The sequence below is a fragment of the Nonomuraea antri genome (genome assembly GCF_013283785.1).
GTDB classification, from domain to species: Bacteria; Actinomycetota; Actinomycetes; order Streptosporangiales; family Streptosporangiaceae; genus Nonomuraea; species Nonomuraea antri.
Genome location: NZ_JABCPZ010000048.1, coordinates 1 through 54,735, shown reverse-complemented (window position 1 = coordinate 54,735; position 54,735 = coordinate 1). Strand labels below are relative to the sequence as shown.

Genomic DNA, 54,735 nt, shown 5'->3' with positions numbered 1-54,735 from the left:
GAGAGGGGCACGGGGTGGCGGGGATGCGGGAGCGGGCCGCGGCCGTCGGCGGCGAACTGCGCGTGGGCGCCGCGCCGGGCGGCGGGTTCGCCGTCGAGGCCGGCCTGCCGGTGACGGACGAATCATGACCGAGTCCATGTCCCCGCCGGTCCGGATCGTCATCGTCGACGACCATCCGGTGGTGCGCACCGGGTTCGCCGAACTGCTCGACACCCAGCCGGACTTCCAGGTCGTCGGCACCGCCGGCGACGGCGCGGCGGCCGTGCGGGTCTGCCGCGAGCTGTCGCCCGACGTCGTGCTCATGGACGTGCGCATGCCCGGCATGGACGGCATCGAGGCCACCCGCCGCCTGGCCGGCGCGCCCGAGCCGGCCGGGTCGCCTGGGTCGGGGCCACGCGTGCTCATCCTGACCACCTTCGACCTCGACGAGTACGTCTACGACGCCCTGCGCGCGGGAGCCAGCGGATTCCTGCTCAAGGACGTCACCGCCGAGCGGCTGTTCGACGCGGTCCGCGTCATCGCGGTGGGCGAGGCGCTGCTGGCCCCGGCCGTCACCAGGCGGCTGATCGGCGAGTTCGCCCGGCTCGACCCCAAGCCCGACCCGCGTTCCGCGGCGGCGCTGGCCCTGCTCACCCCGCGCGAGACGCAGGTGCTGCGGCTCATGGCCGAGGGGCTGTCCAACCAGGAGCTGGCCGAGCGGCTGGTGGTCACGGAGGAGACGGTGAAGACGCACGTCAGCCGGGTGCTGAGCAAGCTCGGGCTGCGTGACAGGACGCAGGCGGTGGTCATGGCGTACGAGACGGGGCTGGTCGTGCCGCGCTCGCGCGGCCCGCGCTGACCTCAGCCCGCCTCGCGCGGGGCGGCGGGCAGTCGCACGGTGACGCTGAGCCCGCCCGCGGGGCGGGCGGCGAGGGTGAGCGTCCCGCCGTGCGCCCGGACGATGCTCCGGACGATCGCCAGGCCGAGCCCGACCCCCGCGTGGTCGGTGCGGGCCCGGTCGGAGCCGCGCTGGAACGGCTCGACCAGCGTGGCCACCCGCTGCGGCGAGAGCTTCTTCCCGGTGTTCTCGACGGTGAGCACCGCGGCCCCGGACCGGACGCCGGTCGTGACCCACACCGTGCCCTGTTCCTGCAGGTTGTGCACGATCGCGTTGTGCACGAGGTTCGTCGTCATCTGCAGCAGCAGCTCGTACGAGCCGATCGTGGCGGCCAGGTCGCCGGACGTCTCGATGGCGCGGCCGCGTTTCTCCGCGAGCGGGAGCAGCGTCTCCGTGGCCTCCTCGGCCAGGAGGGACAGATCGACGTGGTCGCGCGCGAAGGACTGCTGGTCGGCCCGGCTGAGCAAGAGCAACGCCTCGGTGAGCCCGATCGCCCGGCTGTTGACGACCCGCAGGCGCTCGATGAGCTCGCCGGTGTCGCGGGTCTGGTCGGTGCGGGCCACGTCGAGCATGGTCTGCGTGATCGCCAGCGGGGTGCGCAGCTCGTGGGAGGCGTTGGCGGCGAATCTCCGCTGCTCGGCGACGTGCGCTTCGAGCCGGGCGAGCATCGTGTCGAAGGCGTCGGCGAGCTCGCGGAACTCGTCCGCGCGGCCGGGCAGCTGGATGCGGTGGGACAACGATCCCTTCGCGGCCCGGCGGGTGGCCTCGGTGATGCGCGTCAGCGGGGTGAGCATGCGGCCGGCCAGGATCCAGCCTCCCACCAGCCCGAACACCAGCAGGAGCGCCGCCATCCCGGCGACCTTCGGCACGAACGCCGCCAGCAGGTCGGACTGGTTGGGCACGTGGGGCCCGAGGGTGATGATCGGGCCGTCGGGCACGTAATGCAGCAGGAACCGCCACACGACCGCGAGCAGCAGAGCGCCGGTGAGCATGACGCACCCGGCATAGCTGAGGGTGAGTTTGAGCCGGACGCTCAGACCGGGCGTCCTATCCACGGTCGTCACCCCGCCTCGCCGCCCGGGTCGATGCGGTAGCCGACGCCGGGCACGGTCGCGATGATCCCGGGCTCGCCCAGCCGTTTGCGCAGCGCCGAGACGGTGATGCGGACGGCGTTGGTGAACGGGTCGGCGTTCTCGTCCCACGCCCGTTCCAGGAGTTCCTCGGCGCTGACCACACCGCCCTCCGCGGCGACCAGGACCTCGAGCACGGCGAACTGTTTCCTGGTCAGCGCGACGTAGCGGCCGTCGCGGTAGACCTCGCGGCGGAACGGGTCGAGCCGCAGGCCGGCGATCTCCCACACCGGCGGCCTGCTGTGGGCGCGCCTGCGGTCCAGCGCCCGCAGGCGGAGCACGAGCTCCTGCAGCTCGAACGGCTTGGTGAGATAGTCGTCCGCGCCCAGCCCGAACCCCGAAGCCTTGTCGTCGAGCCGGTCGGCCGCGGTGAGCATGAGGATCGGCATGCCGCTGCCCGAGGCGACGATGCGCTTGGCGATCTCGTCACCCGACGGGCCGGGGATGTCACGGTCGAGCACGGCGATGTCGTAGGCGTTGACGCCCAGCAGTTCCAACGCGGTATCGCCGTCACCGGCGATGTCGGCGGCGATCGCGGCCAGCCGCAGGCCGTCGCGGACGGCTTCGGCCAGAAAGGGTTCGTCCTCGACGAGCAGCACACGCATACGTTCGAGGTTATGGGCCCCGGCATATCGCCGGCGTATCGAAAACCTCATACGTGCTGACAACACCCGGCTGCCTTGACTGCTCCCATGACCCATCGCGGACCAGCACGAACAGCAGCCCGGGTGGCACGCGTGGCCGTACTCGCCGCCCTGGTGATCGCCGGCACGGTGCTCGCCGGCGTCCTCGTCCACGACCTGCTGCCGTCGGCGGCCTCGCCGCTCGACCTGCTGCGCGGCGACGGCGCCGAGCACGGCGCGCTCGGCGAGGCGGACGGCGCCGTCCCCGACGGCACGACGGTCTTCGACGACGACGTTCCCGCCGTGGCCGAGCTCGACCCCAAGCTGCTCGCCGCCGTGCGCCGGGCCGCCGCCGACGCCGCGGGCGACGGCGTCGAATTCGTCGTCAACGGCGGCTGGCGCTCCCCCGCCTACCAGGAACGGCTGCGCCGGGAGGCGGTCGCCGAGCACGGCTCGGAAGAGGAGGCCGCCCGCTGGGTGGCCACCCCGGACAAGTCGCTGCACGTGTCGGGCGACGCGATCGACCTCGGCCCGGCCGACGCCATGACCTGGCTGTCCCGGCACGGCGCCCGCTACGGGCTGTGCCAGATCTACCGGAACGAGCCCTGGCACTACGAACTGCGGCCCAAGGCCACCCAGAAGGGGTGCCCGCGCATGTACGCCGACCCCACACGCGACCCGAGGCTGCGATAGGGCGACCCGATCCCGGGCGGCCGGGAGAACATCCACCCGCCGATCGCGGGCAGGTATCCCTGGAGTGGCGGGTGTGCAGGCCGGGAGGGGATGTCCGTGGTGTGGCGCGGTGAGCAGGCGATCTGGTGGAGCGTCTACCCGCTGGGCTTCACCGGCGCGCCCACCACCGCGCCCACCACCGCGAACGGCGCGGGCGGCATGGGCGGGCACCGGCTGCGGCGGCTGTCGCCGTGGCTCGACCAGGTGGCCGAGCTGGGCTGCACCGGGCTGCTGCTCGGCCCGATCTTCGCCGCCGAGACCCACGGCTACGACACGGTCGACCATTTCACCATCGACCCCAGGCTCGGCGACGCGGCCGACTTCGACGCGCTCGTCGCCGCGGCGGCCGAGCGCGGCCTGGCCGTCCTGCTCGACGGCGTGTTCAACCACGTCGGCCGCTCGTTCGCGGGCGACCCGCGCTGGCTCAGGCGGAGCGCGGCGACCGGCGAGCTCGACACGTTCGAGGGCCACCACCGGCTGGTCGCGCTCGACCACGGCCAGGAGCAGGTCCAGCGGTACGTCGCGGCCGTGCTGAACCACTGGCTCGACCGGGGCGCGGCGGGCTGGCGGCTGGACGCCGCCTACGCGGTGCCCGCCTGGTTCTGGCGTGCGGTGCTGCCCGAGGTGCGCGCCAGGCACCCGCACGCGTGGTTCGTCGGCGAGGTCATCCACGGCGACTACGCCGCCTACGTGGCCGAGTCCGGGCTCGACTCCGTCACCCAGTACGAGCTGTGGAAGGCGATCTGGAGCTCGCTCAACGACCGCAACCTGTTCGAGCTGGCCCACGCGCTCGGCCGGCACGACGCGCTGCTGGACACGTTCGCCCCGCTGACGTTCGTCGGCAACCACGACGTCACCAGGATCGCCACCCGCCTGGACGATCCCAGGCACCTGGGGCACGCGCTGGCCGTGCTGTTCACCGTGGGCGGGGTGCCCAGCGTGTACTACGGCGACGAGCTGGGGCTGGCCGGGGTCAAGGAGGAACGCGAGGGCGGCGACGACGCGATCAGACCGGCCTTCCCGCCCACCCCCGAGGTCCCGCCGCCGGGCCGGGAGGTGTTCGCGCTGCACCGGCGGCTGATCGCGCTGCGCAGGCGGCACCCGTGGCTGTCCCGGGCGCGTACCGAGGTGACGCACCTGGACAACCGGTCCGCCGCGCTGCGCACCGCGGACCCGGCGGGCGGCGCCGCCCTGCTCACGCTGCTCAACCTGGACGACGAGCCGTACCGCTTCCCGGTGGACCCGGCCGGTGCGGACGTGACCGAGTCGAGCCACCCGGCCGGCGTGGATCCGGCCACGGTGCCCGGGCACGGCTGGCACGTGCTGGAGGAGACCCGCTGACCTCCTGCCGCACCCGGCGTGCTTGTCCGGCCGCGCGATCGTCGCCTAACGTGCCGATGTGGATCTCTTCTCGCACTCGTGGGCGGCGTTGCGCGCGGCGGTGGCCGGGCTCGCCGACGAGGACTTCGCCCGGCCGTCCGGCTGCGCCGGGTGGCTCGTCCGCGACCTGGTGTGCCATCTGGTGATCGACGCCCAGGACGTCCTGATCACGCTCGTCACGCCGGTGGCCGCGGAGCCGACCCGCGACGCGGTCACCTACTGGGAGGTCTCGGCGACGCCGCCGACCGGTGACGACCCGCTCGACGCGCTGGTCGTCCGGCTGGCCGCCGCCTACCAGGAGCCCCGGCTGCTCACCTTCCACCTCGACGACGTCGGCTCCGCCGCCGGCCGCGCCGCCGAGCTGGCCGACCCCGGCCTGCGCGTCGGCACCCGCGACCAGGTCCTCACGGCCGGCGACTACCTGTCCGCGTACGTCCTGGAGTGGACGCTGCACCACCTCGACCTGGTCGCCCACCTCCCCGGCGTGGCCGGGCCGCCCGCCGAGGGCCTGGCCAGGTCGCGGGAGATGCTGGAGAAGATCGCCGGGGCCGCGTTCCCCGCGTCGCTGTCCGACGCCGACGCGCTGCTCGTCGGCACCGGACGGCGGCCACCGACCGACGCCGAGCGGGCCGAGCTGGGGGAACTGGCCGGACGGCTGCCGTTCGTCCTCGGCTGACCGTCCAGGGGCGGCAGCCCCGCCGAGCATGGGAGGTACCCGGTGACACCCGACTACGACCGCGTTTCCACCGGATACCATCCGGATCCGGCGCTGTCGATGTCCCTGCACGCTGACGCCTACACCGACCCGGCCTGGTTCGGCGTCGACCAGCGGGCGATCTTCGCCCGCACCTGGCAGTGGCTGTGCCACGTGGAGCTGCTGCGCGAGCCGGGCGCCTACGTGACGGGCACGGTGGCCGGCCTGCCGATCGTCGCCGTCCGCGACGAGGCCGGCACGCTGCGGGCCTTCTACAACGTGTGCAAGCACCGGGCGCACGAGCTGCTGTCGGGCGCCGGGGTGCGGCGCAGCATCGTGTGCCCGTACCACGCCTGGAACTTCGACCTCACCGGACGGTTACGCCGGGCCCGCAACACCGGCGGCATGCCGGGCTTCGACCCCTCGGCGATCTGCCTGGACCAGGTCCAGGTCACCGAGTTCGGCGGCATGGTCTACGTCAACCTCGACCCGGCCGCCGCCCCGCTGCGCGAGCAGGCCGGCGACCTGGAGGCCGAGATCCAGGCGCGGGCGCCGGACGTGGCCAAGCTCACCCTGGCCCGCCGCCTCACCTACGACATCGCCTCGAACTGGAAGAACGTCGTGGACAACTTCCTGGAGTGCTACCACTGCCACGTGGCGCACAAGGACTTCGTGTCCCTGGTGGACATGAGCACCTACCAGGTCACCACGTACGGGATCTACTCCAGCCACATGGCCCAGGCCGGCGCCACGGAGAACTCCGCCTACGACGTGTCGGACGCGACCGTCACCGAGCACGCGGTGTGGTGGCTGTGGCCCAACACCTGCCTGCTGCGCTACCCAGGCCGGGGGAACTTCATGGTGCTGCAGATCGTCCCCGACGGCCCGGAACGCACCCGCGAGACGTGGGACTTCTACCTGGAGACCGACCAGCCGAACGCGGCCGAGCTCGACAGCATCCGCTACATCGACGAGGTGCTCCAGGCAGAGGACATCGCGCTGGTGGAGAGCGTGCAGCGCGGCATGCGCACGCCGGCGTTCACCCAGGGGAAGATCGTCTACGATCCCGCCGGGTCAGGGCTTTCCGAGCACGCCGTCCACCATTTCCACGGCCTCGTCCTGGACGCCTACCGGCGCGACCGCGACACCGGCTCCTGATCGTCGGCGGCGCTTCGACAGCAGGTAGCCGATCAGCGCGGCGGCCAGACCGGCCAGCCCGGCCGCCGCGAAGCCGCTGGCCGGACCCGCCAGGTCGATCGCGCCGCCCACGATCGGGGAGCCGAGCGCGAAACCCGCGCCGTACGCGGAGGACTGCAGCCCGGTCGCCTCTCCTCGCACGCCGGGCGGTGCCAGCCGGCTCACCGCGTCGGCCATCGTGGACAGGGTCGGCGCGGTCAGCACCCCCGCACCGGCGGCGGCCAGGCACAACCAGGGCCAGCTCGGCGCCAGCCCGGCGGGCACGGTGGCCAGCCCGAGCAGGGCGAGCAGCAGCCAGGTGGGCAGCGGCCTGGGCAGCGTGCCGTACACCAGCCCGCCGACGACGGAGGACACGCCGTACACCGCGACGACCACGGCGGCCCACGACACCTGACCGGCCTTCTCCAGCGCCGCGACGATGGCCAGGTCGGTGCCGGCGAGCAACATCGTGGTGCCGAACGCCATCACCAGCACGGCGATCATGCCGGGGCCCAGCCACTCCCGGCGCCTGGGCCGGTCGGCCGGGCCGACATTCACCTCGTCCCCGGCCCGCAGCGGCGGGTCGAGCAGGGCCAGGCCCGCGCCGCCCGCCACGATCGCGGCGCCGACCACCCAGGCCACCACGTCGGGCGATACCTTCGCCGCGAAGAGGATCACCAGCGGCGGGCCCACCAGGTACGACAGCTCACCCTGCACCGACTCCAGCGCGAACGCGGCCTGACGCCGCCCTTGCGGGGTCAGCGCGGCGATCGCCTGCCTGGTCACCGGCTGGACCGGCACCATCAGCAGGCCCGCGGCGAAGGCCGCGCAGACCAGGACCGCGTACGGCAGCAGCGGCACGATCGCCCAGAACCCGGCCTGCAGCGCGACGGTGGCCAGCAGCACCGGACGCGCGCCGCGCCGGTCGATCAGGCGGCCGAGCAGCGGCCCGCCGAGCGCCATCCCGGCGGTCATGGCCGCCGCGACGCCGCCTGCCGCCACGTAGTTCAGCTTCAGTGCCAGCACCACGTACATGGTCAGCGCCATCACGTCGGCGGTGATCGCGGCGCGGGCGATCAGCGAGACGCCCAGCAGCGGCGTCATCCCCGGCAGGGCGAGTATCCGTCGGTATCCGGTCACGTGGTGACGGTAGGTCCGCGGCCGGGCCATAGGAAGTGGTCAATTCGTTGGGCCTGCCATAATGAATTCTTATGGCCAGGGATCTTGAGACCGCGTTGCTGCGGTCGTTCGTCACCGCCGTTCGGGCCGGCAGCATCAGCCGCGCCGCGACCGCGCTCGGGCACACCCAGCCCGCGCTCAGCCAGCAGTTGCGCAGGCTCGAAAGCGTCGTCGGCCGGCCACTGCTCAACCGGTCGACGTCCGGCGTCTCGCCGACCCGGGCGGGCGAGGAACTGCTGCCGTACGCCGAGCGCATCCTCTCGCTGTCGGCGCAGGCGCTCACCGAGACCGGGCGCGCGCTCACCGGCCACTGCCGCGTCGGGCTGCTCGAAGACCTCGCCGCGGCCCGGCTGCCGCAGGCGCTCGCCGACCTCGCCCGGCTGCACCCCGGCGCGACGCTGGAGGTGCTCAGCCTGTCCAACGCCGCGATGCGGGAGGCCTACGACGCCGGCCGGGTGCAGCTGGTGCTCGACGCGGTGCCCGACGTGCCCGCCCCGCCGCGCTGGACGGTACGCCGCCCGCTGGTCTGGGCCGTCGGCCAGGGGGCGGACGTGACGGCCGCCCCGTTGCCGGTCGTGCTGTTCTCCAACCCGTGCTCGTGGCGCACGTCCGTGCTGGAGACGCTGGAGCGGGCCGACCGGCGCTGGCGGGTGGCGTTCGAGAGCAACAGCCTGATCGGCGTGCTCGCCGCGGTGCGGGCCGGGCTCGGCGTCGCCGCGCTCATGCCCGCCAACCTCGAACCGGCCCTGATCTGCCACGACCCGGACGCCCTGCCCGCGCTGCCGGACGTCGAGTTCGGCCTGGTCCGGCACCCGCGCACCGCGGGCGATCCGCTGGTCGACGCGGTGGAGAGCGCGCTGCGCCGGATGATCTGAACGCCCGCGGCCCGGCTCAGGCGGCCCGGCTCAGGCGGCCCGGCTCAGGCGGCCCGGCTCAGGCGGCCCGGCTCAGGCGGCCCGGCTCAGGCGGCCCGGCTCAGGCTGCGTGGCCTGCGTGCAGTGCCTCGTGCGTCCACGCGTGGCGCGGCTGGACGTGCAGCCGCCAGTAGTGCTCGGCGATGTCGTCCGGGTCGAAGCCGGTGCCGGGGGCGACCGGCCCGGCCACCGTGACACTGGCCACGTGCACCCCGCTCGGCCCGTACTCCTGGTCGAGCAGCGTGACCAGGGTCCTGACCCCGGCCTTGCCCAGGGACAGGCTCACGTACCCCGCCTTGGGCTCGGGCATGCCGCCGGTGATCAGGAACGTCCCGCCGCCGCGTGCCGCCATGGCGGGCGCGACGTGCGCGGCCGCGTTGAGCGCACCGACCACGTTCACCGCCCACGCCTCCTGGTGCGCGCGGACCGTCAGCTCGCCCGGCGCGTCCGCCTGGATGATCGCGGCGTTGTACACCACGACGTCCGGCACGCCGTGCGCGGCGGTGGCGGCGTCGAGCGCGCGGTTCAGCCCGTCCTGGTCGGTACTGTCGGCCGCCAGCGTCACCACCGGCACACCGCCCGCCCCGACCGATTCTGCCGCGGCCCGCAGCGTGTGCTCGCTCCTGGCGATCAGCGCGATCGGCATGCCCTCCTTGGCGAACCGCCGCGCCACCGCCTGCCCGATCCCCGGACCCGCCCCGATGATCACCACACCCGGCATCGCCGTCTCCTCACTTTTCGTGATCAGTAATAATCGGGACGGTAAGGCATCACATGGATGTGAAGGTCAAGGAGCGACGGATGCGGATCGGCGACCTGGCCCGCAGGACCGGGGTGAACCAGCGGCTGCTGCGTTACTACGAGGAGCAGGGCCTGCTCACGCCGGTCCGGCTGGGCAACGGCTACCGCGAGTACGCCGAACCCGACGTGGTGACCGTGCGTCACATCCGCAGCCTGCTCGCCGCCGGGCTGTCGACCGCCGTCATCGGCCGGATGCTGCGCTGCGTGGGCGACGACGCCGCGCTGCCCGCGCCGTCCGGCTGCCCGGGCTTCATCGAGGACCTGCGGCGCGAACGCGACCACGTGGCCGAGACGATCCAGCGGTTGCAGGGCTCGCAGCGCAGGCTGGAGGAACTGCTCGACGCGGCGCTGAAGCCGGGACCGGCCGCGTAGCGGGGTCAGCGGGGGCGGCTGAGCGCGACCTCGGCCAGGTCCGTCCACTGCCCGGCCGAGGAGTGGGGCACGACCACCCAGTCCTTGACCACCTTGCCCTGCCCCATGGGGTCGAACAGGGCCGCCCCGGGCAGTTCGAGCGCGGCGGCGTGCTCCGGGGTGTCTCTGACCAGCCGGAACACCATCGCGCCGTCGCGCTGCAGGCTGGCGAAGACCTTGCCCGCCTGGTCCTTGAGCGCGGGCCTGCCCATCATCCTGGAGACCTGCACCCCAAGGTCGGCCAGCTCCGCGCCGACCTGCTTGAAATCCTCTTCCGCGCCCATCGACACCCGGCCCCCCGAACTCGGCACAAACGGCGATCAGGCTAGCCGCCGCCAGGTAACCGATCAAATCCGGGGTTTTTGGGTCAGAGCCGGCCGGTCTCGTAGGCCCACATCGCGATCTCCACCCGGTTACGCGCGCCGAGCTTGGTCATCAGGCTCGCGACGTGCGACTTGACCGTGCTGACCGAGATGTGCATCTCCTCGGCGATCTCGCCGTTGGTCCGGCCGCGCGCGACGGTGAGCAGGATCTGCTCCTCCCGGTACGTCAGCGCCTCGGCCGGCGCGACCGGCGGCGTGACGGGCCCCGACCTGGCGAACGCGCCCAGCAGCCGGGCCGTTACGCTGGGCGCGATGAGCGCGTCGCCGCCGGCCGCCGCGTGCACCGCCTGCGAGAGCAGCGCGGCGCCGGCGTTCTTGAGCAGGAAGCCCTTGGCGCCCGCGCGCAGCGCCGCGTAGACGTACTCGTCGAGGTCGAACGTGGTGATCACGACGACCGCCAGCGGGTCGTCGACGTCGGGACCGGCCAGCCTGCGGGTGGCCTCGATGCCGTCGAGCACCGGCATGCGGATGTCGAACAGGCACACGTCCGGGCGCAGCCGCCGGGCCAGCTCCACCGCCCGCGCGCCGTCGGGGGCCTGGCCGACGACCTCGATGCCGGGCTGGGCGTCGAGGATCATCGCCAGCCCGGTACGCACGATCTCCTGGTCGTCGGCCACGACCACGCGGACGCTCACGCCGCCGCCCCGGTGCGCGGCAGCACCGCGGTCACGATCCAGCCCCGGACCGGGCCGGGCCCGGCCACGCAGGTGCCGCCGAGCAGGCCGGCCCGCTCGATCATGCCGGTCAGCCCGTAGCCGGGGGACGCGGCCTGGCGTGGCGGGCCGCCGTCGCCGTCGTCGCTGACCCGCAGCCGCACCGAGGCGTCGTCGGCGGCCACGTGCACGTCGATGCGGGTGGCGCGGCGCGCGTGCCGGCGGGCGTTGGTGACCGACTCCTGGGCCAGCCGGTAGATCGCGGACTCGACCGGCGGCGCGATGCCGTCGAGGTCGCCCTCGACCTCCACCCGCACCGGCGGCCTGCCCGAACCTTCGAGTTGCCGCAGGTCGGCCAGGCCACGGCCGGGCGCCAGCTCGGCCGGCTCGGGCCGGCGCAGGACACGCACCATGGCCCGCATCTCGCCGAGCGCCCGCCCCGCCTCGGCCTCGATCAGCCGCAGCGCCTCGATCGCGGCCTCCGGCCTGATCTCGGCGACGGCCAGCCCGGCCTGCGCCCGGATCGCCATCGCGGAGACGTGGTGCGCGACCGTGTCGTGCAGGTCGCGGGCCAGGTGCTCGCGTTCGAGCAGCTTGACCTGGTCGAGCTCGCGCAGCCTGGCCCCGGCCCGGTACCTGGACGCCGCGCCCAGGGCGAGCGCCACCGACAACGCGGCGAACCCGCCCACCAGGTCGGCCGGCGCGCTGCGGTTCACCACCATCGAGGCGCAGGTCACGGCCAGCACGAGCGCCAGCCCGCCCGCCGCCTCACGCCCGGAACCCCACCTGACCAGCGCGTACGGCAGCAGCAACAGGTACACCATGGTGTAGGCGTCGGGGACGTCGCCGCCGCCGAACAGCGGGATCAGGCCGCTGATCCCGAACGCGACCAGCACCATCGCCAGCGGCCTGGTGCGCCGCCACAACAGCGTGGGCACCAGGCCGAGCGTCACCAGGAACGAGGCGTCGAGCCACGAGAGGTCGGGCCGCAGGCTCACTTCGAGCACCGCGAGCGGCCCGAGAACGCCGACGAGTGCCCAGTCGCGCCACACGCGCCGGGGCGGGGCGGGGGGACGGGGCTCGTCCCACAGGGAACGGAGGGGGCCGTGCACCACCCCATCGTACGAGAGATCGGGGAACCGGCCGAGAGCTCAGCCGCCCAGCACGTCCAGGTGCGGCTCGTACTCCTCGGCGCCCATCGCCACCATCCGGTCGCTCACTGGACGGGCACCGAGAGCTCCTGGAAGGTGGCGATCTTGACGTTGAGCGTCCTGGCGTCGTCCGGGAGGTCGAACAGCGACCAGAAGGTGCGGCTCTGGTCGGGGGCGAACTTCTCGGTGCTGACGCGCACGCCGGAGACGTCGGTGCAGGCGCAGTAGGAGTCCACGCCGTCGTCGGTGGGCACCTGCAGCCGGCCGGGCAGGTACAGGCGGCGGGCGGCGACGTCGGTCAGCCGCACGTTGCCCGCGGCCTGGTACTTGTACGCCTCCCAGTCCTGGGCGTCGTGCAGCTCGTTGTACCAGGACTCCTCCGGCCCCCGGTTGGTGACCGTGTAGGTGAGCAGCCCGACCCCGCCGGGAAGCCTGCGCAGCCCGGTGACCTCCAGGCCGAACCGGCCGTCCTCGGCGGTCAGGCCGTCGGCGCCCGGGGCGAGGGTCTGCACCACGTCACCCACCGGGTCGGGCTGCTCGGCCTTCGGCTTGGTGAAGGTGACCGTCACGCGGCGGTTGCGGCGTTTGCCCTCGTCGGTGTCGTTCTCGTACAGCGGCCGGCGCGAGCCGTACCCGCGGGCCTGGAAGCGCACGCCCTCGCGGGTCAGCAACGCCGACAGCGCGCGCTGCACCGCCACCGCGCGCCGCCGCGACAGCGGGTCGTTGATGGCGTCGGTGCCGGAGGAGTCGGCGTGGCCGTCGACCTTCACCACCGTGGCGGGCGAGGCGTCGATCAGCTTGGCGGTACGCGCCAGCACGGCCTTGGCGCGCGGCGTGAGCGTGGCCCTGTTCACCGCGAACAGCACGTCGGACGAGAGGTTCACACGCAGGTCGGCGCCGTCGTCGGCGGTCTCCTCCGACTTGTCCAGCGACTCGGAGGGCAGCACCAGGCGGCGGGTGACCGGGGTGACGGGCTGGGCGTCCGGGTCGGGGAAGTCGCCGGCCGGGGGCTCGTCGCTGATGGGCACGTTCAGCATGGGCGGGCCCACCGGGGTGACGACCGTAGCGGTCGCCGGGTTGCCCGAGGGGGCGGGCAGCACCGCGTACACGGTGATCGACTCGCCGGGCTCGATGAAGTAGCCCAGATCGTCGCGTTCGTGATCGCTGCACAGGCACGGGGAGTCCGCGGGCTGGTACGGCAGCAGCCACACCCGGGCCGCCGTGTCGAGCACGCCGATGCCGGACGCCCAGCGGATCTGGCCGAGCTTCCTGGTGTGGTCGCCCATCTCGCCCGTCCACGGCACCTGCTCGGTGCCGGTGTTGGACAGCCGGAGCTGCGCGACGAGGTGCTTGCCCTTGACCCGGTTGAGCCCGACGACCTCGACCTTGAGCCGCGCGGTCATGGTGCTGCGCGACTCGGCGAGCGCGGGCCGGGTGTCCTGTCCGGCCCGCGGGCTCTCCGCGGCCGCGGGCTCGCTGGTGGCCGGCTCGCTCGACGGCGCGGGCGCGGGCGCGGAGGTGGACGGCGGCGGCGCGGCCACGCCGCCGGGCAGCATCCCGCAGCCGGTCGCGGCGAGCATCAGAGCGGCGGCCACGATCCCGGTGGACGTGGTGCGTGCGTTCATGGGACGGGGACCACCGCGACGGCCTCGACCTCGACGAGCTGGTCGGCGTAGCCGAGGACGGTGACGCCGAGCAGCGTGCTGGGCACGTCGTGCTCGCCCATGTACTCGCGGTAGACCTGCCAGGCGGTGACCAGGTCGGCCTGCCGGGTGGAGGCCACGTACACGGTGGTCTTGGCGACGTCGGTCAGCGACGCGCCCGCGGACTCCAGCGCGGTCACCAGGTTGCGCATGACCTGGTGGGCCTGGCCCGCGTAGTCGCCGACGGCGACCGTGTTGCCGTCGAGGTCGAGCGGGCAGGCGCCGGCCACCCAGATGGATCGTACGGGGGCGTCGGCGACCGCGGCGTAGGCGTACTCGACCGCGGGGGTGAGGCGGTCGGTGCGGATCAGCCGGACGCCGGGATTAATAGGCATTCGCACATAATCTACATATGCTTATCGTCTGTCAACGAGTATTGTTCCAGGTGTGACCGACCGTCGCGATCTCGCCGCGCTGCTCCATCCCTTGGTGCAGTCGCTCATCGCCGCCGAGCAGCCCGTGCTCGCCGCCCACGGGATCTCCATGTGGGGCTACGCCGTGCTCGGCGCGCTCGACGATCAGGCCGTCCGCACCCAGACGGCCCTGGCCGACGCGATCGGCGCCGACAAGACCCGCATCATCGGCACCCTCGACAAACTGCAGGAGGCCGGGCTCATCTCCCGCGTCCCCGACCCGCGCGACCGGCGGGCCCGGCTGCTGTCGATCAGCGCCGCGGGCAGCGAGGTGTGCCGGTCGGTGCGCGCCGCCATCCTGGCCCACGAGGAACGCCTGCTCGCCCGGCTGTCGGCGGACGAGCGCGCGTCCTTCCTGAGCGCCGTGCAGACGCTCTCGCGGCTGAGCCGTGAAGAGATCGTCAAGGGCGGGTGAGCCCGGCGGTCGCACAGCAGCTCGCGGTAGGACCGGGCTTTCCGGGCGGGTCAGCGTAGTTCGTTGATGCGGATCATGTTGCCCGCGGGGTCGCGGAAGGCGCAGTCGCGCACCCCGTACGGCTGTTCCGTCGGCTCCTGGACCACCTCCGCGCCCCCGGCCCGCACCCGCTCGAACATGCCGTCGAGGTCTTCGGTGGCCAGCAGGATGCCGCCATAAGTGCCCTTGGCCATCATCTCGGCGATGGTGCGGCGCTCCGCCTCGGTGACGCCGGGATCGGCGGCCGGCGGCTGCAGCACGATGGAGGTCTCCGGCTGCCCGGCCGGGCCGACGGTGATCCAGCGCATCCCGTCGTAGCCGACGTCGTCGCGTACCTCGAAGCCGAGCACGTCGCGGTAGAAGGCCAGGGAGGCCTCGGGGTCGTCGTGCGGCAGGAAACTGGCGTGAATGCTGATGCCCATGCCGCTCACGCTAGGTGTCAGTCTCCTGGCGGCGCTTCTCGATTCCTGATCGGTCGGGTCACCTGCTTGGCCACGCACGACGGGATGCCCGCCGTCGCCCGCGCCGCCCGGTTGCGGTACGCGCTCGGCGGCATGCCGACCAGCTCGGTGAAACGCGTGCTGAAGCTGCCCAGCGACGAACAGCCCACCGCGAAGCACACCTCGGTGACGCTGAGATCGCCGCGGCGCAGCAACGCCATCGCCCGCTCGATGCGCCGCGTCATCAGATAGGCGTACGGCGACTCACCGTAGGCGCGCCGGAACTCGCGGCTGAGGTGGCCGGCCGACATGTGCACGCCGCGGGCCAGCGCCTCGACGTCGAGCGGCTGGGCGAAGTCGCGGTCGATCCTGTCGCGCACGCGGCGCAGCAGCGCGAGGTCGCGCAGGTGCTGCGCCGCGGCTGAACTGCTGCTCACCTGCAAAATCGTGCCACACCGCACCGACAATTCCCAAAGGCGGCCCCAGGTGGGCGGCCTCGGCAGGCGGTCAGGATCGGAGAAGCGGCCGTGCGGGTACTGCGGCTAGCGTGACGCGAGCCGACGCACGACGCGATCGGGTAGACATAGGACCCCGCGGCCACCGCGCCGACGAAGAAAGATCAGATGGAGAACACGATGGGCATGACCCCGAGCACGGACACGCAGTCGCCCGCGCCGCACGTCGCGGACCGGCATGACCTGATCCGGGTGCACGGCGCGCGGGTCAACAACCTCAAGGACGTCAGCGTCGAGCTGCCCAAGCGCCGGCTGACGGTGTTCACCGGCGTGTCGGGCTCGGGCAAGAGCTCCCTGGTGTTCGGCACGATCGCGGCGGAGTCGCAGCGGCTGATCAACGAGACCTACAGCGCGTTCGTCCAGGGGTTCATGCCGACGCTGGCGCGGCCCGAGGTGGACGTCCTCGAAGGGCTGACCACCGCGATCATCGTCGACCAGCAGCGGATGGGCGCCGACCCGCGCTCCACGGTCGGCACCGCCACCGACGCCAACGCGATGCTGCGCATCCTGTTCAGCCGGCTCGGGCAGCCGCACATCGGCTCGCCGCAGGCGTTCTCCTTCAACGTCCCGACCGTGCGGGCGAGCGGCGCGATCACCGTCGAACGCGGCAACCGCAAGACGGAACGGGCGACCTTCACCCAGCTCGGCGGCATGTGCACGCGCTGTGAAGGCCGCGGCTCGGTCTCCGACGTCGACCTGACCCAGCTCTACGACGACTCCAAGTCGCTGGCCGAGGGCGCGTTCACCATCCCCGGCTGGAAGTCCGACAGCTTCTGGACGGTCCGCGTCTACGCAGAGTCCGGGTTCGTCGACCCGAACAAGCCGATCCGCGACTACACCGAGAAGGAACTCCAGGACTTCCTGTACAAGGAGCCGGTGAAGGTCAAGGTCGACGGCGTCAACCTCACCTACGAGGGCCTGATCCCGAAGATCCAGAAGTCGTTCCTGTCCAAGGACAGAGAGGCGATGCAGCCGCACATCAGGGAGTTCGTGGAGCGCGCGGCCACCTTCACCACCTGCCCCGAGTGCGACGGCACCAGGCTCAGCCCGGAGGCCCGCTCCTCCAGGATCAAGGGCGTCAACATCGCCGACGCCTGCGCCATGGAGATCCGCGACCTCGCCGGATGGGTGCGCGGCCTGGACGAGCCCTCGGTGGCGCCGCTGCTGGCCAAGCTGCTGCACACGCTCGAATCGTTCGTCGAGATCGGGCTGGGCTACCTGTCGCTGGACCGGCCGGCGGGCACGCTGTCGGGCGGCGAGGCGCAGCGCACCAAGATGATCCGCCACCTCGGCTCCGCGCTCACCGACGTCACCTACGTCTTCGACGAGCCGACCATCGGCCTGCACCCGCACGACATCCAGCGGATGAACGACCTGCTGCTGCGGCTGCGCGACAAGGGCAACACGGTGCTCGTCGTCGAGCACAAGCCGGAGGCCATCGCGATCGCCGACCACGTCGTCGACCTGGGCCCGGCCGCGGGCAGCGGCGGCGGCACCATCTGCTACGAGGGCACGCTCGACGGCCTGCGGGCCAGCGGCACCATCACCGGCCGCCACCTCGACGACCGGGCCGCGCTCAAGGAGACGGTCCGCACGCCCAAGGGCAGGCTGGAGATCCGCGGCGCCGACCGGCACAACCTGCGCGACGTGGACGTCGACGTCCCGCTCGGCGTGCTGTGCGTGGTCACCGGCGTGGCGGGCTCGGGCAAGAGCTCGCTGATCCACGGCTCCATCCCCGCCTCGGCCGGTGTCGTGTCGGTCGACCAGGCGCCGATCCGCGGCTCGCGGCGCAGCAACCCGGCGACCTACACCGGGCTGCTCGACCCGATCCGCAAGGCGTTCGCCAAGGCCAACGGCGTCAAGCCGGCCCTGTTCAGCGCCAATTCCGAAGGCGCCTGCCCGGCCTGCAACGGCGCCGGCGTGATCTACGTCGACCTGGGGATCATGGCCGGGGTGGAGACCCCGTGCGAGGAGTGCGAGGGCAAGCGGTTCCAGGCGTCGGTGCTGGAGTACCACCTCGGCGGCCGCGACATCAGCGAGGTGCTGGCGATGTCGGTGACCGAGGCCGAGGAGTTCTTCGGCGCCGGCGAGGCACGCACGCCGGCCGCGCACGCGATCCTCGGCAGGCTCGCCGACGTCGGGCTCGGCTACCTGCGGCTCGGCCAGCCGCTCACCACGCTGTCCGGCGGCGAGCGGCAGCGGCTCAAGCTGGCCACCCACATGGCCGACAAGGGCGGCGTCTACGTCCTGGACGAGCCGACCACCGGCCTGCACCTGGCCGACGTCGAGCAGTTGCTGGGCCTGCTCGACCGGCTGGTCGAGTCCGGCAAGTCGGTCATCGTCATCGAGCATCACCAGGCGGTCATGGCGCACGCCGACTGGATCATCGACCTCGGCCCCGGCGCGGGCCACGACGGCGGCCTGGTCGTCTTCGAGGGCACCCCGGCCGACCTCGTCGCCGCCCGCTCCACCCTGACCGGCGAGCACCTGGCGGCCTATGTCGGCGCCTGACCTTGACACCCTCTACGGCTAACCGTTACCTATTGGCTAACCGTTAGGGGGTGTCGGGAGTGCAGGACGCGGTGCTGGCGATGCTCGCCAAGGAGCCGACGCACGGCTACCACCTGCGCGTACGGCTGCGGCAGAGCCTCGGCCCGCTGGGCGACTCGATGAACCCCGGCCAGATCTACGTGACCCTGGCCCGGCTGGAGAAGGCCGGGCTGGTGGTCTGCGAGCGCGCCGACGGCCTGCCCGAGCGTCCTGACCGCAAGGTCTACGCGCTGACCCCGGCCGGGCAGCAGCGGGTGACCGCCTGGCTGGCCGAGGTGGGCTGGCCGAAACCCGACCTGGCGGAGTTCCATCTCAAGCTCGCCGCGGCCGCCGCGGCCCGGCTGGCCGACCCGGTCGAGCTGATCGCCGCCCAGCGCCGCGAGCTGCTGCGCCGCCTGCGCGAGGCCCAGCGGGCCGCGCTGGCCGAGCCGCCCGGCTCGGCCGCGGTGCTGCTGCTGGAAGGCGTCGTGCTGCGGTTGCAGGCGGACCTGCGCTGGCTGGAGGCCTGCGAGCGGGCCTGGTCCAGGGCAGAAGACGAAGTCGAGGACGCATGAGCGCAGTACGGGCCCGCGGCCTGACGAAGACGCACGGCCACGGGCAGAGCCGGGTCTACGCGGTGGACGAGGTCGACCTGGAGGTGCCCCAAGGGCAGATGCTGGCCGTGATGGGGCCGAGCGGCTGCGGCAAGTCCACGCTGCTGCACCTGCTCGGCGGCCTGGAGCGGCCCACCGGCGGCGAGGTGTGGGTGGCCGGGCGGCGCGTCGACACACTGAGCGAGCGCGCCCTGGCCAGGATGCGGCGCCGGTCGGTGGGGTTCATCTTCCAGGCCTTCCACCTGGTCGAGGAGCTGTCGGCGGCCGAGAACGTGGAGCTGCCCGCGCTGCTGGCCGGGCGTTCGCGCCGGCAGGCCAGGCGGCGCGCGGACCAGCTGCTGGACCGGGTCGGGCTGGCCGACCGGGCCGGGCATCTGCCGTCGCAGCTGTCCGGCGGGCAGCGCCAGCGGGTCGCCATCGCCCGCGCGCTGGCCAACGACCCGCTGGTCGTCCTGGCCGACGAGCCGACCGGCAACCTCGACAGCGCCGCGACACTCGACGTGCTGCGGATCTTCGAGGAGCTGCGCGCCGCCGGGCAGACCCTCGTGATCGTCACCCACGACGAGCGGGTGGCCGCCACGGCGGACCGGCTGATCTCGATGCGCGACGGCATGTTCGTCGACGACACCCTGATGGCCGGCGCCCACCCGCGCGGGCTCGGCGCGCTGTTCGGGCTGGAGGGCTGAGGCGTCATGGGCTCCCTCGTGCTCGTCGTCCGCCTGGTGCTGGCCGACGTGCGGCGGCACCGGGCCCAGGCCGTGATGCTGCTGCTCGCGGTGAGCGTGGCCACCGCCACCATGGCGCTCGGCCTGTCACTGGGCGGCGTGAGCGACAGGCTGTACGAGCAGACCCGCGCCGCCACCGCCGGGCCCGACGTGGTGGCGCTGTCCGGCGAGTCGGGCCGCGCCGTGACCTCGTCCCTGGCCGCGCTGGCCAAGGCGCCGGAGGTCGTCGCGCACCACGGCCCCTACCGCATCGTCTACGCCCTGCTCGGCACGCGCGGCTCCACGCGGTCCCCGGTGGTGGTGCACGGCTTCGCCGAGAAACCCGGCCCGGTCAACCGGCCGCTGGTGACCTCGGGCGACTGGGTGCGCTCCGGCGGCACGGTGCTCGAACGCGGCTTCGCCACCGCGCTCGGCGTCGGCGTCGGGGATCGGGTCACCATCGCCGGACGCTCGTATCCCGTCGTCGGGATCGCCGTCACCGCGGCCACCTCCATCTACCCCTGGGCGGCGCAGATCGGTCCCGGCGGCGGCCCCGTCGACTACACCGGCCTGGCCTGGATGACCAGGTCTGACGCCAGGGAGCTGGCGGCGTCCGCCGAGCTGCCGGTGACCCTGGCGATGGACCTCAAGCTGCGCGACCCCGCCGCCGCCGAGACCTTCCACGAGGCGCACCGCGACCCCGGCGTCCGCGTCACCTTCCACTCCTGGCAGCGCAATGCCCAGCAGGACCTGGTCATACTCAGGAGCAGCCGGCCGATCCTGATCATCGGCAGCTGGCTGCTCGGCTTCCTGGCCATCAGCGGGGTGGCGGCGTTGGCGGCCGGCCGCGCCGTCGAGCAGACGCGCCGGGCCGGGCTGCTCAAGGCCGTCGGCGCCACGCCGGGCCTGATCGCCACCGTGCTGCTCACCGAGTATCTGGTCCTGGCGCTGGCCGGCGACGCGATCGGGCTGGCCGTCGCCCGCCTGGCCCTGCCCGCCATCGCCAGCCCCACCGCCAGCAGGGTCGGCGAGGCCGAGCTGACCGGGGCCGCCGTCGTCGCGGCGACCGTGCTCGCCGTGGCGGTGGCGGTGCTGTCCACGCTGCGCCCCACCGTGCGCGCCATGCGCACGGCGACGGTCACGGCGCTGGCGGCCACCGCGCACCAGCCGCGTCACCGGCCCGGGCTCACCGCGCTGTCCGCGCTGCTGCCCACGCCGCTGCTGCTCGGGCTGCGGCTGACCGCCCGCCGCCCCGGCCGCGCCGTGCTGCAGGCGTGCGCCACCGCGACCACCGTGATCGCGATGGTCGGCCTGCTGTCACTGCACGCCGGACCGGTACGCGGCTACGGCCCGGCCCTCTCGCCCGCCCTGCCCCACCTGCGCGCCGAGCACGAGCACAAGCTGATGCTGGCCGTCACCGCCCTGCTGATCGCGCTGGCCGTCGTGAACACCCTCACCTTCACCTGGACCACCGCCATGGAGGCCCGGGCGAACATGGCCATCGCGCGCACGCTCGGCGCCACCCCCGGGCAGGTCTCCGCCGGCCTGGCGGCCGCCCAGCTCCTGCCCAGCCTGGCCGGCGGCCTCCTCGGCGTTCCTCTGGGCGTCGGCCTGTTCGCGCTCACCTCGCCGCGCAACTGGACCGCGCCGCCCGCCGCCTGGACGCTGGCCGCCGTGCTCGCGATCCTGGTGGTGACGGCGGCGTTCACCGCGCTGCCCGCCCGCCTGGCGGCCCGGCGGTCGGTGGCGCGGACCCTCAGCGCGGAAACGGCCTGACCTCCTCATACCCACTTATTTGTGGGTACTTGCCGGGTCACCGCCGGACGGCGGAAGCTTGGTCGTGGCGGTCGGAGTGACCGCCACGACCGTCGAGGAGGCGAGGGTGAGGTGTTCATGAGGCCACCGGATGTGACTCGGCCAGCAGCTCCAACCGGCGGTGCCCCCAGTCCGACAGGGGCGCCAGCGCCTCGGACAACTCACGGCCGAACGGCGTCAGCGAATACTCCGTCTTCGGCGGGCGCTCGTCGAACACCTCGCGGTGGACCAGTCCGTCGCCCTCCATCTCACGCAACGCCTGAGTCAGCACCTTCTCGCTGAGCCCGGGCAACCCCCGGCGCAGCTCACCGGGCCGGCGCGGCCCGGACTCCAGCATCCAGAGCAGCGCGGTCTTCCACTTGCCGTCGATCACCGCGATCGCGGCGGTCACTCCGCACACGTTCGGGTCCTGGGCGCGGCTGCGCGTCATCGTCAATCCCATCCTTACCGAGGAGTCGAGTCATGCCCTCGTACAACCAACAGTCTGCCGTCACCGTGCTCGGCCTGGGCCCGATGGGTCGCGCCCTGGCCGGCGCCTTCCTGGACGCGGGACTGCGGGTCACCGTCTGGAACCGTACGCCCGGCAGGGACAAGGAGCTGGTCGCGCGGGGTGCGGTCAGCGCGCTGACGGCCGCGGAGGCGGTCGCCGCGAGCCCGCTGAGCGTGCTCTGCGTGGTCAACTACGACGCCGCCGACACCATCGTGCGGCCCGACGCGGTGGCCGCCGCGCTCAAGGGCCGCACGCTGGTGAACCTGACCGCCGACACCCCGGGACGCGCCAGGGACACCGCCGCCTGGGCCGCCGAGCACGGCATCGGCTACCTGGACGGCGCGATCATGACGCCGACCCCCACCATCGGCACCCCGCACGCGGTGTTCCTGCACAGCGGCCCCGAGGACCTCTACCGGGAGCACAGCGCCGTGCTCGACGCGCTCGGCGGCACCCACACCCACCTCGGCCCCGACATCGGCCGGGCCGCCTCGTACGACATCGCCCTGCTCGACCTGTTCTGGACGTCGATGGCCGGCTACGCCCACGCCCTGGCCGTGGCCCGGGCCGAAGGCATCACGGCGGGCGAGCTGGCGCCGTTCGCCAAGGGCATCGCCGCCATCCTGCCGGCCATCATCGACGAGTCCGTCGCGGACGTCGACCAGCGGATCTTCTCCGGCGACGGCAACCCGCTCAGCTCGGCGGTGTCGTCCATGTCGCACATCGTCGACGCGGCGGAGGAGCACGGCATCGACTCGGGCGTGATGCGGGCGGCCGAGGGGCTGGGCCGGCGCGCGATGGGGCGCGGGTTCGGCGCGTCCTCGTTCCTGCGCATCATCGACATTCTCGACCCGGCCCGCGCCGATTCCTGACGCGGACCTCACCTTCGAGGGTGCTCCGTTGCCGGGCCACGCGGTCGGCGGCGTCGGGTCGACGCCGCCTGGCCGGAGATCGGGAACGGCGGTCGCCGGCGGGTGGTAGCGTCGGCGCATGCGCCCGGAAGAGCTGGCCGATCTGGCCCACCTGCGCAGAGCCCGTGACCTGATCGACCGCGCCTACGCCGAGCCGCTCGACGTGCCGGCGATGGCCCAGCACGCGCTCATGTCCCCGGCGCACTTCTCGCGCAGGTTCCGCGCCGCCTACGGCGAGACGCCGTACAGCTATCTCATGACCCGCAGGATCGAGCGGGCGATGGCACTGCTGCGCGCGGGGATGAGCGTGACCGGCGCGTGCATGGCCGTCGGCTGCACCTCGCTCGGCTCGTTCAGCTCGCGCTTCACCGAGCTGGTGGGCGAGACGCCGAGCGCCTACCGGGCGCGTGCGCACCCGGCGGTGACGGCGATGCCCACCTGCGTGGCCAAGGCACGCACCCGGCCGACCAGGAAGGCCGCGGCCACGTCATCGAGCAGGATCGGAGAAGCGGGCCGGGCCGGCGCCGCCTAACGTTGGCGGCATGGACATCGCACTCAAGTATCACCACATCACCGTCAACGACCTCGACGAATCCCTCTCCTTCTACCGCGACGCGCTCGGCCTCGAGGTGCGCAACGACGTGCCGTCCGGGGAGTTCCGGTGGGTCACCCTGGGCAGCCCGGGGCGTCCCGACCCGGAGTTCGTGCTGTCCGTGCCGCACGCCGGGCGTTCCCAGGCCGACGGCGACGCGCTGCAGGAACTGCTGACCAAGGGCGTCCTGCCGATGATCGTCTTCAGCACCGACGACCTCGACGGGACCTTCGAGCGGATCAGCGCGTCCGGGGCCGAGGTGCTGCAGGAGCCCATCGACCAGCCGTGGGGGCCGCGCGACTGCGCCTTCCGCGACCCGTCGGGCAACATGGTGCGCTTCCAGCAGGCGGCCAAGGCCTAGCGGCGCTCGAACCGGGGGTCAGGCGGGCTCGTCCAGGCGTTCGGCCAGCTGCTCCAGGCCGCCCCTGATGAGCCGGCCGTACCCGTCGTCGCCGAGCGCGTCGACGTGGGCCCGCGCCTGCCGCAGGTGCTCACGGGCGCGGTCGAGGTCGCCCAGCTTGCGGTAGCAATCGCCCAGGTTCAGGTGCAGCGACGGATACAGGCCGGCCACCGAGAGCGGCACCCCGGCCTGGGCCACCCGCTCGTCGGTGACGAACGCGGCGGCGGCGAGCGCCCGCAGGTCCCACTGCAGCTCCTGGTGCACGTCGTCCTGCACGTCGGCCATCGAGTGGGCCAGGACGCAGACATGCAGCGGATCGCCCTGCTCGCCACCGATGTCATCCCAGATCTGGGCGAACAGGTCGCGAGCCGCTTCCGGCCGGCCTTGCTGGTGATGCAGCTCCACCGCCTGGCCGATCCTGGCCATCGTCGGGTCGGGGGTGGTCATCGGCGGCTCCTGGGGGCGTGATCGTGCTGTGTGGGGACAGCCCATCATCCCGGATCGACTGGGGCCGGGTGGCGGGGCCGGGGATTGTCGTGCGGTGCTGCTATACGTTCATCACCCGCATGATCCGCCACCGACAGGAATCGCCCGCATGTCTCTCTCCCCTCTCGCGGAGCGACTGTTCCGTCTGCTCCTCGGCGCCGCGAACGACGCCGGCTTCTGGCCCCACGCGCCCCAGCTGTGCGTCGGGCTGGGCACGCCGGCCGACCACGGCACGGACTCCCCGCGATACGTGATCGACGAGCAGATGCTGCGGCGGCTGGCGGGCCCGGCCCGCGATGATCGCGTTGTGCCTGGACGACGACCGGCCGCCGCACGAGCCGTTCGCCGCGCTGGCGGCGGCCGGCCTGGCCGGCATGGACGCCGAGGTGCGCGCCGGGCTCGCCCGGCACTGGGGTCCGATCGCCGTCGCCGAGGCCGACGTGCTGCTCACCTGGGACGTGACGGGACGCGCGGCGTTCGCCGAGGCGCTCAGGGAACCGCCGGAAACCCACCGCGCGGGCGCGCTCGAATGGCTCGAAGGCCGGCCCGGCTACATCGAGTTCAGCCGGGCGGCGCTGGAGCTGGCCGCGGCCAGGGTCGCCGCCATCCACGCCGGCGAGTTCCCGTTCCAGGCCGACAAGGCGTTCGACGAACGGGAGAAGGCGACCCTGGGCCGCGCCGCCAGGCTGGCCCTGCGTCGGGACGAGCCGTGGCTGCCCGAACTGCTCGACGCGCTGGTGCGCGGCCTCGCGGCCGGGCCGACGCCGGGCAAGACGCTGCCGTCCCAGGGGCTGCTGTTCGAGATCGCCCGCGCGACGGAGGAGCACCCGACGCCGGAGGCGATCTCCGCGCTGCGCGCCGCCCGCAGGATCACCCGCCACGCCGGGGCGGCCAAGCAGCTCGACCGCATGTTCAAGCGCATCGAGCCGGCCCTGGGCAACCGGCTGGAGGTGGCGTTCAGGCTGCCCGACGGGCGGCTGCGCCAGGCGGTCGGCGAGCACACGGCGGTGATCTCGACGACCGACGGCGCGGCCGAGCTGACGTGGTGGCACGGTGACAAGAAGCTGAAATCCGTCCCGGCGGCGGTCAGGCGGGAGCACCCCGAGGAGGTCAAGCGGCTGCGCGAGCTGGCCGAGCAGGCCAGGCAGCGGCAGGCCACCCTGATCAGGGCGCTGGAGGCCGGATACACCGCCGAGCCGGCCCCGCCGTACCGGCAGCTGGCCGGCAACCCGGTCACCGATCGGCTCATCTGGGAGTTCGAGGTCTCCCCCGGCGTGTGGCGCGCCGAGCTGGGGATGAACGTGCCGGACGCGCCGGTGCGGCTGTGGCACCCGGCCCGCGCGTCGACGGCGCAGGTGCGCGAGTGGCGCCAGGTCGTGCAGGACAAGGAGCTGCGCCAGCCGTTCAAGCAGGCCTTCCGCGAGATCTACCCGATCACCCCGGCCGAGGAGGCGAGCGGCGCCCACTCGGGCAGGTTCGCCGACCACCTCCTCGACTACCGCAGGCTGCGCGCGCTGTTCAAGCAGCGCGCCTGGCACTCCGACTTCCTCGGCTCCTGGGACGGCGGCCACGACGGCGACGCCTACCGGGTGCTGGCCGCCGGACGCTGGCGGGTGATGCTGGACCACCACCTCTGGGACGAGCACCACGCGCTCACCGGCCAGGTCGCCTTCCAGCGGGCGGCCGGTGCCGGGTGGCGCACGGCGCCGTTGACCGAGGTGCCCGCGCTGGTGTTCAGCGAGGGCATGCGCGACGTCGACCTGTTCGTGGCCGTCGCCTCGATCGCGACCGACCCCAGGGGCGCCGACCGCGAGCCGGGCCGGCTGCGTGACTACTGGTGGTCCGGCTCGTTCGGGACGCTGCCGCCGTCCGCCGAGGTGCGCCGCGACACGCTGGCACGGCTGATCGGGCGCACGGTCATCGCCGACCGGTGCACGGTCACCGACCGTTTCCTGGTGGTCCGGGGTGATCTGCGCACGTACAAGATTCACTTGGGGTCGGCGAACGTCCTGATGGAACCCAACGACGCCTACCTGTGCATCGTCTCCGGGCGCGACGCCCACGCCGGGCTGTTCCTGCCGTTCGAGCCGGACGGGCTGCTGGCGCTCATCCTCAGCAAGGCGTTCCTGCTGGCCGACGACACCGCCATCACCGACCCCTCCATCACCCGCCAGCTCCAGGCGTGAGCGGCGACTCCTGGCCGGTGATGACGGGCAGCCGTTGCACGTCGTTGCCGATGAACGACGGCTGCCTGCGCAGCTCACCGGCCGGGACGGCCAGGCGCAGGTGCGGGAAACGGGCGAACAGGGCGGGGAGCGCGATGGCCGCCTCCAGCCTGGCCAGCGGCGCGCCGAGGCAGAAGTGGATGCCGTGGCCGAAGGCCAGGTGCGCCCGGTCGTGCCGGTCGATGTCGAAACGTCCGGGGTCGGGGTTGACGGCCGGGTCGCGGCCGTGGGCGCCGAACGCGATGAGGATCAGGTCGCCCTTGGCGATGGTGACCCCGTCGTCGAGCGGGATGTCGGCGGCGGCGTAACGCAGCGGCAGGTGCATCACCGGTGAGTGCTGGCGCAGCGTTTCCTCGATGACGTCCGCCCACCGGTCCGGGTCGCGCCGGACGGCGGCGAGCTGGTCGGGGTGGGTCAGCATCGCGGTGACGGCGTGGTCGATGAGGGAGACGGTGGTCTCGCTGCCGGCGCCGATCATGAGGACGAGGGTGCTGATCAGCTCGTCGGCGGTCAGCGGCTCGGGGTCGATGTCGTGATGTTCGGTGGGGTTGTCGGCGGGGCCGGTGTCGGAGGCGGCGACGAGGCGGCTGGTCATGTCGTCGCCCGGGTCGGCCCGTTTGGTGTCGATGAGCCGGCGCATGGCGGCGATCATGTGCTGCTGCGCCTCGGCCGCCTGCTCCTGCGACAGGCTGGTGTCCAGGACGGCGTCGATGGCGGTCAGCATCGCCGGCCGCTGCTCCCGCGGCACCCCGAACAGGTCGCAGATGACCTGGGTCGGGATGCGGTAGGAGTAGCGGGCGCGCAGATCCACCGGCTGCCCGGGCGGCCCGGCGGCCAGTTCGTCGAGCAGGCCGGTGACGATCGCGGTGATCGCCGGCCGCATGGCCTCGATGCGCCGGGCGGTGAACGCCTTGCCGACCAGGTTCTTGAGCCGCTGGTGATCGGCGCCGTCGGCGGTGAGCATGCTGACGACGTCCACCCAGGCGATCAGCCAGCCGATCGCGTACGGCCGGTAGCCAGGCCAGGACTTGCGGGCGTCCTTCGAGACGTGCGGATGCGTCAGCAGCCGCTTGACGACGTCGCCGCGGCTGACCGACCAGGCGACCAGGTCGCCTGGCAGGCGCACCCGGACCGCCGGTCCCGCGGCACGTAACCGGTCGAGCTGCTCGTACAGGTGGACGCCGGTGCGGTCGAGGGTCACGGGTGAGTGCGGGCTCACGGGCACCTCCGGTGGCGGGGGGTCAACGTCCATCCCACAACCGGCCGGGCGTCATTTCAACGGCGCCCGCGAGATCGCCGTCAGGTGAGGCCGAGGTCGCGGCGGGCGCGGGCGTAACGGCGGCCCGGGGTGAGCGAGGCGGCCGCCCACGGCAGGATCTCCGGCATGCGCTTGCCCGCCTCGGCCAGCAGCCCCTGCGCGCGGCGCAGGTGCCCGCCGAAGTAGAAGGCGGCGCCGAACAGATGGGCGGCGTCCGGCGAACGCGGGTGCGGACGCGGCCGGCCGCGCCAGGCGTCGGCCGCCCGGCTCAGCTCCGCCGACACGACCGAGTCGCCGAAGTACGACTCGAGGACTTCCTGGGTGGGACGCTCGGAGTCGTGGTCCTCGCTCCAGGCGATCTCGAAGTGCGCCAGGGCCGGCATGGCGGAGATCGGATCGCCCGGCGGCGCGACGGCCGCGCTGTCCCTGGCGAAGTCGAGCACCTCCTGGTGCGAGCCGCCCCACTTGGCGCACAGGGTCTGGGCGCGGCTGTAGTGCCCGGCGTACAGGTGCGGGTCGCGGGCGGTCAGCTCCGCCCAGATGCCGTCGAGCTCGTCGCGGCCGGCCTGCATGCCGAGCGCGTGCCACTGCAACCGGTCCCACGGGACGGGGTCGTCGGGGAACTCCTTCGCCGCCTGCCGGAGCGGCTCCTCGGCCTGCGCCAGCACGTCCCAGAAGCTGAGGAACCGCTTCGCCCCGACGTACTTGGCGTAGGAACCGCCGCGAATGGCCCACGCCTGCTTGATGCGCGCGGCGCCGAGCCAGAGGAGCGCGTCGGCGTCGTCCTGCGCCAGCCGCGACAGCGCGCCGGTGTGCCCGGCGGCGGCCGTGGCCAGCAGGTCGACGCGCAGCGCCCGCAGCTCGTTGTCGCCGCGGGCCTGCTTGATCAGTTCCAGCCCGGACGGCAACCGCCCCGCCTTCACCCGCGGCAGAGCCTGGTCGAGAGCGGGATCGTGCCATGCCGCGCCGATGCGCATCCCGGAGGTCTTGTCGAGCAGGTCGGCGGCCATGCTGATCACCCTGATCAATGACATTGGTGATCAATACCGCAGATGCCGGCGGGGCGGCAACACGATTGTTCCCGGCCCATCAGTCCTGGCCCGGGTCCGGGAAGGGCGTCAGGCGGGCTGGGCGGCGGACGTGCGGGCCGCCATCCGGCGTTCGAACCAGATCGAGGTGAACGGCGGCACCGCGCAGGCCAGCCCGAGCACCACGGCGCCCCGGCTCCAGCCGGCCTCGCGCGCCGAGAGCACCACGCCGAGCGCGTACAGCACGAACAGCGCCCCGTGGATCGGCCCGAACACCTTCACGCCGAGCTCGCCGGTCTCGGTCACGTACTTGAAGAACATCCCGACCAGCAGCCCCGCCCAGGAGCACGCCTCGGCCACCGCCACAGCTCGAAACCAGCGCAGCACGCTTTCACCCTTTCCCCGATGGTCCGGCCACACTCTACAGGTTGTAGAGCACGGCGGCGTGCGGCACCGGCCCCTCCTCACGCCGTCCGTCAGCCGGCGCGGAGCATCCGGCGCGGCACCGACGGGGCCAGCCGCATCAGGATCGGCAGCAGGCGCGCCTTGCCCACGTAGATCTCCGCGCGGTTCCTGGCCAGCCCCTGGACGATCTCCGCCGCGGCCTGCTCAGGACTGATCTTCCCGCTGCCGCGTCCGCGCGTCATGTCGGTGTCCACCAGGGGCAGCACGGCCTCGACCGCCTGAATCCGCGCGCCCGACTCCTGGAACTGGTACCGCAGCGCCCGCGTGTACGTCGACAGCGCCGCCTTGGTCGCGCAGTACACCGGGGCGGCCCGCTTGGGCGCGACGGCGAGGCTGGAGCCGATGTTGACCACCGCGGCCCGATCCGCCGCCCGCAGCAGCGGCAGCGCCTCCAGGGTGAGCAGCACCGGAGCGGCCAGATTCGTCTCGATCTCGTCGGACACCGACCGCAGCGTCGCCGGCTCCGGCCCGGCCAGGTGGTCGGTCTCGATCTGCACGGCGGCGTTGTTGACCAGCAGGTCCAGGCCGCCCCACTCCTGCTCGATCGCCGACACCAGGTGGGCGCGGTCGTCCGGGTCGGTGACGTCGCAGCGCACCGTGAGCACGTCCGGGCCGAGCGCGTAGCGGGCGCGGGCCAGCCGGTGGGAGTCGCGCCCGCACAGCGCCACCCGCGAGCAGCCGTGCCGCCGCAGCTCGGCGGCCAGGGCGAGGCCCACGCCGGTGCTGCCGCCGGTGACGAGGGCGCGGTCATAGGGCAGGTTCATGATCGATCTCCGCATGGGTGATGACGGTCCGGTACCGGCCAGGGCTGGTGCCGGACCGCCGGGCGAACTCGCGCGAGAAGTGGGGGCCGTCGGCGTACCCGGCCAGGAAGCCGACCGTCGACAACGGCACTGCGGCGTCGGCGAGCAGCGCCGAGGCCCGCATGACGCGGGCGGTGGCGATCGTCGTGGAGAACGAGCCGCCTTCCTCGCGCAGCCGTCGTTGCAGGGTGCGGGCGGACGTGCCGGTGGCCGCGGCGAGCTCGCCGAGCGTCCATCGCCTGGTGGGGTCGGTGAGGATGCGGCGCAGCACGGCCTCGGTCACCGTGCCGCGCCCGGCGGGGGGTGGTTCCGGTTCGGTGGGCGTCTGGCGGGGCGCTCCCTGGGTCCAGGTCAGGCGGAACCGGTCGACCGGGCCCGGAGGCACGCGAGGGGCAACGAGACGGCCGCCGTCGAGCAACGTGGTCGTGACGGGCGGCATGGCTTTGTGGGCCAGGCTCAGCCGGACGGTCGTGCAGCCCTGCGCCGAGAGCAGGCCCGCCAGCACCCCGGCCACGAGCAGGCTCTCGTGCCTGACAGGCGGCGGACCGGCCGGCGCCGTGTGGTGCACGACGACGCCGTCGGTGGTTCGCGCCGTTTCCGCGCTTCCGGTGGGTTCCGCTGTCTGCGTGGTGATGATTGTGCGGTGCCGGGAGTGCACGTAGCGTTCCAGCCGCCGCCACCTGGCCAGGCACTCGCCAGGGGTGGGCGCGGACGCCAGTGCGTGGCCCAGCGCGTCGAACGGCCCGCCGATGGCCGCCTGCCCGGCAAGCACCAGCTCACCCTCGCCGTACGCCTCGGCGACGGCGGCGAGCAGCCGCCGCTTGGCGCTCAGCGACACCCGCGTCCCGTCGCGGCCCGCCACTCCCCCGCCCCCATCCAGGACGGACGCCTCGAACGGCAGCGGCAGCCCGCGACGCCGCAGCGACGCCGCGACCAGCGACACCATCGCCGCCGCCGAGTATCCCTCGTCCATCCCCGCTCACCTCCGCCTCGAGCGTAGAGACCGGCACCGGACGATGTCGTGAACGATCGCGCCATTCCCGCCGACGTCACGAAGCCGAGACGCGGCGGGCGATCTCGGCCTGATGGCGTGCCTGCTCATCCGCCGCGTACGACCTCATCCTCCGCGTACGACCGGAGACCCCCGGACAGCCACCGGCCCGGCGCCTGCCGCGGACGCCGGGCCGGTGGGACCTGTGCGGATACGTCAGGCGTCGACCTCGCAGGAGTTCTCCGCCTCGGCGTCGCAGACGTCGGTGCCCGCCCCGCCGAAGACCTGGTCGAAGCCGCCGTCGTTGCCCAGCAGGATGTCGCTGCCGCCGTTGCCCTCGATCAGGTCGTTGTCCCCGTCGCCGCTGACGAAGTCCCGGACGGAACCGCCCTCGAAGACGTCACCGCCGGGACCGAGGAACACCCTGGACGTCAGCGCGGTGTTGTTGATCACCGTGTCGGCGCCGCCTTGCGAGTTCACCAGGATGTTGGTGATCCCCGTGCTGTTGCACTTGACGGTCCTGACGTCCACGTTGGTGCAGGTGAAGCTGCCCGCCTTGATGGTGTCGTTGAAGTTGCGCACCACCAGGGCGCCGTTCTCCACGTTGATGGTGATGTGATCACCGACGTTGCCGGCGTTGACGGACAACTTGCCGCCGGTCGCCGTCACGTTGGTGAGTGCCTGCGCCGGCGTGGCGCTGAACGCCGCCGCCGAGATGGCCAGCAGCACCCCCGTGGCGAGGGCGCGGAAGCTGGTCCTGCGCGCAATGCTGAGATTCACGTGTCTCCCCGTTTGTCTTGGGCCCCCCGGCTCCGGGGAATTACATCCCGCCCTGCCGCAGGAGGAACACGTCCAAATACGCGCTGGTTCGCGGTCGATGTCGGTGGACAGGATTTCGTCCGGGACAGCGGTCAGCGAGCCTTCCAGTCGGCGGCGGTGAGCCGGTACAGCACGTGCCTGCGCAGCCGGTGGCCGGGCGGCAGCACGGGATGGTCGAAGTCGCCGGCCGCGTCGTGGGTCATGCCGAGGCGTCGCATGACGGCGCTGGAGCGGGTGTTGACCGTGGCCGTGAACGAGACCACCTCGTCCAGGCCGAGCCGGTCGAAGGCGAAGGCGAGCGCCGCCGTGGCCGCCTCCGTCGCGTAGCCGTGGCCCCAGGCCGACCGGCTCAGCCGCCAGGCGATCTCCGTCGCCGGGAGGAAGGGCGCGTCGAAGGTGGGCCGGTGCAGGCCGGTGAAGCCGATGAACTCGCCGGTGTCCAGCCGTTCCAGCGCCCAGCGTCCCCAGCCCTGGCGGGTGATCAGGCCGTCGCTGGCGTCGGCGAACGCGTCGCTCTGCGCGCGGGTGAGCGTGGCGGGGAAGTGCGCCATGACCTCGGGGTCGGCGTTGAGCGCCGCGAACGGCTCGCGGTCGGCGGGCCGCCAGGGCCGCAGCAGGAGCCGGTCGGTACGCAGGGTGCTGTCGATCACCGGCGCCATCCTATGCCGCGCACGTCCGCCCGGTTCCTTGCCACCGTGCGCCGACCGTCTCCGCGACTGCAGATTTCCTGCAGCCGTTCCGCACACCTCACCTGTGATCTTTGACGTGGACGTGCGCGTGTCCTGCCCCACTCGTCGGGCTCGGAAGCAACAGGAGGATCGCATGATGGCCGAACATCGAGGAAGATCCATACGACACAGGCTCCGCGCGCTCGCCGCCGGGGCTCTTGTCTGCATGCTCGTCGTGACCGGCGTCGCCTGGGCCGCCTACACCGACAACATGGTCCCCACCGCCAATTACAGCCGCGCCTGCGCCGAGGGCAGCGCGAACGGCGGCGTGGTCTGCCGGACGGACAACGCCGCCGTCTACTACTACATGGACAGCGGCAACCTCGACGGCTACGACAACGCGCTCGAAGCGGTCGACAAGGACATCGTCAGGAACATGCTGGCCAGCCAGTACGCGCCCACCGACCTGACGATCCACTACGACTCGACGCCCGTCTGGACGGGCAGCGCCGAGACGGACATCTACTACGAGGAGTATCCCGTGCCCGGCGACTACATAGGCATGAACTGGTGCAACGACTCCAGTCCGGCCCCGAGGCACGTCTGTGACCAGCAGTACATACGCATCGAAGGCGGCGGCACCTACAGCCTCGGGGTCAGCTGTCACGAGACCGGGCACGCCGTCGGGCTCACCCACGGCGACATCGCCTCTCCTCGCCGCGCACGGAATGACCCCCAGCTCGGGTGCCTGCAGGACCCGGTGGGCCGATCGGTCACCCTCGGCAGCAACAACAGAGAGCACATCAACGCCACCTACTGAGCCGGAAAGGACCACCCGTGAAACGCACCGCCTTCCTCGCCGCGCTCGGCGCCGTCGCCATGGCCGTCACCGCCTGCGCCGGCACCTCCTCGGCGCGTGAAGATCTCATCATCGCCCACGGCAGCGACCGCAGGCCCAACCAGACCGCCTCCGACTGGGTCACCTACGCCGACCACGTCGTCGCCGTCACTCCCACCGCCGCCACCGAGCTCGACCCCGGACGCGCCGCCCGCGAACGCGGCGAAGGGCTCATCCTGCGCCGGCTGGAATTGCGCGTCGACAATGTCCTGTGGTCACGCCCCGGCGTCGCCCAGCCCGCACCCCGGAGCTTCCCCTGGCTCGCCCACGGCTGGCAGTTCACCGAAGGTGACCTCGCCCACCGGAGCAAGATGGCCGGCGAGGGCGCCCCTCGCATGGAGCTGGGCCACAGCTACATCATGGCCATCGCCTGGGAGCCCGAACGCTGCTCTCCCGGCGACCACGTCCCCGCCCAGTGGCGCGGGCTCGGCGCCGACTCTACCCTCCCCTACGACGCCGGCGTCATCGGCAACGGCGAGACGGAAGGCCGCGTGCAGAGCGCCGCGGAGGCGCTCGCCGCCGCCGTCCCCGACGGCCTCGCCCCCAGCCTCGAGGACCAGATGACAGGCCGGGACGCGAACGCGCTCACCACAGCGCTGACCACGGCCCAGCCGGCCGTGAAACAGGAGTTCGGCCCGGCGGCCACGAGCCTCACCGCCTGCTCGTGAGTCCCAGGCCCGCTCCTCGGGCGCAGCAGCGGCGAGCCGCCGGAACGGCCGGGCCGCGCGCTTGATCCACCGCGCGAGGGTGTGGCGGTACGGCCGCCTCGCCCTCGCGCCCCGCCGATCCTCGGCCGCGCCGGTGCCGGCTCAGAAGGTGGCGATCGGGTTGACCGGGCTGCCCGACGTGCCGGCGAAGCGGACCGGCGCGACCGCGAGCTGGAAGTCCCACTGGCCGAGCTCGGCGGCCGTCGCCGCGCACGCCTCCAGGTCGCAGTTGTCGAGCATCCACAGCCCCATCGCGACCAGGCTCACGGCGTGAACCGGCATCAGCACGGCGTCGTACCCCGACGGCTGGACGTCCTGCGGGGTGTCGGCGCCGATCAGCGCGACCTCGCGTTCGTGCAGCCACGGCAGGCAGGACGCGTGCCACCCGGCCTGCGTGTGGCCGCCGGACGGGCCGCGCTCGTGCCGGACGCGGCCGTGGCCGGTCCGCAGGAGCACCGCGTCGCCGGACCGCACCCGCACCCCCTGGCGGCGCTCGGCCTCCTCCAGGTCGTCGGGGAACACGCCCTCCCCCGGTTCCAGCCACGGCACCCCGCGCGCGCTCGCGACGTCCAGCAGGACGCCGCGCGTGACGATCCCGTTCGCCGCCGCCGTGACGGCGCCCCACGCCGATCCCGTCGCGGCGTCGACCAGCGTGTGCGACCGCCCGTTGTACATCGTGCCGTCCCAGAAGATGTGGCACGGCGAGTCGATGTGGGTGAGGCTGTTGCCGTGGAAAGTGAGGCCGAGGCGCTCGGTGGAGAAGCCCCAGCGGCGGTCGTGGCGGAATCCGGGCGCCGGCATGTTCTCGGCGCCGGGCATGTCGGCGGCGCACGGGCAACTCGTCGTCGACCGCTCCATGTCGCCGGGGACGGCGACCTCCCACGCGCACGACACGCTCCTGCCGTGGCGCACGGCCCGCGCCGCCGCCAGCCGGACGTCGTCAGTGACGAGGTTCAACGTGCCGAGCTCGTCGTCGTCGCCCCACCGGCCCCAGTTCGACAGCGTGTCGAAGTAGCCGAGCACGTCGTCCTGCGTGGGCATCGGCCGCTCTGCCGTCATGTCGGCATCGACTCCTCCGGTCATGTGGTTCGAGGCACCGCAGGCAGGCTATCCCGCGCACTCCTCGGCACACCGGCATTCGCGATCGACGGGATCGGCGGCAGGGCATGCTGGTGACGATGGCGAGCGCGGCGAAACGGGCCGGGCGCGCGAACGAGGACTTCACCGGCGCCGTCCCCGCGGCCGCGGTGCTGCTCGACGGCGCCGGCATCCCTGGCGCGGAAGCGGTCTGCCGGCACGGCGTGGCCTGGTACGCCACCCGACTCGGCGGCGTCCTTCTCGGGCTGCTGGCCGGTGTGCCGGACCGCGGCCTGCCCGAACTGCTCGCCACGGCCATCGAGCGGGTGACGGACGATCACCGCGACACCTGCGATGTCGCCGACCCGATCAGCCCGTCGGCGACCGTGGCCATGCTGCGGCTGTTCGGCGGCTTCGCCGAGTATCTGGTGCTCGGCGACACGGTCGTCGTGCTCGGCGGAGCCGGTGACACGCCGCTGGTCGTCGCCGACCCCCGTGAGGTGATCATCAGCCGGTCGTACCTGCCCGCGCTCGAGGCCGCCGTCCAGGGTGGCGACGAGTATCGCCGGGTCCTGGCCGACCTGCGCGCCCACCGTAACCGGCCGGGCGGCTTCTGGCTGGCCAAGGACGACCCGCGGGCGGCGGACGAGGCGATCACCGGCCGCCGTCCGATCTCCGGCCTGGCCGGCGCCGCCCTGCTCAGCAACGGGGCAGGCCGGGTCGTGGACCGGTTCGGGCTGCTCGACTGGCCGGGGGTCATGGCCGTCCTGGCGTCGAGCGGTCCCGCCGAGATCATCGAGCGGGTCCGGCAGGCGGAGGCGCGCCACGCGGTGGCGGCCGACGACGCGACCATCACCTACTGCACCGGCCTCGGCCCGGCCTGACCGCACGACGGCGACGCCCGAGATCCTGGCCAAGGGCATTCCGCTGGGTCCGGTCAGCCGAGCAGTGACTCCAGCAGGCCGCCCACGACGGGCAGGCGGCGTCCGGTGCGTTCCTCGTAACGGTCGGCGGTGTGGGCGAGCGCGGAACCCGCGTTGATCCCGAGCCAGCGCAGCGGCTCGGGCGGCCAGTGCCGTGGCCGCGCGCCGACCCAGCACAGGCGGGTCTCCGGCCCGTCGATCCCGGCGATGAGCTGGGCCAGCGTGCGACCGGCCAGGTTGGTGAGCGCGACCCCGTCGCCGCCGTAGCCGCCGGCCCAGGCCAGGCCCTCGTCCCGGTCGAAGCCGACGTACGGGGTGAAGTCGAAGGTGGCCGCCAGCGGCCCGCCCCACCGGTGGGTGATCAGCGGCCCGCCCCACCGGTGGGTGATCAGCGGCCCGGGCAGGCCGGGGAAGAGGGTCAGCAGCGTCTCGGTCAGCCGCCGCCAGACGGCCGGGGCCTGCTCGCGGGCGGGCGAGACCCTGGACCGCCACGGGTAGCCGACGCCGCGCCCGCCGAGCGCGATGCGGTCGTCGGCGGTGCGCTGCAGGTAGGTGAAGTGCGCGCACAGGTCGGCGACCGCCGCGCGGTCGCGCCAGCCCGCCTGCCGCCAGAACGACTCGGGCAGCGGCGCGGTCGCGATCATGTACGAGTAGAACGGCGCCAGCGCCCGGCCCGCCCCCGGCAGCGACGCGGTGAACCCCTCGGTGGCCCGGACCACCACCCCGGCCCGGACGTCGCCCCGCCCGGTGCGCACCAGGCCGGGCAGGATGCGCTCCACCCGGGTGCGTTCGCGCAGCACGGCGCCGTGCCGTTCGGCGGCCTCGGCCAGGCCCCGGGCCAGCCGCGCCGGATCGAGCACCGCGCAGTGCGGGCTGTAGGCGGAGCCGAGGACACCGGCGGCGTCCAGGTGCTCGGCGGTGCGCGCGGCGTCGAGCAGCCGGAAGTGATCGTCGCCGAACCCGAAACGCTCCCGCACCGCCTTGGCGCGGCGCAGCCGGTCGAGCTGGGCCGGGGTGCGGGCGAGCACCCGGACGCCGCCCCTGCTCAGGCCGCAGTCGATGCCTTCTTCCCGCGTCACGCGCGCCACCTCGTCGAGCGTGTCGACGGCGGCGAGCTGCAGATCGACGGCGGCCTGCCGGCCGTGCCTGCGGGCGAGGCCGGTGAGCCCGGACGGCAGCTCGGCCGAGCACCAGCCGCCGTTCCTGCCGGACGCGCCGAACCCGGCGGTCTCGGCCTCCAGGACGATCACGGACCGCCCGGGGTCGAGCTTGCGCAGGTAGTAGGCCGTCCACAGGCCGGTGAACCCGGCTCCGACGATGACGACGTCCGCCTCCGCGGGCCCGTCGAGCGCGTGACGTGGCTCGATCGCGGGCAGCCCGTCGAGCCACAGCCCCGGCATCCTCTTTTGCATGACGGTCATTATGATAATGCCCGTCATGGAAAATCAAGGACGGGTGAGGCCGATGACCCAGCAGGAGAGAGCCAAGCGCCCGGTGGGCCGGCCGGCCCAGCCGGGCAGGCGGGCCGAGATCCTCGACGCCGCGGTCAAGGTCGTGGCCGAACGCGGCCTCGACACGCTCACCCTGGGCCAGCTCGCGCAGGCGCTCGGCTTCAGCACCTACACGCTGACCTACCACTTCGGCTCGAAGGACCAGCTGCTCGCGGCCGTGGTCGAGCACGTGGAGACCACGTTGCGGGCGGAGCTCGCCGCGCTGGCTGGCGAGCCCGGGCAGAGCCTGCCCGACCTGCTGCGCCGCTACCTGGCCGCGCTCGGCGAGCCCGAGGCCCGCTCCTACCTGCGGCTGTGGCTGGAGCTGACCGTGCTGGCCGGCCGCCATCCCGACCGGTTCCCCGGCTTCTACGAGCGGGCCGTCGACGGCTGGCGGGCGCTGGCCGCCGGTGTCCTGCGCGAGCGTACGGGCTCGGAGGCGCTGGCCACGCTGCTGGTGGCCACGGTGACGGGGCTGGAGATCGAATACCTGCTGAACCCCGACAGATCACGCCTCGACCAGGCGGTCGACCTGCTCATCGACCTGCTGAGCGCGCTGGAGTCGTCCAGGATTGACCTCAAGCGCGGTTGAGTTCCTAGCGTTGCCGGTGAGGAAAGGAGCTCGACGATGACGACACTTGTCACGGGCGCCACCGGGAACACCGGGCGTCATGTGGTCGCGGAACTGGTGCGGCGCGGGGAGCGCGTCAGGGCGCTGACCCGCGATCCGATCGCGGCGGCGCGGCGGCTGCCGTCCGGGGTGGAGCTGGTGAGCGGCACGCACAACGAGCCGGACACGCTGGGCGCCGCGCTCGACGGCGTCGACCGCCTGCACGTCACGGTGACCTCAGGGCTGGCCGAGGTCGGCCCCGACCTGGTGAAACGGGCGGTGGACGCGGGCGTGCGGCGCATCACGGTGGTGTGGGGCGGCGCGGTGGGCCCGGTCGAGCAGGCCGTGGCGGCCTCCGGCGTGGAGTGGACCAGGCTGGAGCCGCAGGAGTTCATGTCGAACACGCTGACCTGGGCCGGCACGATCGTGGCCGAGGGGGTGGTGCGCGAGCCGTACGACTTCCCCAGCGCGCTGGTGCACGAGGCCGACATCGGCGCCGTGGCGGCCGTCGCGCTGCTCGACGACGGGCACTCCGGGCAGGTCTACAACCTGACCGGGCCCGCGCCGCTGACCCCGAGCGAGCGGATCGCGATCCTGTCCGAGGTGGCCGGCCGCGACATCGTCCTCGAGCGGATCACGCACGAGCAGGCCGTCGAACGGCTGATGTCCACCGGGGTGTCGCGGGCGGACGCCGACTACGTCATCGGCTGGTACGCCGCGCCCACGGCCGACTCCACCACCGTGGACCCGACCGTCGAACGGGTGCTCGGCCGCCCGGCGCGCACGTTCGAGCAGTGGGCCGCCGAACACGCGGCGCGGTTCAGGCCCGCGTAGCGCCCGTCGACGCCGAGCCCCGTGGACCGGTTCGAGATCGGCGCAGGACCTCCATGCACAGCAGGCCGTACATACGACAGTAGTCGAGCTCGGATGGCGGCCTGAGTTAAAGATGAGTTCAGCAAATCCGGTTAGCTTCTCTTAAACCCTCGTCCAGCATGCTGCGGGGCATGGCGAACATGAAGATTGCCCTGAAGGGAGCAGCCCTCCTGGCTGCCTCACTGGTGCTCGTCTCATGCGGCGACGGCCCCGGGGCGCGGGGAAACTCCGGTGATCAGGCGAAGTACGCGGCGTGCCTGCGGGATCAGGGTCTCACCGTCACGGAGCGGAGCGACGGGCTGGACATCAAGGCGGACTCCCCGGAGAAGAGCAACGCGGCCAAGTCGGCCTGCAAGCAGTACGCCCCGGCCGGTGAGGAGATGTCGCCCGAGGACAAGAAGCAGGCGATGGACACCGCGCTCAAGTACGTCGCGTGCATGCGCGAGGCGGGAGTCGACATGCCGGACCCGAAGCAGGATCCCGACGGCGGTGTCGCCGTGAAGCTGCCGGACGGGATGACCGAGGACACGCCGGTGGTTCAGCAGGCGCAGCAGGCGTGCAAGGAGCAGGCTCCCGGGAACTCCGAGTGAGGCGCACGGCGGTGCTGCTGAGCGGCGCGGCGGTGATCGGAAGCGGGGCCGTGGTCGGGTTCATGAACCTCCCCGGTCGTACGGCGGCGCCGGCGACGAGCCCCGACGGTGCGCAGGCGACGTCCGTGCCGATCACCCGGTCCGACATGGTGGACACCAAACAGGTCAGCGGCACCCTCGGGTACGCCGGCCGCCGCATCCAGCCGAACCGCGCCGGCGGGGTGGTCACGGCCACCCGCGCCGAGGGGACGGTGGTGCGCCGGGGCGGCCGGCTGTACGAGGTGGCGGGCGAACCGGTGTTCCTGATGTACGGCGCCGTCCCGATGTATCGGCGCCTTGGTGTCGGCGCCACCGGCCCGGATGTCCGGCAGCTGGAGCAGAACCTGGTCAAGCTGGGATACAAGCCCGGCACGGTCGACAAGACCTTCACCGCGGTGACCGCACGGGCGGTGTGGGCCTGGCAGCGCGACAAGGGGTTGGTGGCGACGGGCAGGGCGGAGGTGAGCCAAGTGCTCTTCTCGAGGGGCGCGCTTCGGATCGCGGAGAACACCAAGCAGGCGGGGGATGCCGCTGAAGGTTCGGTGGTGACGACGACCAGGACCGAACGGGCTGTCACCATCGAACTGGAGACCTCCAACCTGCGATTCGCTCGAAAGGGCGCCAGGGTGAGGGTGCAACTGCCGGACGGCAGCAAGATCGCCGGAACGATCTCCTCCGTCGGGACCGTCGCACGGCCCGGGAACGATGCGGACAGTCCGGCGACGATCGAGGTCATCGTCAAGGTCGGCGGCGAACTGGGCAGGCTGGATCAGGCGCCGGTCACGGTCGAGCTGCGAACCGGGCGCCGCGAGGACGTGCTGTCGGTGCCGGTCGAGGCACTGATCGCGCGAGAAGGCGGCCAGTACGGTGTGCGGGTGGTGCAGGGCGGAACCCGGCGGGTGGTGCCGGTCGAGACGGGCCTGTTCATCGGGAGCCGCGTCGAGATCTCTGGTGCCGGCGTGTCGGAGGGCGTGAGAGTCGAGGTTCCCAAGCCATGACCGCCGTCGTCGAGCTGAGCAAGGTGACCAAGGAGTTTCCCGGTGGCGTCCTGGCGCTGCGAGGAGTGGATCTGCGCGTGGACACCGGAGAACTGGTCGCCATGGTCGGCCCTTCCGGGTCGGGCAAATCGACCCTGCTCAACATGATCGGCACCTTGGACCGGCCGACGCGGGGCCAGGTGCGCATCGCCGGCTACGACGTGGCGCAGCTGAGCGATCACGAGCTGTCCGCGCTGCGCGCCCAGCACATCGGGTTCGTCTTCCAGCAGTTCCACCTCGCGGACGGAGTCTCCGCTCTCGACAACGTCGCTGACGGTTTGCTGTATGCCGGGGTGGCGCGGCGTGAACGCCGGCGGCGGGCGGGTGCGGCATTGGAGCGTGTCGGCCTGGCGGGTCGGCTGGAGCACCGATCGAATCAGATGTCGGGCGGGGAGCGGCAGCGGGTCGCCGTGGCCCGCGCCGTGGTCGGGGAGCCGTCGCTGGTGCTGGCCGATGAGCCGACCGGCAACCTTGACACCGCATCGGGGGCGGAGGTTCTCGCGACGTTGCGGAATCTGAACGCCGCCGGCGCCACCGTGGTGATCATCACGCACGACCTGGAGGTCGCGGCCGCCGCGCCACGCCGGATCCACATCCGTGACGGCCTGGTCGTCACGGATGAGTCCGGCGAGACGGGAGCTCTCCGATGACGGATCGGATCGGCGGAGCACGGCTGACCCCGGCCCGGATGAACCTGGAGGACGTGGCGCGGGTGGGTGTGGCGGGGCTGCGCGCCCGGCCCACGCGGGCCGTGCTGTCGGCGTTGGGGATCGCCATCGGCATCGCGACCATGGTGGCGGTGCTGGGCATCTCCTCCTCCAGCCAGGCTCGCGTCATGGAGACCCTGGACGAGCTGGGGACGAACATGTTGACCGTCGCCCCCGGCAAGCAGTTCTCCGGGAAGAAGGCCAGGCTGCCGAAGAACGCGGGCCGGATGATCCGGGGCGTGGAGCATGTCGCCATGACCGGTCAGACCGGTGACACCGGCGAGGCCGTCTACCGCAACGATCGCATCCCTTCGACGCGCACCGGTGGCCTTCAGGTCCGCGCCACGTCCCTGGATCTGCTGGAGGTCCTGCGGACCCCTGTCCGCAGCGGAAGGTGGCACGATGCGGCCACCGCGGCACAACGCTCCGTGGTGCTGGGATCCACGGCCGCCACACGGCTCGCCGCCACCGCGGGAGACCCGGTGTGGATCAACGGCCAGTGGTGGACGGTGATCGGGGTCCTGGCCGAATCGCCACTGGCGGCGGACGTCGACGTGGCCGCGCTGGTCGGCTTCGCCGCGGCGGATGCCTTCCTCGGTTTCGATGGACACCCGACCCTGGTCTACACGAAGATCGCTGAGGAGAAGGTCACGGAGGTCAGGGCGTTGCTGAATCACGCGGCGAACCCGGAGCATCCGGAAGAGGTCACGGTCAGCCGCCCCTCCGACGCTCTGGAGGCGAGGGCCGCGGTGGCGGGGGCGTTCACCAGCCTGTTGCTCGGTGTCGGCGGCGTGGCCCTGCTGGTGGGCGGGGTCGGCATCGCCAACACGATGATCATCTCGGTACTGGAGCGGCGTCGTGAGATCGGCCTGCGTCGCGCGCTCGGGGCCACCACCGCCCAGGTACGCATCCAGTTTCTCGCCGAATCCCTGATTCTGGCCGGGGCGGGCGGGCTCACCGGCTCGCTGCTGGGAGTGGCCGGCACCATCGGGTTCGCGCTGACACAAGGATTGCCGCCGGTCGTGCCCACGTGGGTGATCGGCGGCGGACTCGGCGCCACGCTCGCCGTCGGCGCCATCGCCGGACTCTACCCGGCGATGCGGGCCGCTCGGATGTCGCCGACGCTGGCCCTGTCCGCCTGAGACGTACCATGACGACCGACATCCGGGAGCATCGGACATGCGCGTGCTGGTCGCCGAAGATGAGAAAGGCCTGGCCGACATCATCGGCGCCGGGCTGCGCAAGGCCCGGATGGCCGTGGACGTCGTCTATGACGGGGACGCGGCCCTGGAACGGGCGATGACCAACGAATACGACGTGATCGTGCTCGATCGGGACCTACCCGAGATCCACGGTGACGATGTCTGCCGGAGGCTGCTGGAGGCGCAGGTCCCCGCACGGATCATCATGCTCACCGCCGCCGGTGACCTGTGGTCGAAGGTGGAGGGGCTGAGCCTGGGTTCCGACGACTACCTCGCCAAGCCCTTCGACTTTCCCGAGCTCGTCGCCCGGATCCGAGCCCTGGCACGGCGGGTGCCGACCCGGCTCCAGCCGGTTCTGCGGATGGCGGGCATCACCCTGGACCCCGCCCACCACGAAGTGCATCGCAACGGGCGCTACGTGGCTCTGAGCCCCAAGGAGTTCACGGTCCTGGAGGTCTTCATGCGCTCGGGCGGAAGCGTCGTCAGTGTCGAGGATCTGCTGGAGAAGGCATGGGACGAGAACGTCGACTACTTCACCAACTCCGTGCGGGTCACGGTGGCGACGTTGCGCAAGAAGCTGGGACCGCCACCGGTGATCCAAACCGTGATCGGAGCGGGCTACCGTCTCGTCGACCCTGGCCACGGAGCACCGTCAGGGTCCGGCTGACCGCGCTCTATGCCAGCCCCTTCCTCATCTTGGCCGTGGTCATGCTGCTCGCGGTGAACCTGCTGCTCAGCAGCGCGTTTGGGGTGAGCGTCTCCGTCACGGGCCGAGCACCGCAGCCCTCGGCCGCGGGGGCGCCGACCTGGGGCGAGGTCGACCAGGAAGCGGTGTTCGAAGGCGACCTTCGGCTGCGGTATGAACTCCTGAGGTACCAATGGGCCGCCACCGCGGTCATCATCGCCGTCCTGACGGTGGTCTCGGTGATCCTGGGCTGGTGGCTGGCCGGACGCGTCCTGCGTCCGATTCGCAGCGTCACCGCCACGGCCCGCCGGCTGTCCCTGTCCAACCTCCATCAGCGGATCGCGATGCAGGGCCCCGACGATGAGCTCAAGGAGCTCGCCGACACCTTCGACGACATGCTCGACCGGCTCGAACGCTCGGCCGACGCTCAGCGCCGGTTCGCCGCCAACGCCTCCCACGAGCTCAAGACACCCCTGGCGCTGGACCGGGCGCTGCTGCAGGTGGCGTTCGCCGAACTTCCCGAGGAACTGCTGGAGGCCCGGGACGAACTCCTCGCCTCCAACAGCCGCCAGCATCGGCTCATCGACGGACTCCTGATGCTGGCCGCGGCAGAACACACGCCGACCAACGCGGAGCCCGTCGATCTGGCCGACCTGGCCCGGCGTGCCCTCTGCGAGCACCCCGGCGCGACGGCGGACCTGTCACCGGCCCTCACCTCCGGCGATCCCGTTCTGGTCGAGCGGTTGATCGCGAATCTCGTGGAGAACGCCGAGAAGTACAACGACCGGCGCAGGTTCATCGCCGTCCGGACCGGAACGGGCGATGGAGGCGCGGTCCTCACCGTGGAGAACACCGGGCGGGAGATCGCCCACGAGGTGGTGTCATCGCTGTTCGAGCCGTTCCGGCGCCTCACCGGCGACCGTACCGAGTCGGTGTCCGGCGCGGGCCTCGGCCTGTCGATCGTGGCCGCCATCACACGCGTCCACGGCGGCACGATCGAAGCCGTCCCCCGCGCCGGCGGCGGCCTCGCCGTGACGGTACGACTGCCGGACATGGGGTCGGTGTCCTGATCAGTTGCCGTGCGGGACCTGAATCGGCATCGGCGTTGACATCTTACGGGGTCTATGTTTCCTTAATGACTCTAACTAGCTTAGAGCCTCTAAGGAGCGAGATGGCCCGCATGATGCGCGACCGCCTCTTCGGCAAGTACGCGATGGAGGCCACCATCACCGTCGCCGAGCAGGTCACGCCCACGATGCGGCGGATCAGGCTGGAGACCGACCGGCCCGTCGCCTTCCCCTTCACCCCAGGCCAGCACGTCAGGATCCAGCTGAAGGACCCGTTGTCGGTGTCGGGCATCCTGCGTCCTGGCGAGACGCTGCGCACCTACACGATCTGGGACCTCGACGCCGCCAGACAGGCGATCGAACTGCGCGTCCACCTGTATTCCGGGGACGGCATCGGGCTGAGGTGGGCGCGGGCGGCCCGGCCGGGCGAGCGGGTGACCTTCTGGTGGCCGCAGGGCGACTTCTTCACCAGGGACGCCGACTTCCACGTCTTCATCGGGGACGAGACCGCGAGCGCCGCGTTCGGGCCGATGATCAGGGCCCTGACCGGCGCGTCCGGGGTGTTCGGGGTGCTGGAGAGCGAGACTCCCGAGCACGACCTGCCCATGCCCGGGCAGGCGCGGTTGCGGCGCGTCCACCGTCGCGGCGCGCCCGCCACCTCGTCCCCGGTGCTGCTCGCGGCCGTGGCCGAGCTGGACCTGCCGGGCAACGCCGGCGCCGCCTACGTGGCCGGGGAGGCCATGACGTGCCGGCTGGTCCGCGACTTCCTGGTGCGCGAGCGGAACTGGCCGCGCACGTCCATCAAGGTCAAGCCGTTCTGGACGCCGGGAAAACGCGGCCTGCACTGACGGCGCCCGCCGCATGCACGCCTCACGGGAACGCCTTATGGAGACGGTTCATGGGAACGGCCACGGCTGCGACCGTCTCGTCGTCCGGCGGGCGGCGTGTTCATGCCCTCAGCCGTTGACCGCGTCGGTGTGCCGGGCCGGCGTCGCGCCGGTCGCGGCGGGCGGGCCGCTGCGGCGGACCCACAGCAGGGCCCCGGCGGCCAGGACGACCCCGCCCAGCAGCCACGGAATCGGCCCCGGCGGCAACACGCCGACGAGCAGCCCGGTGAGCGCGCCGATCAGCTGCAGGGCCAGCGACTGGACGGACAGGGCGGTGGCGCGTCCCGCGCTGGTGACCCGGCGGTGCAGGAGGTCGTTCTCGCTCGGGCCGGCGCTGCCGAGTCCGAGGTAGATCAGGGCGTAGCCGGCGACCGCGAGGACCGTCGCCACCAGGCCGGTGGCCGCCGCGGTCGCGCCGAGGAGTAACAGTCCGCTCGCGCTCATCCCCAGGCTGACCAGGACGGCACGCTCCCCGCTCCCTGCGAGACGTGCGATGAGCGGCGCGAGGTGACTGCCGAGACCCGAGCAGACGAAACCGGCGCAGGCCAGCATGGCGAAGACCACCGCGCCCGACTCCGACGCGCCGGTCAGCGTCGCCACGCGGCCCGGGGTGAGCAGTTCGACGGCGGCCAGCCCGCTGCCCGCGGCCCCCGCGCTGAGCAGGATGCGGCGGACCAGCGCGTCGCGTGCGCCCAGCCGCAGCCCGTCCGCGACGGTGGCGGGGATGCCGCGCAGCAGCCCGCGCGCCGTGGCCGCCGGCCGGGCGGGCTCACGCAGCGCGGCCAGGACATACAGCACGAAGACCACCTCGACCGCAGCGGCCAGCAGCATCGGGACCGACAACGGAAGGACCAGCCCGGACGTCGCCTCCTCCAGCCGGGCGCCCAGGTCCGGGCCGGACGCCAGCAGCCAGGGCACCGCGCCGCCGAGCAACGTGCCCACGGCCAGCGCGGCCGACGTCGCGGCCTTCCCCCTGGCCAGCCCGGGACGCAGGTCGGCGGCCGAGCCGGAACGCGCGTGGACGATGTCGACGTACCAGGCCTCGGCCGGCCCGCTGGACAGCGCACGTCCCGCGCCCATGAGGATCATTCCGCAGGTGAGCACCCAGGCTGACGTGCCCAGCCCCTGCAGGACGAGCGCGGTCAGATTCAGCAGCCCGGCAGCGGCCAGGACGGTTCTGCGGCCGAGCACGTCGGACAGCCCGCCGGTGGGCAGCTCCAGCGCGGCGGCGGTGAGAGAGTGCGCGGCGAAGAAGCCCGCGATGGCGGCGAGTGACATGCCGCGTTCGGTGAACAGCAGGATCATCGGCGCGATCGTCATGCCGACGGGGAACCAGAACAGGGCGCAGGCCGTGGCGTAACGGCGGCGGGCGGCGCGCGGGTCCAGCGGCTCGGTCACGACAGATCACCGTCCGTCTCGTCGTTCTCCGTGTTGGCGGCTGGGTCGTCCTCGGGGCCGGCGGCCGGGTCGTACGGGGCGAGCGGCAGTCCCGCGGTGAGGAAGACGACCTGTGCGGCGCGCGGATCGTCCGCGTCGCGCGCGGTCAGCTCCGCCACCTTGCGATCGAGCGCCTGCCGCAGCTCGGTGAGAGATTCGGGGGTCAGCCGGAGCAGCAGGTCGCTGATGTTCGACGGTTCCAGCCACTCCTCGCCGAGCCGACCGGCGGCGAGGTCGCCCTCGTGCCGGACGAGCGACGCCTCCAGGTGCTCGATCTGACGCCGCCGCGCGAAGCCCACGAAGGCGCGGCTCTCCGGCGCGGCGTCCATCGCCTTGTTGCTCCAGGACGTCACCCGGTGCACCGCCCGCCAGCGCCGCTCTCGCCTGTCGCGGTGCTCGGCCTCGGCGACGAACGCGTACTTCGCCAGCACGCGCAGGTGGTAGCTGGTGGACGCGGACGTCTCGCCGGTCCTGGCGGCGAGCTCGCTCGCGGTGGCGGGCCCGTCCTGGCGCAGCAGGCCGAGCAGCCGGATGCGCAGGGGGTGCGTGAGCGCCTTCAGCGCCGCGGCGTCGTGCTCGGGATCGAGGACGCGCCTGTCTTCTTCACCGGCCATGCGAGCAGCGTAAATCCGCCGAGCCACTTTCCCAAAGTATTTTTGCAAAAATTCTTTGGGAAAGTTCGGTTACCCCCTGGGTCCGGCTCAGTCGATGACGGCGGTCGCCTCGACCTCGACCAGCAGGTCGGGCTCCCCCAGCGCGGCGACGCCCAGCAGGGTGATCGGCTTGACCGGGTCGATCCCCAGCTTCGCGGCCGCCCGCGCGACGCCCTCGCCGAGCAGCGGCATCTTTTCCGGCGTCCAGTCGACGACGTAGATGGTCAGCTTGGCCACGTCGTCGAAGGACCCGCCGATCGCCGTCAGCGCGGTGGCGATGTTGAGATACGACTGCTCGACCTGCGCGGCCAGGTCGCCTTCGCCGACCTTGTGCCCGTTCGCGTCGCGGGCCACCTGCCCGGCCAGGAACACCAGCTTCGAGCCGGTGGCGATCGAGAGCTGGCGGTAGACGTCGGGCTTGGGCAGCCCGTCGGGGTTGATCAGTGTGACGGCCATGTGCGGCTCCTTGGTCGGGTACTCACGCCAAAACATAGCAACGCTATGTATAGTTCCGTCAACGACGGGACTTGGGCGGCGAGGACGTACTTGATGAGGACTTACGCGATGAGGACCCGGTGATCCGGTCGAAGGACCCGGCGGTCCGGTCGCTGCTGATCGAGCGCGCCGCGCACCTGCTCGCCGCCCGGCAGCCCGTGACGCTGCGCTCGGTGGTGGCCGGCACCGAGGTCTCGACCATGGCCGTCTACACCTACTTCGGCGGCATGGACGGCCTGTGGCGCGCGATGCGGCAGGAAGGCTTCACCCGGCTGGCCGCCAGACTGGAGACGGTCGCGCTGTCCGCCGACCCCGTGCGCGACCTCGCCGCACTGGGCGCCGCCTACCTCGCCAACGCGATGGCCGCGCCCGACCTGTACCGGGTCATGTTCGACGCCGCCTTCGAGCTCGAAGACGCGGCGGCCGCCGACGAGACCCTGCACCGCCTGGTGAGCTGCGTCGAACGGGCCAAGGCCGCGGGCCGGTTCCGCGACGACGTCGATCCGGTGGAGCTGTCCACGCAGAGCTGGGCCATCGGACACGGACTGGCCTCGCTGGTCGTCACCGGCCCGCTGCCCGACCAGGTGCTCGGCTACGGCGTGCCCATGCTGACCGCGCTCTTCACCGGCGCGGGCGACTCCCCCGACCGCTGCCGCGCGTCCGTCGAACGCGGCTTCTCCTCCCTGCCGGGCCGCGCACCGAGCGGTTGATCCCCATCGACCGTTCGGTTGATGTTGCCCCTTTCGCCGCGCGGCGATGCTCGATGCATGACAGTCATCGAGATCAACGGCCTGCGCAAGAGCTACAGGTCCGGCCGGGCGGTGGACGGCGTCTCACTCACGGTGGCCCGTGGCGAGATCTTCGGCCTGGCCGGTCCCAACGGAGCCGGCAAGACCACGATCGTGGAATGCGCCTCGGGGCTTCGCCGTCCGGACGGCGGCCACGTCCAGGTGCTCGGCCTGGACCCGCAGCGCGACCGGCGCGAACTGCTGCCGCGCATCGGCGTCCAGCTGCAGGAGGCGGCTCTGCCCGACGCGCTCAGAGTCGCCGAAGCGCTCCGGATGTACGCCGCCCTCTACGACAGACCCGCCGACTGGCGGGCGCTCATGGACGAATGGGGCCTGACCGAACGCGCCCGTGACCGCTTCGGCGCGCTGTCCGGCGGCTGGAAGCAACGCCTGTTCATCGCCCTGGCCCTGGTCGGCAACCCCGAGGTGGTCTTCCTCGATGAGCTCACCACCGGCCTGGACCCCGTCGCCCGCCGCAGCACCTGGGCCCTGATCCGCGCCCTGCGCGAGCGCGGCGTGACCGTCGTGACGGTCACGCACTTCATGGACGAGGCCGAGGCCCTGTGCGACCGGATCGCGATCATCGACGACGGCCGGGTCGCCGCCGAGGGCACCCCCGCCGCACTGATCGCCAAGGCGGGCGCCACCTGCCTGGAGGGCGCCTACTTCACCCTGACCGGAAGGGACGCGGCATGAGCGGGGCCGACGTTCGCGGGACTGGTGCGAGCGGAGCCGGCAGGAAAGGGCACGAGACGAGGAGGCGCGAGATGAAGGGGTTCGGGATGAAGGGGTTCGGGATGAAGGGGTTCGGGATGAAGGGGCTGGCCAACGTCGTCGCCGTCGAACTCAAGCTCGTCGTACGGGATCCGATGTCGGCCTTCTTCGCACTCGCCTTCCCGATCATCATGTTGTGGGTCAAACTCCGCGGCGGCGGCGACAAGCCGCTGCCCGGCGGGGTGACCGTGGTGAACGCCACCGTCCCCATGCTGACCGTCTTCGTCATCGGCCTGGCCACGCTCGTCGTGCTGCCCGCGACGCTGGCGCAATACCGGGAGCGTTCGGTGCTCAAGCGGTTACGCGCGACTCCCGCCTCCCCCGCCATGGTGTTCGCCGCCCAGTGGACGGCCCACCTGCTGCTGGCCGTGCTCGGCACCGCCTTGTTGATCGCCGTCGGCGCCGTCGGCTTCGGGCTGGACGCGCCGGTCGACCTGGCGGGCGTCGTCCTGGCGTGGCTGCTGGGCGCGCTGAGCCTCGGCGCGATCGGCCTGCTGCTCGGCGCGATCGTGCCCAGCGGACGCGCGGCGACCGTGATCGGGCTGGGCGTGTTCTTCCCGATGGTCTTCCTGTCCGGCGCGATGATCCCGCGTGAGACCATGTCGGGCTCGATGCGGGCGATCGGCGACCTGACCCCCATGACGCCCGTGGTCCAGGCCGTCCGCGACGGCTGGGCCGGCGGCGGGATGTCACCGGTTACCCTGGGCATCATGATCGCGATCTGCGTCGTGGCGGGGGCGGCCGGGGTCAAGGCGTTCCGGTGGTGACGCCGGTCGACCGCTGGGAGCGCGTGCAGGTGGTGCTGCCGTACCTGCTCATCGTGCTCCCCGCGGCCTTCGCCCTGCTGCGCGAGTGGCGGCCGGAGGCGCTGGCGCTGGCGGCGTTCGCGGTGGGCTGGCACTGGCTGATGGTGACCGCGCACCCCGCCTGGACGTCCCGGCTCGCCGGCGCGATCGGCTACCTCGCCGTCCTGCTCTGCGTCCTCGCGGCGCTCGTCAGGATCGACACGTTGTTCACGGTGACCGGGCTGGCCGCGTTCATCCAGTCCTTCGCCCTGCTGCCCGGACGGCTGGCGTACGCGGGGGTGGCGGCCACCGCCGGCGTCCTGGTCGCCGCCCGGCCGTACGACGGGCGAGGTCTGGGCGAGCTGCTGCTCTCCTTCGTCGTCGCGATGCTGGTGGCGTCCACCGTGGGCTTGATCGTCCAGACGATCGCCGAGCAGAACGAGCAGCGCAAGGCGATGATCGAGCAACTGCGGGAGACCAGCGCCAAGCTGACCGCGCTCGCCGAGGAGAACGCCGGCCTGCAGGCGCAGCTGCTGAGCCGGGCGCGGGAGGCGGGGGTGCTGGCGGAGCGGCAGCGGATGGCCAGAGAGATCCACGACACCATCGCCCAGGGACTGACCGCGATCCTCACCCAACTCGAAGCCCTCGACACCGACACCGACACCGTTCATGCCGGTGACGCTCGCGCCGACGACGTCAGCGGCGGCCGTGATGATGGTGGTGGTGGTGACATGCGGGGTGCCGACGTTCGGGGTGGTGAGGGTCGAGGTGGCGGCGGGAAGGCCGGTGACGTGCGCGCGCGGGCCGCTCGCCTGGCCACGGTACGTGCCCTGGCCAGGGAGAGCCTGACCGAGGCCCGCCGCTCGGTGCAGGCGTTACGCCCGGCGCCGCTGGCGGAGGCCCGGCTGGCCCCCGCGCTGTCCGACGTCGCCGAGAAGTGGTCGCAGGCCGCCGGGGTGCCCGTCACGGTGTCGATCACCGGCGAGGCGCGGCCACTGCACGCAGAGGTGGAGCTGACCCTGCTGCGAGTGGCCCAGGAAGCGCTGGCGAACGTGGCCAAACACGCCGCGGCGGGGCGCGTGGGCGTGACGCTGTCGTACATGGAGGACGTGGTGGTCCTGGACGTCCGCGACGACGGCCGCGGCTTCACCCCCGACGGCGAGACCACCTCCCCCTCCAACGACGGCGTCAGAGAAGGGGCCTGGAACAGCACCAGAGAAGGCACCAGAAGCAGCGTCAGAGAGGTCGCTGGAAACAGCATCGAGCAGAGCACCGAAACCAGCATCAGACAAGTCGGCGAGGGCGGCTTCGGGCTGGTCTCAATGCGGCAGCGGGTGACCAGACTGGCTGGCAGCTTCGCGATAGAGACCGCTCCTGGCCAGGGCACGGGTATCTCCGCTACCGTTCCGGCCATCCCCGCCGCCGCCGATTCGGAAGCGTGACCCCATGCCGATTCGTTTGATCATCGTGGACGACCACCCGATCGTCCGCGACGGGCTGCGCGGCATCTTCGCCGGCGACGACGAGATCGAGGTCGTCGGCGAGGCCGCCGACGGCCCGGAGGCGCTCGCGGTCGCCCTGCGCACCTCACCCGACGTGGTGCTGCTCGACCTGCGCATGCCGAAGATGAACGGATCCGAGGTGATACGCAGGCTGCGCGAGCAGACACCCGGCATCCGGGTACTGGTCCTGACCACCTTCGACGACGACACCGACGTCTTACCGGCGATCGAGCAGGGCGCCACCGGCTACCTGCTCAAGGACACCCCACGCACCGAACTGCGCCGCGCGGTGCTGGCCGCCGCCCGCGGCGAGACCGTCCTGTCCCCGGCCGTGGCCGGCATCCTGGTACAGCGGGCACGCACCCCGGAGCAGCGGACGGTGAGTCCCCGCGAACTGGAGATCCTGGCACTCATCGCCCGCGGCGCGACCAACCGCGAGATCGCCGCCAACCTGTTCATCACCGAGGCCACCGTCAAGACGCATCTCTTGCACGTGTTCGCCAAACTCGGAGTCAACGACCGCGCGGCGGCGGTCGCGGCGGCGTACGAGCGCGGCCTGCTAAAGCCGTCCAGCGACCCCGGGCACGCATGACCCCCGAGGCAGAACCCGCACCCCCGAACCATTGGCGTGACCCAGACGTGAACCTGGCTCGGACATGCGCGTGGCCCGGACCTGGACCGGGGCGGTGATGCCAGCAGCCACGCGATCGAGACCGTCGGCCGAATCGCTCCCAGCAGCACTGGGCTTCTTCGCCCCGCCGGTTGGACTTCCACGCCGCCGGCAGGAGTCCTCGCGGATCACGGGACATTCGGCGCATCGCGTCCGTCGGCACATCGCGTACGTCGCTGCACGACTCACCGGCCCCGGCTCGTAGGGCGACCCTCAGGCCGACACCCAGGGGGTCGCGTTCCTCTCCCGGCCCCGATCCCCACCTCAAAGGGTCTGTCCCGAACGGCCTCGCCCCCAGACTTCATTGAGCAGCGACTTGCTCAGCCAACTCCCCCCTCAAAGGCGATGATCGACGCTGGTCAGTCATCATGGCGCTCGGCGACCCGTCCCTGCAGCTCCTCAATGCCTGCGAGTATCGATTGCGCCAGTTCCACGTCTTCGTCATCCGCCCAACCGCCCCCGCTCTGGCGCGCCGATACACGATCGGCCCACTTGACCCCGGCGAGGTTGTCGGAGTGGTGCTGGTGCAGGGCCGCCAGCAGGGAATCACCACAGTGCACGACCTCATCCGACGCACCGTCCTCGGGGTTGTGGTCGACCCCCGAACACCTGGAGTGGGTACGGAATACGCTCGTCCGTCCTGCCTTTAGCTCGCTCACCCGGTAACAGAGGCACGAGCCGGCGAACCCCCAGACGAAATGACTGACGGAGCTCCTGCAGGGCTGTTCACGAGTAGGTCTGGCCTGGGATGAAGCCCGAGTCTGGGAGATCGCTTCCCGAGGCGAGGATGATCGCTTCCCGGACTCGGTCATGGACGATCTTCTGCAGCAGGGCCGAGGCCTCGGTGGGCTGCTGGAAGTAGAGGAGGCGTGTCAGCAGTAATGCTTTGCTCGGGCCACGAACTCGGTGGTGGAAAGGAGCACATCAACGCCGTCGGGCTGCTCGCCGCTGTGGTCTTGAATCAGGATGCGTCCCACCGTCGGTTTGGTCTTGGACGCGGTGGTGAAGGAGACGCGGAACGTTCCCCCTTGCGTTTTGGCGTGGTACGCGCCAGCGAGGTACTGATGACCTGGCTGGAACTTCAGGTCGCCCTCGGCCAGGGACCAGCCTGGCGGGATCTTCTCCAAGTCCAGGAAGAGCGGCGATCCGGATAGCTTCGGGGCTTTGAGGTCAGCTTGGTCCTCCAACTGGCCGTTGACCCGCCGGTAGATGATCACGCCGGCTGGGGGTTGCTGACACCATGCCACGACCAGGGCGAGCCTCCCTTCGGCGTTGACCGTGATGCCGGTCAGCCCGGTCATCGCTGGGCTGGTCGGAACGCAGCCCGTGAGCATGGCAAGCGTAAGAACGCCCAAGCTGCGCCGGAGCGGGAGCCTGAAGCCATGCGTTCTCACTGGTCACACTTCCTTCGCGTAGGTATCATCAGGCGCCTCTCGGATCGACGTTTCTGCTCAATGAGATGCGTTGGACGCGAGAGTCGTTCGCCATACATGGTTCTTGCGCCGTCCTTGGAAATGTTCCCATCGGCTCTGATCGAGTGGCAGCGGGAGCAGGTCACGGGCGGTAGCAATGCGTTCCAGTCCTTGCCTTGCCGCAGGCAAGTTGCAAATTTGTCTTCACCGCAGTCCCACCGCACCCTACAGTTACTTTTTGCAAGCGCTCTGCGACTGTTTGCAGTCGCAGAGTCTGCGAACCAGAGTGGGTGTGGTCGCCGGGATCGGAGGCGGGCATGGCGTCACTGTTGGAGCGTCTGACGGCAGAAGAAGCTGCGGCCCGGCAGCAACTGGCCGATCTGCGCGGGCAGGTTGCGGTCCTGGAGGAGCGGCTGGGTGAGTTGGCCATCGCCCGCAGGGTGGTCGAGCCGCTGATGGCCGAGGAGACCCCCATACCAGACGTCGCGCGGCCTCGCCCTGACCGCGGCCAGCCTCCCGTCTCACCCGGGCCAGCCACCGGACCAAAGCGATCACCGTCGGATCGGCGCGAGTTGGCCGGGGCGGATGAGCGAGTGGTGGTGGCGATGGCCAGCGCCGGCAGGCCGATGCGAGCCAAAGAGGTCGCCCAAGCATTGGGCGAGCCGCAGGTGCGCGGCCGGGTGGAGACCACACGGGCCCGACTCAAGAAGCTGGTGACCGCGGGCTGGCTGACCCAGGCCGAGCCTGGCCTATTCACGATCGCCGCCGGGATCAACGGCTATGCCGTGAAGGGAGGTGCCGAAGCCGACCCTGGATGAGTGCCCCATCGTGGGCCGAAGGACCAAGAGGTGCCGCCGAGGGTTCAGCTCGGCGGCACCGGGTTGCGCGAGCGCCCTAGAAGTAACCGAAGGTGGCTCGTGCGCTTCTGAGGGTAATGCAGCATGCGTTCCTCGGGGGCGTCGAGCCGTAATTTCGTCCTGCCCACCCACAACTCGTTGAT

Annotated in this window: 61 protein-coding genes; 34 read left to right on the top strand and 27 right to left on the bottom strand. The window is 72.1% G+C overall.

Features of this window, described 5'->3' with window-relative positions; all coding sequences use genetic code 11:
- Positions 1-124 precede the first annotated feature (124 nt).
- Positions 125-838 carry a response regulator gene (locus HII36_RS18290; RefSeq protein ID WP_236003615.1) on the top strand — a complete coding sequence of 238 codons (714 nt, stop codon included), beginning with the start codon at positions 125-127 and terminating at the stop codon, positions 836-838.
- 2 nt (positions 839-840) lie between these two features.
- Here the strand turns inward: HII36_RS18290 and HII36_RS18285 are convergent, their stop codons facing one another.
- Both HII36_RS18285 and HII36_RS18280 read right to left on the bottom strand, forming a co-directional pair.
- Positions 841-1,932, bottom strand: coding sequence for a sensor histidine kinase (locus HII36_RS18285; RefSeq protein WP_173524408.1), 1,092 nt, complete (start codon positions 1,930-1,932; stop codon positions 841-843).
- Positions 1,933-1,937: 5 nt separating this feature from the next.
- Positions 1,938-2,612 (bottom strand): response regulator transcription factor, encoded by a 675-nt coding sequence (locus HII36_RS18280; protein WP_173524407.1) that lies wholly within the window; start codon positions 2,610-2,612, stop codon positions 1,938-1,940.
- A 132-nt stretch (positions 2,613-2,744) separates the two neighbouring features.
- On the opposite strand from HII36_RS18280, the gene HII36_RS18275 reads away from it, so the two are divergent.
- The 4 genes from HII36_RS18275 (at position 2,745) to HII36_RS18260 (ending at position 6,594) form a co-directional block, all read left to right on the top strand.
- Positions 2,745-3,323: a M15 family metallopeptidase gene (locus HII36_RS18275; RefSeq protein ID WP_328807771.1), complete on the top strand. Its 579-nt coding sequence runs from the start codon at positions 2,745-2,747 to the stop codon at positions 3,321-3,323.
- A gap of 90 nt (positions 3,324-3,413) precedes the next feature.
- On the top strand, positions 3,414-4,703 hold the full coding sequence (locus HII36_RS18270) for an alpha-amylase family glycosyl hydrolase (RefSeq protein WP_173524405.1): 1,290 nt from the start codon (positions 3,414-3,416) through the stop codon (positions 4,701-4,703).
- 58 nt (positions 4,704-4,761) lie between these two features.
- The gene (locus HII36_RS18265) at positions 4,762-5,418 is read left to right on the top strand and encodes a maleylpyruvate isomerase N-terminal domain-containing protein (protein WP_173524404.1); all 657 of its coding nucleotides are present in this window, start codon (positions 4,762-4,764) and stop codon (positions 5,416-5,418) included.
- Positions 5,419-5,460: 42 nt separating this feature from the next.
- A complete protein-coding gene (locus HII36_RS18260; RefSeq protein ID WP_328807770.1) occupies positions 5,461-6,594 on the top strand; it encodes an aromatic ring-hydroxylating oxygenase subunit alpha in 1,134 nt (377 codons plus the stop codon).
- Here HII36_RS18260 and HII36_RS18255 read toward each other — a convergent pair.
- Positions 6,511-7,752, bottom strand: a complete 1,242-nt coding sequence (locus tag HII36_RS18255; protein WP_328807769.1) for an MFS transporter — start codon at positions 7,750-7,752, stop codon at positions 6,511-6,513. The genes HII36_RS18260 and HII36_RS18255 overlap by 84 nt on opposite strands.
- 71 nt (positions 7,753-7,823) lie before the next feature.
- On the opposite strand from HII36_RS18255, the gene HII36_RS18250 reads away from it, so the two are divergent.
- Complete coding sequence (locus tag HII36_RS18250; protein WP_173524403.1) at positions 7,824-8,666, top strand: LysR family transcriptional regulator; 843 nt, start codon at positions 7,824-7,826, stop codon at positions 8,664-8,666.
- 100 nt (positions 8,667-8,766) lie between these two features.
- Here the strand turns inward: HII36_RS18250 and HII36_RS18245 are convergent, their stop codons facing one another.
- Positions 8,767-9,426 carry an SDR family NAD(P)-dependent oxidoreductase gene (locus HII36_RS18245; protein ID WP_173524402.1) on the bottom strand — a complete coding sequence of 220 codons (660 nt, stop codon included), beginning with the start codon at positions 9,424-9,426 and terminating at the stop codon, positions 8,767-8,769.
- Between the two features lie 80 nt (positions 9,427-9,506).
- Between HII36_RS18245 and HII36_RS18240 the strand changes: the two genes are divergently transcribed.
- Positions 9,507-9,878, top strand: a complete 372-nt coding sequence (locus HII36_RS18240; RefSeq protein WP_173524401.1) for a MerR family transcriptional regulator — start codon at positions 9,507-9,509, stop codon at positions 9,876-9,878.
- Positions 9,879-9,883: 5 nt separating this feature from the next.
- Here HII36_RS18240 and HII36_RS18235 read toward each other — a convergent pair whose 3' ends face one another.
- The 5 genes from HII36_RS18235 to HII36_RS18215 all read right to left on the bottom strand — a co-directional run bounded on the left by HII36_RS18235 (position 9,884) and on the right by HII36_RS18215 (position 14,142).
- A complete protein-coding gene (locus tag HII36_RS18235) occupies positions 9,884-10,228 on the bottom strand; it encodes a hypothetical protein (protein ID WP_328807768.1) in 345 nt (114 codons plus the stop codon).
- 56 nt (positions 10,229-10,284) lie between these two features.
- Complete coding sequence (locus HII36_RS18230; protein WP_173524399.1) at positions 10,285-10,935, bottom strand: response regulator; 651 nt, start codon at positions 10,933-10,935, stop codon at positions 10,285-10,287.
- On the bottom strand, positions 10,932-12,065 hold the full coding sequence (locus tag HII36_RS18225) for a sensor histidine kinase (RefSeq protein ID WP_173524398.1): 1,134 nt from the start codon (positions 12,063-12,065) through the stop codon (positions 10,932-10,934). Before HII36_RS18225 ends, HII36_RS18230 begins: the two co-directional genes overlap by 4 nt.
- Positions 12,066-12,169: 104 nt before the next feature.
- Positions 12,170-13,729 carry an OmpA family protein gene (locus tag HII36_RS18220; protein WP_173524397.1) on the bottom strand — a complete coding sequence of 520 codons (1,560 nt, stop codon included), beginning with the start codon at positions 13,727-13,729 and terminating at the stop codon, positions 12,170-12,172.
- The gene (locus HII36_RS18215) at positions 13,726-14,142 is read right to left on the bottom strand and encodes a RidA family protein (protein WP_173524396.1); all 417 of its coding nucleotides are present in this window, start codon (positions 14,140-14,142) and stop codon (positions 13,726-13,728) included. The genes HII36_RS18220 and HII36_RS18215 overlap by 4 nt, the downstream gene beginning before the upstream one ends.
- 52 nt (positions 14,143-14,194) lie before the next feature.
- On the opposite strand from HII36_RS18215, the gene HII36_RS18210 reads away from it, so the two are divergent.
- Positions 14,195-14,635 (top strand): MarR family winged helix-turn-helix transcriptional regulator, encoded by a 441-nt coding sequence (locus HII36_RS18210; protein ID WP_328807767.1) that lies wholly within the window; start codon positions 14,195-14,197, stop codon positions 14,633-14,635.
- A 50-nt stretch (positions 14,636-14,685) separates the two neighbouring features.
- On the opposite strand, the gene HII36_RS18205 is transcribed toward HII36_RS18210, so the two are convergent.
- Both HII36_RS18205 and HII36_RS18200 read right to left on the bottom strand, forming a co-directional pair.
- Positions 14,686-15,096: a VOC family protein gene (locus HII36_RS18205; protein ID WP_173524395.1), complete on the bottom strand. Its 411-nt coding sequence runs from the start codon at positions 15,094-15,096 to the stop codon at positions 14,686-14,688.
- Positions 15,097-15,113: 17 nt separating this feature from the next.
- The gene (locus tag HII36_RS18200; RefSeq protein WP_407940807.1) at positions 15,114-15,560 is read right to left on the bottom strand and encodes a helix-turn-helix transcriptional regulator; all 447 of its coding nucleotides are present in this window, start codon (positions 15,558-15,560) and stop codon (positions 15,114-15,116) included.
- A 195-nt stretch (positions 15,561-15,755) separates the two neighbouring features.
- Here HII36_RS18200 and HII36_RS18195 point away from each other — a divergent pair, with 195 nt between their 5' ends.
- From HII36_RS18195 to HII36_RS18180, 4 genes are read left to right on the top strand one after another with little or no spacing between them, the layout of a single operon-like run.
- Positions 15,756-18,140: an ATP-binding cassette domain-containing protein gene (locus HII36_RS18195; RefSeq protein ID WP_173524414.1), complete on the top strand. Its 2,385-nt coding sequence runs from the start codon at positions 15,756-15,758 to the stop codon at positions 18,138-18,140.
- 50 nt (positions 18,141-18,190) lie between these two features.
- The gene (locus tag HII36_RS18190) at positions 18,191-18,733 is read left to right on the top strand and encodes a PadR family transcriptional regulator (protein ID WP_328807766.1); all 543 of its coding nucleotides are present in this window, start codon (positions 18,191-18,193) and stop codon (positions 18,731-18,733) included.
- Positions 18,730-19,458, top strand: a complete 729-nt coding sequence (locus HII36_RS18185) for an ABC transporter ATP-binding protein (protein WP_173524393.1) — start codon at positions 18,730-18,732, stop codon at positions 19,456-19,458. Before HII36_RS18190 ends, HII36_RS18185 begins: the two co-directional genes overlap by 4 nt.
- A 6-nt stretch (positions 19,459-19,464) precedes the next feature.
- The gene (locus HII36_RS18180) at positions 19,465-21,252 is read left to right on the top strand and encodes an ABC transporter permease (protein ID WP_173524392.1); all 1,788 of its coding nucleotides are present in this window, start codon (positions 19,465-19,467) and stop codon (positions 21,250-21,252) included.
- 115 nt (positions 21,253-21,367) lie between these two features.
- Here HII36_RS18180 and HII36_RS18175 read toward each other — a convergent pair whose 3' ends face one another.
- Positions 21,368-21,721 (bottom strand): winged helix-turn-helix transcriptional regulator, encoded by a 354-nt coding sequence (locus HII36_RS18175; RefSeq protein WP_173524391.1) that lies wholly within the window; start codon positions 21,719-21,721, stop codon positions 21,368-21,370.
- Between the two features lie 32 nt (positions 21,722-21,753).
- On the opposite strand from HII36_RS18175, the gene HII36_RS18170 reads away from it, so the two are divergent.
- From HII36_RS18170 to HII36_RS18160, 3 genes are all read left to right on the top strand, one after another.
- Positions 21,754-22,653, top strand: coding sequence for an NAD(P)-dependent oxidoreductase (locus tag HII36_RS18170; RefSeq protein ID WP_173524390.1), 900 nt, complete (start codon positions 21,754-21,756; stop codon positions 22,651-22,653).
- Positions 22,654-22,771: 118 nt separating this feature from the next.
- Positions 22,772-23,224: a helix-turn-helix transcriptional regulator gene (locus HII36_RS18165; RefSeq protein WP_173524389.1), complete on the top strand. Its 453-nt coding sequence runs from the start codon at positions 22,772-22,774 to the stop codon at positions 23,222-23,224.
- A 10-nt stretch (positions 23,225-23,234) separates the two neighbouring features.
- Positions 23,235-23,645 carry a VOC family protein gene (locus HII36_RS18160; protein WP_173524388.1) on the top strand — a complete coding sequence of 137 codons (411 nt, stop codon included), beginning with the start codon at positions 23,235-23,237 and terminating at the stop codon, positions 23,643-23,645.
- 18 nt (positions 23,646-23,663) lie between these two features.
- Here the strand turns inward: HII36_RS18160 and HII36_RS18155 are convergent, their stop codons facing one another.
- Positions 23,664-24,131 carry a tetratricopeptide repeat protein gene (locus tag HII36_RS18155; RefSeq protein WP_173524387.1) on the bottom strand — a complete coding sequence of 156 codons (468 nt, stop codon included), beginning with the start codon at positions 24,129-24,131 and terminating at the stop codon, positions 23,664-23,666.
- 335 nt (positions 24,132-24,466) lie between these two features.
- On the opposite strand from HII36_RS18155, the gene HII36_RS18150 reads away from it, so the two are divergent.
- The gene (locus HII36_RS18150; RefSeq protein ID WP_173524386.1) at positions 24,467-26,356 is read left to right on the top strand and encodes a DUF4132 domain-containing protein; all 1,890 of its coding nucleotides are present in this window, start codon (positions 24,467-24,469) and stop codon (positions 26,354-26,356) included.
- Here HII36_RS18150 and HII36_RS18145 read toward each other — a convergent pair.
- The 7 genes from HII36_RS18145 to HII36_RS18115 all read right to left on the bottom strand — a co-directional run bounded on the left by HII36_RS18145 (position 26,334) and on the right by HII36_RS18115 (position 32,409).
- Positions 26,334-27,614, bottom strand: a complete 1,281-nt coding sequence (locus HII36_RS18145; protein WP_328807765.1) for a cytochrome P450 family protein — start codon at positions 27,612-27,614, stop codon at positions 26,334-26,336. The two genes, HII36_RS18150 and HII36_RS18145, sit on opposite strands and share 23 nt — an antisense overlap.
- 80 nt (positions 27,615-27,694) lie before the next feature.
- On the bottom strand, positions 27,695-28,687 hold the full coding sequence (locus HII36_RS18140; protein WP_173524384.1) for a hypothetical protein: 993 nt from the start codon (positions 28,685-28,687) through the stop codon (positions 27,695-27,697).
- A gap of 84 nt (positions 28,688-28,771) precedes the next feature.
- A complete protein-coding gene (locus HII36_RS18135) occupies positions 28,772-29,068 on the bottom strand; it encodes a DUF3817 domain-containing protein (protein ID WP_173524383.1) in 297 nt (98 codons plus the stop codon).
- Positions 29,069-29,157: 89 nt separating this feature from the next.
- Positions 29,158-29,910: an SDR family NAD(P)-dependent oxidoreductase gene (locus tag HII36_RS18130; protein ID WP_173524382.1), complete on the bottom strand. Its 753-nt coding sequence runs from the start codon at positions 29,908-29,910 to the stop codon at positions 29,158-29,160.
- Positions 29,894-30,922, bottom strand: a complete 1,029-nt coding sequence (locus HII36_RS18125; RefSeq protein ID WP_173524381.1) for a helix-turn-helix transcriptional regulator — start codon at positions 30,920-30,922, stop codon at positions 29,894-29,896. Before HII36_RS18125 ends, HII36_RS18130 begins: the two co-directional genes overlap by 17 nt.
- A 234-nt stretch (positions 30,923-31,156) precedes the next feature.
- Positions 31,157-31,720 (bottom strand): hypothetical protein, encoded by a 564-nt coding sequence (locus tag HII36_RS18120; protein ID WP_173524380.1) that lies wholly within the window; start codon positions 31,718-31,720, stop codon positions 31,157-31,159.
- A gap of 131 nt (positions 31,721-31,851) precedes the next feature.
- Positions 31,852-32,409, bottom strand: a complete 558-nt coding sequence (locus HII36_RS18115; protein WP_407940806.1) for a GNAT family N-acetyltransferase — start codon at positions 32,407-32,409, stop codon at positions 31,852-31,854.
- A 244-nt stretch (positions 32,410-32,653) separates the two neighbouring features.
- Between HII36_RS18115 and HII36_RS18110 the strand changes: the two genes are divergently transcribed.
- Positions 32,654-33,247, top strand: coding sequence for a matrixin family metalloprotease (locus HII36_RS18110; RefSeq protein ID WP_173524378.1), 594 nt, complete (start codon positions 32,654-32,656; stop codon positions 33,245-33,247).
- A 17-nt stretch (positions 33,248-33,264) separates the two neighbouring features.
- The gene (locus tag HII36_RS18105) at positions 33,265-33,993 is read left to right on the top strand and encodes a hypothetical protein (RefSeq protein ID WP_173524377.1); all 729 of its coding nucleotides are present in this window, start codon (positions 33,265-33,267) and stop codon (positions 33,991-33,993) included.
- A 141-nt stretch (positions 33,994-34,134) separates the two neighbouring features.
- On the opposite strand, the gene HII36_RS18100 is transcribed toward HII36_RS18105, so the two are convergent.
- The gene (locus HII36_RS18100) at positions 34,135-35,091 is read right to left on the bottom strand and encodes a cyclase family protein (protein WP_236003614.1); all 957 of its coding nucleotides are present in this window, start codon (positions 35,089-35,091) and stop codon (positions 34,135-34,137) included.
- A gap of 119 nt (positions 35,092-35,210) precedes the next feature.
- Between HII36_RS18100 and HII36_RS18095 the strand changes: the two genes are divergently transcribed.
- Positions 35,211-35,993, top strand: a complete 783-nt coding sequence (locus HII36_RS18095) for a hypothetical protein (RefSeq protein ID WP_173524376.1) — start codon at positions 35,211-35,213, stop codon at positions 35,991-35,993.
- Between the two features lie 53 nt (positions 35,994-36,046).
- Here the strand turns inward: HII36_RS18095 and HII36_RS18090 are convergent, their stop codons facing one another.
- Positions 36,047-37,444 carry an NAD(P)/FAD-dependent oxidoreductase gene (locus HII36_RS18090; RefSeq protein ID WP_173524375.1) on the bottom strand — a complete coding sequence of 466 codons (1,398 nt, stop codon included), beginning with the start codon at positions 37,442-37,444 and terminating at the stop codon, positions 36,047-36,049.
- 52 nt (positions 37,445-37,496) lie between these two features.
- On the opposite strand from HII36_RS18090, the gene HII36_RS18085 reads away from it, so the two are divergent.
- The 9 genes from HII36_RS18085 to HII36_RS18045 all read left to right on the top strand — a co-directional run bounded on the left by HII36_RS18085 (position 37,497) and on the right by HII36_RS18045 (position 45,180).
- Positions 37,497-38,114 (top strand): TetR/AcrR family transcriptional regulator, encoded by a 618-nt coding sequence (locus tag HII36_RS18085; protein ID WP_173524374.1) that lies wholly within the window; start codon positions 37,497-37,499, stop codon positions 38,112-38,114.
- A 36-nt stretch (positions 38,115-38,150) separates the two neighbouring features.
- Positions 38,151-38,966, top strand: a complete 816-nt coding sequence (locus tag HII36_RS18080) for an NmrA family NAD(P)-binding protein (protein ID WP_173524373.1) — start codon at positions 38,151-38,153, stop codon at positions 38,964-38,966.
- Positions 38,967-39,136: 170 nt separating this feature from the next.
- Positions 39,137-39,595, top strand: coding sequence for a hypothetical protein (locus HII36_RS18075; protein WP_173524372.1), 459 nt, complete (start codon positions 39,137-39,139; stop codon positions 39,593-39,595).
- Positions 39,596-39,606: 11 nt separating this feature from the next.
- On the top strand, positions 39,607-40,632 hold the full coding sequence (locus HII36_RS18070) for a peptidoglycan-binding protein (RefSeq protein ID WP_328807764.1): 1,026 nt from the start codon (positions 39,607-39,609) through the stop codon (positions 40,630-40,632).
- Positions 40,629-41,321 carry an ABC transporter ATP-binding protein gene (locus HII36_RS18065; RefSeq protein WP_173524371.1) on the top strand — a complete coding sequence of 231 codons (693 nt, stop codon included), beginning with the start codon at positions 40,629-40,631 and terminating at the stop codon, positions 41,319-41,321. The genes HII36_RS18070 and HII36_RS18065 overlap by 4 nt, the downstream gene beginning before the upstream one ends.
- The gene (locus tag HII36_RS18060; RefSeq protein ID WP_173524370.1) at positions 41,318-42,520 is read left to right on the top strand and encodes an ABC transporter permease; all 1,203 of its coding nucleotides are present in this window, start codon (positions 41,318-41,320) and stop codon (positions 42,518-42,520) included. Before HII36_RS18065 ends, HII36_RS18060 begins: the two co-directional genes overlap by 4 nt.
- A 37-nt stretch (positions 42,521-42,557) precedes the next feature.
- Entirely contained in the window at positions 42,558-43,247 is a 690-nt protein-coding gene (locus tag HII36_RS18055) for a response regulator transcription factor (RefSeq protein WP_173524369.1), read from the top strand.
- 41 nt (positions 43,248-43,288) lie between these two features.
- Entirely contained in the window at positions 43,289-44,335 is a 1,047-nt protein-coding gene (locus tag HII36_RS18050; protein WP_236003618.1) for a sensor histidine kinase, read from the top strand.
- Positions 44,336-44,436: 101 nt separating this feature from the next.
- Positions 44,437-45,180: a siderophore-interacting protein gene (locus HII36_RS18045; RefSeq protein WP_173524367.1), complete on the top strand. Its 744-nt coding sequence runs from the start codon at positions 44,437-44,439 to the stop codon at positions 45,178-45,180.
- Positions 45,181-45,288: 108 nt separating this feature from the next.
- Here the strand turns inward: HII36_RS18045 and HII36_RS18040 are convergent, their stop codons facing one another.
- From HII36_RS18040 to HII36_RS18030, 3 genes are all read right to left on the bottom strand, one after another.
- Positions 45,289-46,617: an MFS transporter gene (locus HII36_RS18040; RefSeq protein ID WP_217369656.1), complete on the bottom strand. Its 1,329-nt coding sequence runs from the start codon at positions 46,615-46,617 to the stop codon at positions 45,289-45,291.
- A complete protein-coding gene (locus HII36_RS18035) occupies positions 46,614-47,270 on the bottom strand; it encodes a winged helix-turn-helix domain-containing protein (RefSeq protein WP_173524366.1) in 657 nt (218 codons plus the stop codon). The genes HII36_RS18040 and HII36_RS18035 overlap by 4 nt, the downstream gene beginning before the upstream one ends.
- A gap of 87 nt (positions 47,271-47,357) precedes the next feature.
- Positions 47,358-47,765: a RidA family protein gene (locus HII36_RS18030; RefSeq protein ID WP_173524365.1), complete on the bottom strand. Its 408-nt coding sequence runs from the start codon at positions 47,763-47,765 to the stop codon at positions 47,358-47,360.
- A gap of 119 nt (positions 47,766-47,884) precedes the next feature.
- Between HII36_RS18030 and HII36_RS18025 the strand changes: the two genes are divergently transcribed.
- The 5 genes from HII36_RS18025 (at position 47,885) to HII36_RS18000 (ending at position 52,245) form a co-directional block, all read left to right on the top strand.
- Positions 47,885-48,514, top strand: coding sequence for a TetR/AcrR family transcriptional regulator (locus tag HII36_RS18025; protein WP_173524364.1), 630 nt, complete (start codon positions 47,885-47,887; stop codon positions 48,512-48,514).
- Between the two features lie 57 nt (positions 48,515-48,571).
- The gene (locus HII36_RS18020; protein ID WP_173524363.1) at positions 48,572-49,288 is read left to right on the top strand and encodes an ABC transporter ATP-binding protein; all 717 of its coding nucleotides are present in this window, start codon (positions 48,572-48,574) and stop codon (positions 49,286-49,288) included.
- Positions 49,289-49,359: 71 nt separating this feature from the next.
- A complete protein-coding gene (locus tag HII36_RS18015) occupies positions 49,360-50,133 on the top strand; it encodes an ABC transporter permease (RefSeq protein WP_173524362.1) in 774 nt (257 codons plus the stop codon).
- Positions 50,127-51,593 carry a sensor histidine kinase gene (locus tag HII36_RS18005; protein WP_328807763.1) on the top strand — a complete coding sequence of 489 codons (1,467 nt, stop codon included), beginning with the start codon at positions 50,127-50,129 and terminating at the stop codon, positions 51,591-51,593. The genes HII36_RS18015 and HII36_RS18005 overlap by 7 nt, the downstream gene beginning before the upstream one ends.
- 4 nt (positions 51,594-51,597) lie before the next feature.
- The gene (locus HII36_RS18000) at positions 51,598-52,245 is read left to right on the top strand and encodes a response regulator (RefSeq protein ID WP_173524361.1); all 648 of its coding nucleotides are present in this window, start codon (positions 51,598-51,600) and stop codon (positions 52,243-52,245) included.
- Positions 52,246-52,682: 437 nt separating this feature from the next.
- Here the strand turns inward: HII36_RS18000 and HII36_RS17995 are convergent, their stop codons facing one another.
- Together HII36_RS17995 and HII36_RS17990 are read right to left on the bottom strand one after the other, a co-directional pair.
- Positions 52,683-52,982, bottom strand: a complete 300-nt coding sequence (locus HII36_RS17995) for a hypothetical protein (protein WP_173524360.1) — start codon at positions 52,980-52,982, stop codon at positions 52,683-52,685.
- Between the two features lie 213 nt (positions 52,983-53,195).
- The gene (locus HII36_RS17990) at positions 53,196-53,624 is read right to left on the bottom strand and encodes a hypothetical protein (protein WP_173524359.1); all 429 of its coding nucleotides are present in this window, start codon (positions 53,622-53,624) and stop codon (positions 53,196-53,198) included.
- A 428-nt stretch (positions 53,625-54,052) separates the two neighbouring features.
- On the opposite strand from HII36_RS17990, the gene HII36_RS17985 reads away from it, so the two are divergent.
- Positions 54,053-54,553 (top strand): hypothetical protein, encoded by a 501-nt coding sequence (locus HII36_RS17985; protein ID WP_173524358.1) that lies wholly within the window; start codon positions 54,053-54,055, stop codon positions 54,551-54,553.
- Positions 54,554-54,735: the final 182 nt, after the last annotated feature.

Bases quoted from the DNA above. Each gene is read 5' to 3' on its own strand.
- HII36_RS18290 (WP_236003615.1), top strand. From the start codon at position 125: ATGACCGAGTCCATGTCCCCGCCGGTCCGGATCGTCATCGTCGACGAC.
- HII36_RS18280 (WP_173524407.1), bottom strand. From the start codon at position 2,612: ATGCGTGTGCTGCTCGTCGAGGACGAACCCTTTCTGGCCGAAGCCGTC.
- HII36_RS18270 (WP_173524405.1), top strand. From the start codon at position 3,414: ATGTCCGTGGTGTGGCGCGGTGAGCAGGCGATCTGGTGGAGCGTCTAC.
- HII36_RS18250 (WP_173524403.1), top strand. From the start codon at position 7,824: ATGGCCAGGGATCTTGAGACCGCGTTGCTGCGGTCGTTCGTCACCGCC.
- HII36_RS18245 (WP_173524402.1), bottom strand. From the start codon at position 9,426: ATGCCGGGTGTGGTGATCATCGGGGCGGGTCCGGGGATCGGGCAGGCG.
- HII36_RS18240 (WP_173524401.1), top strand. From the start codon at position 9,507: ATGCGGATCGGCGACCTGGCCCGCAGGACCGGGGTGAACCAGCGGCTG.
- HII36_RS18220 (WP_173524397.1), bottom strand. From the start codon at position 13,729: ATGAACGCACGCACCACGTCCACCGGGATCGTGGCCGCCGCTCTGATG.
- HII36_RS18215 (WP_173524396.1), bottom strand. From the start codon at position 14,142: ATGCCTATTAATCCCGGCGTCCGGCTGATCCGCACCGACCGCCTCACC.
- HII36_RS18205 (WP_173524395.1), bottom strand. From the start codon at position 15,096: ATGGGCATCAGCATTCACGCCAGTTTCCTGCCGCACGACGACCCCGAG.
- HII36_RS18195 (WP_173524414.1), top strand. From the start codon at position 15,756: ATGACCCCGAGCACGGACACGCAGTCGCCCGCGCCGCACGTCGCGGAC.
- HII36_RS18185 (WP_173524393.1), top strand. From the start codon at position 18,730: ATGAGCGCAGTACGGGCCCGCGGCCTGACGAAGACGCACGGCCACGGG.
- HII36_RS18180 (WP_173524392.1), top strand. From the start codon at position 19,465: ATGGGCTCCCTCGTGCTCGTCGTCCGCCTGGTGCTGGCCGACGTGCGG.
- HII36_RS18175 (WP_173524391.1), bottom strand. From the start codon at position 21,721: ATGACGCGCAGCCGCGCCCAGGACCCGAACGTGTGCGGAGTGACCGCC.
- HII36_RS18170 (WP_173524390.1), top strand. From the start codon at position 21,754: ATGCCCTCGTACAACCAACAGTCTGCCGTCACCGTGCTCGGCCTGGGC.
- HII36_RS18165 (WP_173524389.1), top strand. From the start codon at position 22,772: ATGCGCCCGGAAGAGCTGGCCGATCTGGCCCACCTGCGCAGAGCCCGT.
- HII36_RS18160 (WP_173524388.1), top strand. From the start codon at position 23,235: ATGGACATCGCACTCAAGTATCACCACATCACCGTCAACGACCTCGAC.
- HII36_RS18155 (WP_173524387.1), bottom strand. From the start codon at position 24,131: ATGACCACCCCCGACCCGACGATGGCCAGGATCGGCCAGGCGGTGGAG.
- HII36_RS18150 (WP_173524386.1), top strand. From the start codon at position 24,467: ATGATCGCGTTGTGCCTGGACGACGACCGGCCGCCGCACGAGCCGTTC.
- HII36_RS18140 (WP_173524384.1), bottom strand. From the start codon at position 28,687: ATGTCATTGATCAGGGTGATCAGCATGGCCGCCGACCTGCTCGACAAG.
- HII36_RS18130 (WP_173524382.1), bottom strand. From the start codon at position 29,910: ATGAACCTGCCCTATGACCGCGCCCTCGTCACCGGCGGCAGCACCGGC.
- HII36_RS18125 (WP_173524381.1), bottom strand. From the start codon at position 30,922: ATGGACGAGGGATACTCGGCGGCGGCGATGGTGTCGCTGGTCGCGGCG.
- HII36_RS18110 (WP_173524378.1), top strand. From the start codon at position 32,654: ATGCTCGTCGTGACCGGCGTCGCCTGGGCCGCCTACACCGACAACATG.
- HII36_RS18100 (WP_236003614.1), bottom strand. From the start codon at position 35,091: ATGACGGCAGAGCGGCCGATGCCCACGCAGGACGACGTGCTCGGCTAC.
- HII36_RS18095 (WP_173524376.1), top strand. From the start codon at position 35,211: ATGGCGAGCGCGGCGAAACGGGCCGGGCGCGCGAACGAGGACTTCACC.
- HII36_RS18090 (WP_173524375.1), bottom strand. From the start codon at position 37,444: ATGCAAAAGAGGATGCCGGGGCTGTGGCTCGACGGGCTGCCCGCGATC.
- HII36_RS18085 (WP_173524374.1), top strand. From the start codon at position 37,497: ATGACCCAGCAGGAGAGAGCCAAGCGCCCGGTGGGCCGGCCGGCCCAG.
- HII36_RS18080 (WP_173524373.1), top strand. From the start codon at position 38,151: ATGACGACACTTGTCACGGGCGCCACCGGGAACACCGGGCGTCATGTG.
- HII36_RS18075 (WP_173524372.1), top strand. From the start codon at position 39,137: ATGGCGAACATGAAGATTGCCCTGAAGGGAGCAGCCCTCCTGGCTGCC.
- HII36_RS18065 (WP_173524371.1), top strand. From the start codon at position 40,629: ATGACCGCCGTCGTCGAGCTGAGCAAGGTGACCAAGGAGTTTCCCGGT.
- HII36_RS18060 (WP_173524370.1), top strand. From the start codon at position 41,318: ATGACGGATCGGATCGGCGGAGCACGGCTGACCCCGGCCCGGATGAAC.
- HII36_RS18055 (WP_173524369.1), top strand. From the start codon at position 42,558: ATGCGCGTGCTGGTCGCCGAAGATGAGAAAGGCCTGGCCGACATCATC.
- HII36_RS18050 (WP_236003618.1), top strand. From the start codon at position 43,289: ATGCTGCTCGCGGTGAACCTGCTGCTCAGCAGCGCGTTTGGGGTGAGC.
- HII36_RS18045 (WP_173524367.1), top strand. From the start codon at position 44,437: ATGGCCCGCATGATGCGCGACCGCCTCTTCGGCAAGTACGCGATGGAG.
- HII36_RS18035 (WP_173524366.1), bottom strand. From the start codon at position 47,270: ATGGCCGGTGAAGAAGACAGGCGCGTCCTCGATCCCGAGCACGACGCC.
- HII36_RS18030 (WP_173524365.1), bottom strand. From the start codon at position 47,765: ATGGCCGTCACACTGATCAACCCCGACGGGCTGCCCAAGCCCGACGTC.
- HII36_RS18020 (WP_173524363.1), top strand. From the start codon at position 48,572: ATGACAGTCATCGAGATCAACGGCCTGCGCAAGAGCTACAGGTCCGGC.
- HII36_RS18015 (WP_173524362.1), top strand. From the start codon at position 49,360: ATGAAGGGGTTCGGGATGAAGGGGTTCGGGATGAAGGGGTTCGGGATG.
- HII36_RS18000 (WP_173524361.1), top strand. From the start codon at position 51,598: ATGCCGATTCGTTTGATCATCGTGGACGACCACCCGATCGTCCGCGAC.
- HII36_RS17990 (WP_173524359.1), bottom strand. From the start codon at position 53,624: ATGACCGGGCTGACCGGCATCACGGTCAACGCCGAAGGGAGGCTCGCC.
- HII36_RS17985 (WP_173524358.1), top strand. From the start codon at position 54,053: ATGGCGTCACTGTTGGAGCGTCTGACGGCAGAAGAAGCTGCGGCCCGG.